Here is a 57671-nt window from a genome sequence, read left to right as displayed (position 1 = left end):
GCCGGGGCGGTCGGTGAACACGCCGTACTCCGAGCCGTCCCAGTTGGCGCCGAGGGCGCGCAGCCCGCCGACGAGCACGGTCATCTCGGGAGCGGTCAGCGTCAGCAGGTTCGCCTTGTCGAGCAGCAGGTGCTCGGCCGGGATCGCCGCCGACGACCGGGACACGTAGTTGCGGAACCCGTCGGCCTGCGGCTCGAGGAACGCGAACGACTCGACGTCGGTCTGCTCCTGCGTGGCGTCGGTGCGCCCGGGGTGGAAGACGACCTCCACGTCGACGCCGGCATCCTTCGCCGCCTTCTCGACCGCCGCGTTGCCGGCGAGCACGACCAGGTCGGCGAACGACACGCGCACGTCGTCGGTGCGGGCGGCGTTGAACTCCGCCTGGATGCTCTCCAGCACCTCGGTGACGCGGGCGACGCGCACCGGGTTGTTCGCCTCCCAGTCCTTCTGCGGAGCGAGACGGATGCGACCGCCGTTCACGCCGCCGCGCTTGTCGCTGCCGCGGAACGAGGATGCAGCGGCCCAGGTGAACGCCACCAGATCGGAGACGCTGAGACCGGACTCCAGGACGCGCTGCTTGAGCGCCGCGGCATCCTCCGCGCCGATGAGGGCGTGATCGACGGCGGGCACGACGTCCTGCCAGACGAGCTCCTCGGCGGGGACCTCGGCGCCGACGTAGCGGCTGCGCGGGCCCATGTCGCGGTGGGTCAGCTTGAACCACGCGCGGGCGAACGCGTCGGCGAACGCCTCGGGGTCCTCCTTGAACCGCTTCGAGACCTTGCCGTACTCCGGGTCGAAGCGCAGCGCGAGATCGGAGGTGAGCATACGAGGCTCACGCCGGCCGTTCGAGTGGGCGAGCGGCACCATGTCCTCACCGCCGCCGTTCACCGGGCGCCACTGGTTGGCCCCGGCCGGGCTCTGGAAGAGCTCCCACTCGTAGGCGTACAGGATGTGGAAGAACTCGTTGTCCCAGCGGGTGGGGTGGTACGTCCAGGTGACCTCGAGACCGGAGGTGATCTGGTCGTCGCCCTTGCCGGAGGCGTGGTTGTTCTTCCAGCCCAGGCCCTGCATCTCGAGGCCCGCGGCCTCGGGGTTGTCCTCGAGGTTCGAGTCGGATGCCGCGCCGTGGGTCTTGCCGAAGGTGTGTCCACCCGCGATCAGGGCGACCGTCTCCTCGTCGTTCATCGCCATGCGTGCGAACGTCTCGCGGATGTCGCGAGCGGATGCGAGCGGGTCGGGGTTGCCGTTCGGCCCCTCGGGGTTGACGTAGATGAGACCCATCTGCACGGCCGCGAGCGGCTTCTCGAGCTCTCGGTCACCGGAGTAGCGCTCGTCGCCCATCCAGGTGGTCTCCGGGCCCCAGTACACGTCGTCGTCCGGCTCCCAGGCGTCCACGCGTCCGCCGGCGAAACCGAAGGTCTTGAATCCCATCGACTCCAGTGCGACGTTGCCGGCGAGGATCATCAGGTCGCCCCAGCTCAGCGACTGGCCGTACTTCTTCTTGACCGGCCACAGGATGCGACGCGCCTTGTCGAGGTTCACGTTGTCCGGCCAGCTGTTCAGGGGCGCGAAGCGCTGCTGCCCGGTGCCACCGCCGCCGCGACCGTCGGTCACGCGGTAGGTGCCGGCGCTGTGCCAGGCCATGCGGATCATGAGCGGGCCGTAGTGGCCGAAGTCCGCGGGCCACCAGTCCTGCGAGGTGGTGAGCACCTCGACGATGTCCTGCTTGACCTGGTCGAGGTCGAGCGCCTCGAAGGCGGCCTTGTAGTCGAAGCCCGGGTCGAGCGGGTTCCGCTGCTCGCCGTTCTTCGCGAGGATCTTGATGTTCAGCTGCTCGGGCCACCAGACGCGGTTGGCAGAACCCATGGTGGGGTGCGGCTGGCCGTGGATGACCGGGCAGGCGCCGGCGTCGCCCGGCTCGATGGGCTCCTCGCTGACAGTCTTGGTCTGGTCGATGTCGGCGGCGTTGTCGCCGATGCCGGGCACGTCTTCACGAACGTCGGTCATGGTGTCCTTCCGGTGGGTGGGTGTCAGTGGAAAGCGGGAGTCTCGGCCTGTACGCAGGATGCGCACAGACCCCAGTAGGTGACCTCAGCCGTCGCCACGCGGTAGCCGCGCGCATCGACCGGGATCAGACACGGCGCGTGGCCCGTCGCGCAGTCGACGTCCGTGACGTCGCCGCACCGGGTGCACACGAGGTGGTGGTGGTTGTCGTCGACGCGCAGTTCGAACATCATCGGATGCCCGGCCGGCTCGATCCTTCGCACGAGGCCCGCGGCAGAGAAATCGCTGAGCGCGTTGTACACGGACTGCAGGCTCGTCGAGGAGAGGACGGCGGCCACGCGGTCATGCACGGCCTCCGCCGTGGCGTGCGGATGCTCGCGGAGCGCGTCGTACACGGCGCGCCGAGAGTCCGTCACCCGGAGTCCTGCAGCCCGGATGGCCGCGTCGGCGGCGGAGGGGATGAGGTTGTCGGGCATGCCTTCCATCCTACCTTCTTTTGAGTCATTCAAGAAACGCCGGGGCGTCTCGGCGTGGCGAGCGACGGCGCGCCTGAGCACCGATCAGCACCGATGCGGGATCATGTGATCGCTCGGCACCTGCCGGGCGGACTCAAGAAGGGCTGGGCAATGAGCGAATCCTCGATTAAACCCGCACCCGAACCCGGTGCACCGCTGGTCGCCTCACTCGGAGCGAAGCTCGCAGCCGAAGGCTTCGGCACGTTCCTGCTCGTGTTCGGAGGTGTCGGCACCGCGCTCTTCGCGTCGACGCACTTCACCGACCCGGGTGCCAACTCGGCCGTGTACGTCGCGGTCGCCCTCGCGTTCGGTCTCACCGTGCTGGTGGGCGCCTACGCGTTCGGACCGCTCTCGGGCGGTCACTTCAACCCGGCGGTCACGCTGGGCGCGGCGGCGGCGGGGCGGCTTCCGTGGCGCGATGTGCTGCCGTACATCGTCGCCCAGGTCGTCGGCGGCATCGTCGCGTCGACGGCCCTCACCCTGATCGGCCTGTTCGGGCCTGACGCGTGGCTGGCCGGCGTGCAGGATGCCGGCTTCGCCAGCAACGGCTGGGATGCGCTCTCCCCCGGCGGCTTCGGGATTCTCGCCGCGATCATCATCGAGGTGATCCTGACCGGGTTCTTCCTGCTCGTGATCCTCAGCACCACGCACCCCGACCGCGGCACGCCGTTCGCCGGTCTCGCGATCGGCCTCACGCTGACGCTGATCCACCTCATCTCGATCCCCGTCGACAACACCTCCGTCAACCCCGCACGTTCGATCGCGGCGGCGATCTACGGCGGGATCGAGCCGCTCTCGCAGGTGTGGGTCTTCATCGTGTTCCCGATCGTCGGCGCCATGCTGGCCGGATTCGCCTATCGCGCGCTGTTCGACGCCGCCAGGCCCGCCTGATCGGCGCTGCCGAGCCCGCCTGATCGGCGATCGCCTTCTAAAGGGGAGCGGCTGCGGCCGCTCCCCTTCACTCTTCTCCGGCCCGCGCCGCGCAGCGGCCTCAGCCGGCGAAGAGCGTCGGCGTGCCCGCCTCGTATTCGACGAGGTCGCCGGTCTCCCCGCGCCGCACCGCGCGTCGCCCGATCAGCAGCATGTACAGCAGGAACACGCCGAGCGCGGCCGCACCGATCCCGATCTTGACCGGCCAGGGCAGCGCCGACCCTGTGACGAATCCCTCCACGAGTCCCGACAGGAAGAGCGCGAACACCAGCCCGATGGCCACCGTCGCCAGCGCTCGCCCTTCAGAGGCGAGCGCCGCGCCGCGTGTGCGTCGTCCCGGCGCGGCCCAGGCCCAGAAGAGGTGCAGCCCCGCCGCGCCGGCCACGAAGATGCTGGTCATCTCGAGCAGCCCGTGCGGCAGGATGTGCAGGATCATGACGTCGAGCCGGTCGTGCGCGGCCATGATCGCGGTGGCCACCCCGAGACTGAAGGCGTTCTGCACGAGCATCCAGACGGGCCACAGACCGGTGACTCCGAACAGCACGCACTGCAGGGCGATCATGGCGTTGTTCGACCACACCATACCGGCGAACGACGCCATCGGACCGTAGTAGTCGGTGAAGTCCTCTTCGGCGTACTGCTTCAGATCCGCAGGCAGCCCCAGCGTCGCGATGAGCGCCGGGTCCGAGGCGATCCAGGCGGCGCTGATCGCCCAGATCAGCACGAATGCCGCGGCGATCACCGCGGTCGTGTAGCGGATGCGGTAGAGCGCGGCGGGCAGCTGCAGTGTGAAGAACTGTGCGGCCTGTGCGACGACGTTGTCCGGAGCGCCGGTGAGCCGCAGCCGCGCGGCGGCCAGGATCGTCGAGAGGTAGGCGCCCTGCGGAGAGTCTCCGACAGAGGTCTTCAGCTCGGCGAGATCCGCGGATGCCGCCCGGTAGCGCACGATGAGCTCATCGACCTCCGGGCCGCTGAGACGGCGCCTCCGGCTCAGCGCGTCGAGACGCTCCCACTCCGGGCGGCGCGCATCACTGAGTGCATCGGCATCCACCTGATTTACTGTACCCATGTCCACACCGATCGCCGATGAGCAGGAGATCCTGTCGGGCGAGGCCGTCGCCATCGACGTGCAGCCGGTCGGATTCCTGCTGCGGGCGGCGGGCGCGCTGATCGACATGGTGATCGGCTTCGCCGTCTACCTGGCCTTCACCCTGCTGCAGATCTGGCTGATGACGCAGAACCTGCTGGACGAGCACCTCTTCCGCATCCTTCAGGTGTGGTCGCTGGCGGTGAGCTTCCTGATCCTGCCGATCACCGTCGAGATGGCCACGCGCGGGCGCAGTGTGGGCAAGCTCGCCGTGGGCGGCCGCATCGTGCGCGTCGACGGCGGGGCGATCACCTTCCGGCACACGTTCATCCGCGCACTGGTCGGGCTCCTGGAGATCTACATGACCCTCGGCGGCGCGGCGGTGATCACCGGCGCGCTCACCGCCCGCTCGCAACGGCTCGGCGATCTGGTCGCCGGCACGTACTCGCAGCGGGTCCGCACCCCCAAGCTCGATCATCACACCCCGTCCCTGCCGCCGTCGCTGGCGGAATGGGCGCACCTCGCCGACGTCGCGCGGCTTCCCGACCGGCTCGCCCGACGCGTCTCGCAGTTCCTGGCGACGGCCGAGCGCCTCTCGCCGACGGCACGGACGCGAGTGGCGCGAGAGCTCGCCGACGAGGTGGCGCCGTTCGTCGCCCCGCTGCCGGCGGTCGCTCCCGAGGAGCTCCTGCGGGGTGTGACGGTGCTCCGGCGTCACCGCGAGCAGCGGGCTCTGACGATCGCCGACGACCGCGCCGAACGACTCACCGGGCGGCGCGTCCGCCTCTGACGCACGGATCAGCCGCGCAGCGCCTCATGCCGGACGACCATCCACCCCGCGGGCACCGAGAGCCGATCAGCGTGCAGCGCGCACAGGTCGTGCGCGTGCGGGTCGCCGCCGGGGCCGAGCGGACCGAGCGCGGCCATCTGATCGCCGTAGTCGAAGGTCAGCGTCGCGACCGCTTCTCGGGCGCAGGCCACCTTCGAGCACAGCCGCTCGCGAAAGCCCTGCCGATCATAAAACTCGAGTCGCTCGTCCATCGCCTCCAGCGTAGGGCCGCCCCTGTGCGCCGCACGGCTGCCGCGCGGAGCACATAGACTTTCGGCATGCCACGCCGTCGTCCCGCTCCCCCGGTCGCGCCTCGCGGCGCGCGGCACGGCAGGCATGGCCGGCTCGGCCGCAGCGAGGTCGTCCGGCCTCCGCTGCCGCCGCTGGATGGCCGCCTCGACCGCTTCGAGCTGACCGTCGGCAGTGCCTTCGAATATCTGCGCGGCACGTGGGAGGAGCTGCGCGACGTGCGCGTGGAGATCGCGGCCATGCCGACGCACGACCGCGGAGACGGCATCCCGCGCTGGCGGGTCGATCACGCGGATAAGCGCATCTCGCTGTTCCGGGTGCCGATCGAGCGGCTGCTGCCGAAGGGGCATGACGACGCGATGCACCGACGGGCCGCGATCGAGGGCGCCGTGTTCCAGGCCGCCGCGGAATACGTCGGCCGCGAGCCGTGGGAGCTCGGACCCGACACCTCCGGCTACTGAATCGCAGCCGCCCGGCTCAGGGATGCACGACGATGGGCTGCTGGGCGGCCGCTCCCGCCCACAGCGGCCAGCCGGCGATGTCGGCGGATCCCTCGCCGCCGCGCATCGTGATCGCGGCGTGCACGGGGCCTGACGGCGACAGCGAGTACGCACCGGAGCGCAGCGGAACGGATGCCGACCCGGATGCCGGAACCTCGACGGTGTCGCCGCCCTCACCCTCGATCTCGACGGTGATCGAGGCGGCCTGGGTGTTGCGCAGGCGCAGCACCGGGTCCGGACCACTCGGCACCGAGAACATCAGCTCCGAGGAGATCTCGGGCGCGGGGGTCATCCATGCGAAGTCTGTCTCAGAACCCGCACGGGCGGTCTGATGAGCGGCCGCGACCACCGGCTGGTCCGCCTCGATCTCGATGTCGTACACGCCCGTGGCGATTCCGGAGAGCGCGATCTCGGTGGGCGTTCCCTGTGGCAGCGACACCGGATACTCATCGATCACGGTCGCGGAGTCCGCCGCGCGGACGCGGACGGTCGCCTCGGCGTCCTGCTCGGGTGAGAGCATGCGCACCACGACGCCGGTGGCGTCGTCGCCCTCCGCGAGCGTCTGGGCCCGCACGCCGACGAGCTGCAGGTCGTGCTGAGCGCCGCCCACGCCGTCCTGCAGGTCGATGCCGACAGCGTCGAGCGTGCGGACCAGCGTCGACTGCAGGATCGCGCGCACCGGCGCGCCGGATGCGACCACCTGCACCACCGGCTTCCGCTCGCCGCCGGCGATCGAGGCCAGCGGCACGCCGCGCTGCGTCTTCGCCGGGACGACCACGCTGGATGCGGCCGACGATTCGCCGTAGACCATCAGGTCGACGGTGGCGGGCACATCACCCGGGTTGGAGAGCACGATGATGTCGGATGCGCCCGTGCTGCCGTCGCCGCCCACGAGCCAGGTGCTCATCGCCGCCTCGCGGCACGGTGCGGCGGCGAAACCGCGCGCGTCGGCGGCATCCAGTCGCACGGATTCGGATGCGGCGATGGGCTGGGCCTTGCGGTCCGCCACGCGGCTCGTCAGGATCAGGCCGCGCGAGCCCCCGGCGACATCCGGCATCGCGAGCGGCTCGCTCTCGGCCGGGTCGCCCTGGGCGTCGGACTGCAGCTGTGGGAAGGCTCCCGACACCATCAGCTGCGCCTGGCCGGCGTCGCGACCGAGCACGCGGTAGGAGCCGTTGCAGATCAGGACGGTGTCGCCGGGGATGGGCGTGACGGTGATGCCGGTCGACGCGCGCGTCACTCCGGGAAGCGGTGCGGCCACGGCACTCACGACGCCGAGCACGCAGGCGGCCGCGACGACGGCGCCCGTCGCGATGCGGGCGCCGGTGGCGGCGAGCCGGATGGTGCGCTGTCTCATCGTCTCTCCTCCGCCGCTGTCGACGCGCGATCGGCTTCTGCCGCGGTGGGGTCGGCCGGCACGACGCGATCGTCGGCCGGCACGTCGTGATCGTCGGCCGGCACGTCGTGATCGTCGGTCGGCACGGCGTGATCGTCGGCCGGCACGACGCGACCGTCCGCGGGATCGGCGTCGCCAGCGGCATCGTCATCCGCAGCGATGGCGGGAGCGGCCGCTTCCGGGTGATCGGCGCGGTCAGTCTGCCCCGCGGCATCCGTGTCCGCGTCGATCGTATGCTCGTCGTCGTGATCGTGACGGCGAGGCAGCACCAGCGGCTCGTCGGGCGCTCGTCCCACGATCCGCGATCTGGCGCGCGCGGCGCGGCGCGAGGCCCGGGTGGGGATCGAGAGCAGCACAGCGGCCAGCACGATGACGAGCTGCACGATGGCCGTCACCCTGCCGATGGCCTCTTCGCCGTCGGTCAGCGGCGGGCGGTCGGCGATGTCGCCACGGACGCTCCAGAGCATCCCGCGTGCGGTCTCGCCGGCCCTGACGAATCCGGGGCGCTGATCGATCGCGGTGATCGCGCCTTCGCGCATCACCCGGGCCCTGTCGCGCTCCTCCGGCGTCTGCGCGAGCAGCACGAAGCTGACGCCGTCGGCGGCGAGCGCGGCAGAGGCGTCGAAGTCGCGCGCGGACAGCAGATCGACGGCCGTGTCGGCCAGGTCGCGTTCGCGCGGCTCCGTGGCGGTGCTGAGCAGTGTGCTCTGCGCGCCGAGGGAGGCGCTGGCGCCCCACACCAGTCCCAACGACAGCGACCCGTCGTTCTGCGGCGTCAGGATGAGCGTGCCGAGCGGTGCGTCGCCGTCGGCCTCGGCCGCGACGAGTGCCGGCAGCGTCGATTCCGGCGAGCGGACGAGCACGGAATGCTCGGTCTGCTGCGACAGCAGACCAGGCACCGCGCACACGACGACGGCCGCGCCGGCGAGCAGCGCCGCTCCCGCGCGCAGCGGCGCCAGCACCACGACCGTGTCGAGCGTCACGAGCGCGGCGCCGACGACGCCGAGCCACGCGAGGCTCAGTCCGGTGCCGGGCCAGATCTGCACCCCGACACCGTGCACGAACGACACGACGACGCCGACCGCGAGCATCGCCGTCGCGAGCCCGGCCAGCGCCGTGAGCAGCAGCGCGCATCCCGCGCGCCAGCGCGGCGAGAGCGCCGAGAAGAGAGCGAGTATCGCCACCGGCGCGAGCAGCAGCGCCGCCCACGGCCCGAATTCCGCGCCGGCGAGCCACTCCCAGCCGGCGCGGTCCGCAGACGGGAAGCCGGATGCGATCAGTGCACGACCGGCGGCATCCACGCCGACCGGATCGCTGAGGATCACCGCGCCCGGGTCGGCGAGGAGTGCCCACACGTCACCGTGTCGCAGCTGCCAGACGATCAGCGGCAGGAACATCACCGCGCTCGGGATCAGCAGCCACAGCAGCCGTACGACGCCGCGCAGCCGCCCGCGCACCGCCATGAGGAGGAGGGCGAGCGCCCAGAGGAGCACGAAGGCGGGAGCCAGGGACGGCGCGCACGCCACCGCGATCGCCGTGAGCAGGGATGCCGCGCCCGCGGCGCCCCAGGACCGATGGGCGACGACGGCGGCGTGGAACACCCACGGCAGCACCAGGTGCAGGATGACCGCTGCCGGTCGCCCCTGTGCAAGGGCGGTGAGGAACGTCGGCGCGAGCGCCCAGAGCACGCCGCCGAGGATGCGCAGCGCCGCCCGGTCGGTGACCCGAGTCGCGGCGAACCAGCCGCCGAGCAGCGCGAGCGGCAGGGCTCCCAGCCAGAGCAGCACCAGTGAGAACGACGGGGCGCCGGGCCACAGCGATCCGATCAGTGCGATCACCGCGGCGAACGGGTCGGCAGGGCCCACGAGTCCCAGGCCGACATCGCGCAGCCCCCAGCCAGCATCCGCCCATAGGGCCGTCACCGTCTGCCGCAGGGGCAGCAGCGCACCACCGCCGAGCGCCGGCCAGGCGAGCAGCGAGAAGAAGCTCGCGATACTCACGACCAGAGCCGCGAGCACGGCCCACGCGCCGCCGCCGCCGAAGAAGTGCAGCTCGCTGACGGCGCCGCGTTCGGTGCCATGACCGTCGTCCAGACGCTGGTGCAGCTGAGCGCGCGAGAGCCGCAGCGGAGCGATGCTCGCCCAGGAGGCGTTGCGGAAGGCCGCGATCGCGCGACGCGATCGCGCGAGCGCGCCGAGGTTCAGCATGGCGGCGATCGCCGTGCCCCATTCGGGAGCGACCTCCGCAGGGCGCTTTCCGATCAGGTGCGTGATCGATCGCCACAGTGCCAGCGGAAGCAGGCTCAGCCAGTGCAGCGGCACGAGGGCGGCCGGTGCGTAGGCGAGGCGACGGTGCAGCTGAGCGCGACGGGTGGCCCACGCGCGGGCCGCGACGCCCCGCGGCAGAGCGGCGGGACCGTCGGAGCGCACGGCCACGCGCGCCTTCGGCACCAGCACCACGCGAGCGCCGCCCAGGCGGGCGCGGATGCCGAGGTCGAGACCTTCGTCGGCACCGCCGAGAGCGGGGTCGGGGCGCAGCACCGCGGGTGCCGCGCCGCGGATCAGCATGCCGCGGACGTCGGCCGAGAGGGCGTCCTCGGTAGCGTCGTGCTGCCCTTGATCCAGTTCGTCGGCCGCGAGCTCGACGGACCGACCGAACCGGGTCATGCTCACGCCGAGGGAGACGATCTCGCGGTCATCGTCGTCGCGCACCAGTTTGGGCGCGGCGATCGCGGCCGATGGCGAGCGCTCGAGCGCGCCGGCGAGCGATGCCAGCGCACCGCGTTCGGGGATGGTGTCGTGCGCGAGCAGCCAGACGGACGAGCCAGGGGCGATGCGCGGCTGCGCCAAGGCGACTGCCTCTGCGAACGACGTGCTTCCGCGCGCCTCGATGACGCCCTCCACGAGACCGCCGAGCCCGTCGGAGGCGCGCATGTCGTTCGCGCTGCCGAGCACGACCAGCGTCACGGCATCCGGTGGCGTGGTCTGCGCGCGGAGCGCCTCGAGGGTTCGGAAGAGCTGCGCGCGCGGCTTCTCACCTGATTGCGCGACGACGATGGCGTGTACACGGGCTGGCATGACATCAGCCAGCCTAAGCAGGACGGGACCTCGCCCCGGTCAGGCCTGCGGCGCGCCCGCGAAGAACTCGACGGGAGCCGTCGGTGCTCGCGTGCCGGTGACCGCTCTCGACCCGTCCGGCCGGCAGAGCGCTCGCTCGCAGCGTTCCGTCGCGACTCGCCGGGCCGGCGGAGCGAAGTCAGCTCGCGCGACGCTTGAGCTTGCGGCGCTCGCGCTCGCTGAGGCCGCCCCAGATGCCGAAGCGCTCGTCGTTCTCGAGCGCGTACTCGAGGCATTCGCCGCGCACATCGCACGAGGTGCAGATGCGCTTGGCGTCTCGCGTCGAGCCGCCCTTCTCGGGGAAGAACGCCTCGGGATCGGTCTGCGCGCAGAGCGCGTCGGCCTGCCAGGCGAGTGCACTGTCGTCGTCGGCGTCCACCCGGCGTACACCCGGCACCCCGAGGTTGACCGGATCGACGAACCAGTTCTCGGGAACGTCTGAGCGGTAACCCGTCATCTCGATCTCCCAACCCTGCTGCCTGCCCCCCGCGGGCCGTGCACCACTAATTACACTCGTGTCATTCGCCGCGGTCAAGTCGCAGATCGTAAACCCTCAAGAGCGTCTTTAAGGTTCATTCGCGTCGCTTCGGCGTGTCGCGTCGGGCAGGCGAGACGCCGCGCACCGCTTTCCCAGCGAGGCCTTCGTATACTCAGTTCCGTCTTCGAGCGAGGGGACGGTCGGTGAACAGCAGCACAACGTCTGTCTCGTCAGGATGCGACTCCGTCCTCGTCAGCCGCTCCTGGACCATGCGTCGCCTTTGTCGCCTTTGGACCTCGGCTGCGTGCGTGACTGCAAGGAAGGATGCGAAGGTTGCAGGCTGAGTTCAGCATCATCTCGCCGATGTATAACGTCTCCCGGTATCTGCCGGAGTACTTCGCGTCATTGGAACGCCAGACGTACGGTTTCGAGAACCTCGAGGTGATCCTCGTCGACGACGGGTCCACCGATGACACCGCCGAGGTGGCCGAGGCCTTCGCTGTCCGGCATCCGAACGTGACCGTGCTGCGGAAGGAGAACGGCGGGCAGGCCTCCGCCCGCAACGCCGCTCTGCCGCATGCGACCGGCACGTGGCTGACCTTTCCCGACCCGGACGACGTGCTCTCGGACAATTACTTCGCGGAGGTCGCGTCAGCGATCGACTCCGCGAACGCGCCGTCGATGCTGTCGGTTCGTATGCTGCTTTGGTACGAGGACGTCGACGAGATCCGCGACACCCACGCGCTGACCGGCCGTTTTCGAGCCGGCCGTGTCACGAAGAATCTCAACGAAAGCCCGTCGTGGGTACAGCCTCACATCACCTCCGGATTCATGAGACGCGAGGTCGTGGCGGATGCCGGACTCACCTTTCACACGGAGCTGCGCCTGCGTTTCGAGGACGGTTCCTTCGCGTCCCGCTACCTGCTGCGCTTCAGCGAGCCCACGGTGACCTTCATCCCCGAGGCGAGCTATCTGTATCGACAGCGATCGGACAATTCCTCGACCGTGCAGTCGAGCAGCGCCGATCCACGCAAGTACACCGACACCATTCGGCATGGCTACCTGCCGGTCATCGACGACGCGCTCGATCAGCGAGGAGAGGTTCCCCGCTGGCTGCAGAACCTCTGTCTATACGATCAGTTCTGGATCCTTCGCTCATCCCAGACGCCGGGCGTGAGGAACGCCCCGTTCCCCGAGGGTATGTACGCGGAGCTTCACGAGCTGCTGCCGGCGTTTCTGCAGCACGTAGACGATGAGGCGATCGCCCAGTTCGACCTCATGTACGTCGCACCGTGGATGCGCGAGGCGCTGACGCTGACCAAACATGGTGAAGGGTACGCGCCGGTGTACTGGGGAGGCGTGCGCGATCCCCGTCGCGGGTTGCGGACGGTCGTGTTCCGTTATCGCGGATCCGTGCCGCAGATCGGCTTGAAGGTCGACGGTGTCGGGGCGACGCCTCTTGCGCAGAAGTCCTTCGGTCTGGAGTATGTCGGCCGACCGGTCCTGATGCAGCATGTGCTCTGGGTGCCGGACGACGCGTCGATCGAACTGTTCCTGAACGGCGTGCGGCAGGAGATCCTGGACAGACCTCCGCTCGTGCCGGGTGCATATGCGCCGACGTCACGGGATACGAGGTTGACACAACTGCTTGCCCGCGGCAGGCATATGCTCACTCGCGGCAAAGCGGCGGTCGCCCGTCGTCTGCAGCCTGGCGGGCTGCACTACGTGCGGCGTGATCGCGCCGTGCGATCGCAGCGTCTGGCGCAGAAGTTCGCACGCGCGTGGGTCTTCATCGACCGTGACGTCGACGCCGGCGACAGTGCCGAGGACATGTACTGGTGGATGGCGGAGCATCACGCCGAGCTCAATTCCTGGTTCGTCGTGCGCGAAGGTACCCCGGATTGGGAGCGCATGTCAGCCGCGGGGGCACGGCTCGTCGGGTATGAGACGCCCGAGTTCTATGCGCTGCTCAAGCACGCCGATCACCTCGCCTCGAGCCACGCCGATCGCTTCATCACACACGCGCTGCCGATCAAGATGCGCCCTCCGAAATACGCCTTCACCTTCCTGCAGCACGGCGTCATCAAAGGCGACATCTCGCACTGGCTGAACCCCAAGGACATCCAGGTCTTCGTCGCGTCGACGCTCGATGAGTACCGCTACCTCACCGAGGCACCGGCGTACCGCGCAAGCCGTAAGGAGGTGCGCTTGACAGGACTACCGCGGTTCGACGTCCTGCTGCAGCGGGCCGAATCCGTCCCCGATCGTGAAAAGAACCTCATCGTCGTGATGCCGACCTGGCGCGACTATCTCGTCGGCGGCATGGGGACGCATTCAGCCGACCGGGAGGCGAAGGCCGACTTCGCCGAGACGGAATACGCGAAGCGGATCGCCGGCCTGCTCAGTGACGAGCGACTGCTCTCCGCCGCTCGCGACGCCGGCGCCCGCATCGTGTTCATGCCGCATCCGAACATGCGCCACTACCTCTCGTCGTTCACGCTGCCCGACGAGATCGAGGTGCGCTCCTATGCGGACACCGATGTGCGCGAGATGATCATCCGCGCACGCCTGCTGATCACCGACTACTCGTCGATCGCCTTCAATGCGGCGTACATCCGCACTCCAGTGCTCTATTACCAGCACGACCGCGACCAGTACTTCGTCGGGCACACCGAACGACCCGGATACTTCGACTATCACCGAGACGGCTTCGGCCCGGTGGTGGAGGATGCCGATGAGGCGGTGCGGGTCGCCGCCTCGATCGTCTCGGACGGACCCGATCCCGTTCACCTCGAGCGCATGGATCGGACGTTCCCCGTGCGGGACGGACGCAACCGCGAGCGCGTCTACGAGGCGATGCTCGAAGCGCAGACCCTCCGGCCACTCGAACAGCGCATGCGGGCCGCACCTGCGGACGATTGGGACACCCAGCTGTCCGCCGACTCGATGACCGCCGTCGACGGCTGACCTGCTCCCGCCCTCGGGTACATTCGAAGACATGGAGATCTCCGCGTACTCGGACGACAGAGGTAATCGGATCGAGTGGGGCGGAGATCCGGTGCCGAACACGAACATCGTCTTCTCGGGCCGCAACAACGTGTTGCGCGTCGACCCGGGAGCTCGTCTGGGCAGACTGAGCGTGCAGTTCGACTGCGACAACGGTGTCATGGAGATCGGCGGGAGTGCAGGCGTACCCCCTTTCTCTGCGACGGTTCGCGTCGGTCAGGACGCGCGGGTCATCATCGGACGGAATGTCTCCACGACCGGCACAGCCGGCATCTCCGCAACGGAAGGCACCACCGTGCGGCTCGGCGAGGACTGCATGCTCGCCATCGGGGTGCAGATGCGCGCCGACGACGGTCATCCGATCTTCGACGTGAACACCGGCGAACGCGTCAACATCTCACGCGATATCATCGTCGGCGCGCATGTCTGGATCGGCTACAACGCCTCCATTCTTGGCGGTGTATCGATCGGCTCCGGATCGGTGATCGGGCTGGGATCCGTGGTCACCAAGGATGTGCCCAACAATGCGGTTGCTGCAGGCAACCCCGCCCGGGTGGTGCGAACAGACGTCGCCTGGGAGCGCCCACATCTCTCACTGACGAAGCCGTACTACAAGCCCGACGCGTCCACCGTGACCAAGTCGCGCTGGTGGGCTCGCACCGGTGAGGAGGTCACGGAGCCGGCCGAGTCGGCGGTAGCGTCGGCCAACAGCTCACGGTGGTGGCGCCGGAGGTGACCGTCTCGCCGCGTGACGTTCCTGAGCACCGGATCTTCGGGGTCGCGGGCAGCCCGGAGGCTCAATTTCGCCCGGGTTCGGCGACGAAGACCTCGCCCTGGCCCCGCAGCATGATCGCGCCTTCATCGGGCGAGGCGAACGCCGCGCCGCCGACAGGGACGTCGAGTGCGTCCCCTGAATCGGACGCGACCGTGACCGTGCCTGCCGTGACGAGGGCGATGGTCGGGCCCGTCACCTCGATGCGCCGCTCTCCGTCGACGCGCACGCGCTGCAGTGCGAAGTCGGGCACCGGTACGTCGTATTGAACGACCTCCGCGTCGTCGGAGGGCCGCTGCACGGGCACGTCCCCGGGCGAGGGGTCGACCACGGCGAGCAGCTCGTCCACGTCGATGTGCTTGGGCGTGAGGCCACCCCGCAGCACGTTGTCGCTGGCCGCCATGATCTCGACGCCCAGTCCCGACACGTACGCGTGCAGCAGTCCCGCGCGCAGGAAGATCGCCTCGCCGCGGCGCAGCACGAGGAAGTTCATCAGGAGCGCGACCACGACGCCCGGGTCGCCGGGATTGCGCTCGGCGATGGCGCGGACGCCGCGCAGCGTCTCGGCGAACTCCTCCGACTCGGCGACGCGCAGGCCTGCGATGATCTGGTCGACCTCGGTCTGCGCCTCGCCGGAGAGCAGCCAGCCGATCGTTTCGCGCAGCGCGTCGGCCGGTTCGCCGGCCTGCAGTCGGGAGCGCAGGGCGTTCACGCCCGCCGACTCGGGGAAGGACTCGAGCAGGCGCAGCGTGTCTGCAAGCGGCCGCAGGCCGCCGAGCGCCTCGAAGCGCTCACTGAGCGGCACGATCAGTTCTGGTTTGTGATTGTCGTCACGATAATTGCGCGACGGGTCAGATGCGGCGAGTCCGCGCTCGCGCGCGAAGCCCTCGCGCGCCTGTTCGCGGGTGGGGTGCACCTGGATGGAGAGCGGGTCGGCGGCGGCGAGCAGTTTGAGCAGGTAGGGCAGCGAACCGCCCGTCACCTCGTCCAGCGTGCGGCCGTCGGCGAGATCGGCAGGATCACCGGGGTGATCGCCGAACCACACCTCGGCCTCGGGCACTGAAGACGGCTCGCGCCCCTCCAGTCCGGCCAGCAACGTCGTCGATCCCCACGCGTAGTCGCGCGCGCGGTTGGAGAGGGAGAGCAGCATGCCCTCCAGCGTAGAGCGTGTTCCCCGCGTCTCACGGTGATCGACGGGTGCAGCGCGGTAGCCTGAACGCGATGGCCGTGTACAGCAAGCATCCGGTGACGGAACCGCCCGCCGCGCCTGCCCGCGAGACGACGGGACACCTGATGGTGCGCGCCTACAGCGTGCTGACGATGTTCACCGTGCTGGCGCATACGGCCGTGTACAACCTGCTCGGCCAGGCGGGCGCCGCGATCGTGATGGTGGTGCTCACCCTCGGCGTTCTCGGCATCTGGATTCCGGCTGTCGCTCGGCACCGCCCGACCCGGTTCCCGTGGCGACGTCTACCGTGGGCCGCCCTCGGGTACGTCGCGCTCGCGCTACTGTCGACACTGTGGTCGCGGTGGCCAGGGGCGACGCTGTTGACCTGGACGCTGATGGCGGTCGTCACCGTGAACGCGCTCTTCGTCGCCACGATGCTCACCTGGCAGGAGATCGTCCGTGCGCTGTCCTCAGCACTGAAGTTCATCCTGGGCCTTTCCCTGCTGATCGAGCTCTGGGTGGTCGTGGTGCTGCGCCATCCGGTGCTGCCCAACTTCGTGTCCGTTCCGGAGGGCAAGATCGATCCGCACTTGTACTGGGTGCGGGGAAACCTGTTCGACGACGGGCGCATCCAGGGCATCGTCGGCAACGCACACACCATGGCGATGATGTGCCTGTTCGCGCTGATCGTGTTCGGCGTGCTGTACGCCGCTGGAGCGCGTCGGCGCAGTGCACTCGTGCTGTGGGCGTTGCTCGCATTCGCCCTGCTCGTCAAGGCGGCGTCCGCGACCGTGTATCTCAGCATCGCCGTGGTGCTGGCCGTGCTCCTCGTCGCACTGCTCGCACGCGCGGCTCGAAGCCCCGCGCAGCGGCGCACCGTCTACCTGGTCGCCGGCGCTGTCGGCCTCATCGGCGTCGTGAGCGCCCTCTTGCTGCGCGACCGGCTGCTCGACGTTCTCGGCAAGGGCTCCGACCTCACCGGCCGGATCGAGATCTGGGCGGCCGTGTGGCAGCGCGCCATCGAACGGCCGATGCTCGGCAACGGCTTCTCCTCACCGTGGGTGCCGTGGGATCCGGCGTTCGACGGGTGGATCCTCAACCACGGGCTCACCGTCTTCCACGCGCACAACATGTGGCTCGACGTGTTCCTGCAGCTCGGCGCGATCGGCGTGCTGCTGATGGTCGTCGCATGGCTGGCCCTCGTGTGGCGCGCCTGGTTCTTCGCCGTGGATCGCCCGCGCTGGGATCTGGACGCGCAGCGCCCCTACTCCCCCATCGCCCTGTTGCCGATCCTTCTGGTCTCCGTGCTGCTCTTCGAGGGGCTGGCGGAGTCGGCCCCGATCGTCCTGTGGGGCTGGATGCTGCTGGTGCTGCTGTCGTTCAAGATCAAGGCGGTGCCGCTGATCGGCGTCGGCATTAGCGAGCGCACGCCGGTGATCAGCCACGGCCCGCGCACCCGGCGGGTGCCGTGACACCGCAGCGGATGCTGACGGCGCTGCTCGACTCGGCCGAGTTCGCCCGCGCCTACACGCTCACGTCGCTGACGGCGGTGTTCGGGTCGTTCCTGATCGAGCGGCTGACGTCGACCCTCACGCTCGCGACGATCGTGACCTTCCTCGCCGTGGTCGGCGCCGTCACCCTGCTGGCCCGCCGCGCGGAGCTGTCGCTGCTGCGCTTCGCACCGAGTTCGCTGCTGGCGTTCCTGCTGCTCGCTCTCATCAGTGCGCTGTGGAGCACCGATCGCTCCACGACCTTCGCCAGTTGGATCACGCTGCTCGGCTACACGATCATCGCGATCACGATCGGGCACGTTCGCGACACGCTGCAGACCGTGCGCGCGATCGGTGACACCCTGCGCTGGCTGCTCGGCGTCTCACTGGCGCTGGAGCTGCTCTCCGGCGTGCTGCTGGACACCCCCGTCCGTCGGCTGGGCATCGAGGGGAACCTCGCACTGGGTGGTCCGATCCAGGGCATCTTCGGCACTCGCAACATGCTCGGCTTCATCGCTGTCGTCGCTCTGATCACCTTCGTGATCGAATGGCGCACGCATTCCGTGTCGCGTGGCGTCGGCGTGGCATCCGTGACGCTGGGCGGCTTTCTCGCGCTACTGTCGGCGTCGCCCACCGTCGTGGTGCTCGCCGCGGGCGTCGGCGTCGCGACGACGGCATTGACGATCGTTCGCCACACCCCCGCGGAGCGACGTGCCATCGTCCAGTGGATCCTGGGCGCGGTGGTCATCGCCGCGCTCGCGGTGGCGTTCGCGCTGCGTCACCAGATCATCCGCATCCTCGACGCCGGCTCGGACTTCTCGATGCGCGCTGACCTGTGGAACCTGCTGCTGGACTTCAGCGCCGAACGGCCGCTCACCGGGTGGGGCTGGTTCGGCCCGTGGCCGCGCGGTGAATACCCCTTCACCTACATGAACTTCCTGCTCGAGCAGAGCCACCGATCGTCACTGAACGCCTACTTCGACGCGCTGCTGCAGCTCGGCTGGGTCGGTCTCGCCCTGTTCGTCGTGCTGGGCGGGGTCGCCGTCGTGCGCTCGTGGCTTGTGGCGAGCGCGCGCCGTTCGGTCGTCTACGCCTGGACGCCGCTCGTGCTGGTGACGCTCGCCGTGGAATCGATGTTCGAGAGTTTCACCCTCACCGAGTCGGGCTGGGTGCTGCTCGTGCTGTGCACGCTGCGCGCGGGGCAGAGCAGGTCGTGGCGCGAGCTCATCGACGCGGCGCACACGGGTGCCATCCCGACGCTGAAGCCGGAGAAGTAACGTCACGACGCGTGGTCTCCGGAGTTCTTCAAGCGGCGCCAGGTAGGCTGTGACCTCGTGACCCACGTGCTGCAGAACGTCGTCTTCCCGCTCGACCGAGACCCCGATCTGCTTCCGCTGTATGCGGACCCCGAGACATGGTCGGTCATCGATGAGGAGCCCGTGCGCGTGTCCAATCGCGCTCAGCTGGGCAACATCCTCGGACGCACCCGCGCGCGCATCTCGGCTGGACGCCGAGTCTCGCTCGGCACGTACTTCAACGCCTTCCCGGCGTCGTACTGGCAGCACTGGACGGGTGTGCGAGAGGTGCGGCTCACCGTGCGCACCACCGGCCCCGCGACGATCCTGGTGTACCGCTCGAACGGCAGCGGCGTCCGCCAGCGCATCGACACCCAGGAGGTCGCCGGAGATGCGACCACGACCTTCGACCTGTCGCTCACCGAGTACAGCGACGGCGGATGGATCTGGTTCGACGTGGTCGCCGATGAGAAGCACGCCACTCTCGAGGGCGGCGAATGGACCACCGAGCAGGAGCCGGCCCGCTCAGGGAAGGCATCGCTCGGCATCACGACCTACAACAAGCCGGACTACTGCATCGAGACTCTGAACGCGCTCGCCGACGCGCCGGATGCGCTCGAACTGGTCGACCGCATCTTCCTGGTCGACCAGGGCACGCGCCTCGTCGAAGAGCAGGCAGGCTTCGACGATGTCGCCGAGAGGCTCGGTGAGACGCTGCAGATCATCCGTCAGAGCAATCTGGGCGGGTCGGGCGGGTTCGCCCGCTCGATGCATGAGACGCTGAAGCGCCCGGAGAGCGACTTCGTGCAGCTGCTCGATGACGACGTGCGTCTGGAGCCCGAATCGCTGCGCCGGTCCATCGTCTTCGGGCGGTATGCGACCACTCCCGTCCTGGTCGGCGGCCACATGTTCGACCTGCTGGACCGTCCCAAGCTGCACGGTTGGGCCGAGGTCGTCGACGAACACCCGTTCATGTGGCGCAACCTGTACCAGGAGAGGATGCCGCACGACTTCGGCGTCGCGAACCTGCGCCAGTCGCCTCTGCTGCACATGCGGATGGACGCCGACTACAACGGCTGGTGGATGTGCCTCATCCCGCTCGATGCGATCCGCGAGGTCGGCCTGTCGCTGCCCGCGTTCATCAAGTGGGACGACGCAGAGTTCTGCCTGCGTGCGCGGGAGGCTGGGTTCGCCACGGTCTCGCTTCCCGGAGTGGCGCTCTGGCACGTCTCCTGGGTGAACAAGGACGACACCATCGACTGGCAGGCGTACTTCCACGCGCGAAACCGCATCGTCGCGGCGCTGTTGCACTCGAACGCCCCGCAGGGCGGACGGCTGCTCACGCACAGCCTGCGAGTGGACCTCAAGCACCTCATGATGATGCAGTACTACCCCGTCGCTCTGCGGGCGCGTGCGCTGCGTGACGTGTTGTCGGGGCCGCAGCATATGCGGCGCACGCTAGCGACCGCGATGCCGGCTGCGCGTGCCATGGCCGCGAATTTTCCAGAGACGGTCGTGCACCGCGATCCCAGCCGTGTGCTGCACGCCCGGCGCGGCAGGCAGGTCTTTCCGCCGCTCAAGGCCCGCGAGGTCGACAGCCCCACCGGAATGCGCCTGAAGCTGTTCACGTTCCGGGCTCTGCTCTCGCACTGGCTGCACACCCCCGATCCGGCGAATGTCGCCCGCCCCGAGGTCGAGTTCGGCAAGGGCGACGCGCTGTGGTGGCGGGTGCCCCGCTTCGACAGCGCGCTCGTCAGCACTGCCGACGGCTCGGGTAAGAACGTGTACACCCGCGACAGGGCTCAGTACCGCCGGATGTTGCGCGAGTCGCTGGCGCTGCACCGGAGGCTGCGACGCAGCTGGCCGCGCTTACAGAAGGAGTATCGCAACGCGTTGCCCGAGCTGGTCTCCGACTCGTCGTGGCAGCAGACCTTCGAGGAGCAGGCATGACCCCGTCATTCGATCCGGCCTCGGCGACGATCGTCATCGTGACCTTCAACCGGTCCCACTTGCTCTCGGGCCTGCTCACCAGCATCCGCGGCATGAACCCCAAGCCCGGCCGCGTCGTCATCATCGACAACGCCTCGTCGGACGACACCACCGACGTCGTGGACTCGTTCCGCGACAGCATCGGCACCGAGATCGTGTACCGACGCCTTGAGACGAACACCGGCGGCTCCGGAGGTTTCAGCGAGGGCATGCGCACCGCCTACGAGCTGGGCTCGGAGTGGATTTGGATGATGGACGACGACGTCGAGGTGATCCCCGACGGCCTGGCCAAGATGGGCAAGTGGTCCTCGCGGTTCCGGAGCATCCAGGGCCGGCGCTACGACTACGACGGCAGCGAGTTCTACTGGCAGTACCGCATCGCTGAGCGGATGGGCATCCCCATCCCGTTCGCGCCGTCGAAGTTCGACGCCTCGGGGTTCAAGGAGATGAACAGCGGATGCTTCGAGGGCATGTTCATCCACCGCTCGATCGTGCAGCAGATCGGGCTGCCCGACCCTCGCTTCTTCATCTATTGGGATGACCAGATGTACGGCTGGCTCGCGTCGCGTCGCACGACCGCGGTGATCGTCGACGAGTTCGTGCTGCGTCGCACCCGTGAGATCAAGCAGTGGGACATGGGCATCCGTCACATGAACGCGTCGAGCAACGCGTACCGGTACTACATCATGCGCAACCGCGCCTTCATCAAGCACTATTACCGCGTGAACGGCGTCTACAACCCACTGCTGTTCGGGCTGGGAACGACGGCGACCTTCTTGAAGGAACTCATCCGGTTGGTGTTCGTGGAGCGCACGGTGCGGGGAACCAGCAACCTGTTCCGAGGTCTTCGAGACGGCGGCAAAGCCGGCCGCGACCGCAGCTGGCAGCCCATGCCGGCTCTGGAGGCATGACGTGACCGGTGCACCGCACGAGCCGGAGTACGTCTGGGATTACGGGCGTCAGCGTCGACGGCCCGGGCGAGTGTGGCTGATCGTGGCGCTCTCGGTGCTCGCGATCGCGATCGCGGCGGTTCTGTTCTGGGTGTTCTTCCGCCCCGGAGCACCCGCAGCGGAGCGGACTCCCGCGCCGAGTGCGTCGCCTGCCGGCACGGCGTCGCCGAGTGCGACTCCTTCGCCATCTGTCACGCCCACGCCCACGCCGACACCCACACCCACTGCGTCCGCCGCGCCGACCGGCAAGCCCACGCCGCCGCGCCCGGCCGACCCCGACCTGACCTCGTTCCGCGACGAGGTCGGCCCCGTGCTCGATGCTGCAGCGACCGGCCTCCGTTACGCGCGCGAAGAGGGCGGCATGGCCGCGATGCAGGACGTCATGCTGGTGCAGCAGGATGCGGAGCGGCTGACGGAGTCCGTCGCGCCGAGCGCGATCTCGGGGCGCTGGTCGGATGCCTTGGCGACGTATGGACGAGCGCTGGAGACCCTGCGTGCCGCCTACGAGCGCGGAGAGGAAGCCCACACCGAAGACCGCGCGGCGACCGCAGCTCTGAGCGAGCTGAACGACATCGCGGGACGCTGACCGACGGGGCTGTCAGCGCGCGCTGTGATCGGCGTTGTACCGATCGAGCACCTCGCTGATCGCGGCATCCAGCACGAGCGCGCCCTTGTCGAGGTACAGGCCACGGGTGCAGAACCGTCGCAGATCCCGCTCGTTGTGACTGACGAAGAAGAGCGTCCGCCCCTCGGCGAGCAGCTCGTCGATGCGCTGGTAGCACTTCTCGCGGAACGCCTTGTCTCCGACCGCGAGCACCTCGTCGACCAGCAGGATCGGCTCTTCGAGTTGCGAGACGACCGCGAACGCGAGCCGCACCTTCATGCCGTTGGAGAGGTGCTTGTAGGGCGTCTCCTCGAAGCCAGCGAGCTCGGCGAACGCGATGATGTCGTCGTACCGGCGCGTCACCTCCGCGCGCGACATGCCATGCAGCCCGGCAGTCAGGCGCACGTTCTCGCGCACCGTGAGATCGCCGACGAACCCACCGGTGATCTCGATGAGCGGCGCCACACCTCCGCGCACCTCGACGCCGCCCTCGTCCGGAAGCAGCACACCGGCGACCAAGCGAAGAAGCGTCGACTTCCCCTGTCCGTTCCGGCCGACGACGCCGATGGACTCGCCCGGCTGCACGGAGAACGTGACGTCGCGCAGTGCCCAGAACTCGCCAGGCCGCGTCCGGCGTCGCGCGCCCGCGAACATGTCCTTGAAGCTGCGCCTGCCGCGCCTGTTGCGCCGGAAGCGCACGCCCAGACGCCGAACTTCGATCGCTGCCGTCATCACAGCTCCTTCAGCACGGGGCGCTCCAACGCACGGAACACCCACAGACCGATGATGAGGATCCCGACGCTGACGACCGCACTGGTGACGACCGGGAGCATCTCGACCAGCTCAGGGAAGAACGCCGCCCGGTAGAGCATGAAGATGCCGGTGAGCGGGTTGAAGGAGACGATCGTGTGGAACGGCTCCGGCAGGTTCTGTACGGAATAGATCACCGGCGTGGCGTAGAACAGCGCCCGCAGGATCAGCGCGGTGGTGCGCTCGAGGTCCGTGAACAGCACGCAGAGCGGCGCGACCAGCATGCCGAGTCCGACCAGCAGCGTCATCTGCAGGACGACAGCCACCGGCATCCAGAGCGCGCCCCATCCGATCTGGGCGGTCTTGGCCGGATCAGCCTCCACCAGCATGTTGATGATCACGAAGAGCGCCAGAACCGGCAGCGAGCACAGGAATTCGATGCCCTTGCTCAGCACGATCCGGTTGATCCAGATCGACCTCGGGATCGCGGTGGAGCGCACCAGCTTGGCGTCCTTGCGGAAGGCCCGAGTGAAGTCGGAGGTGGCGGTGTTGAACCACACCCACGGCAGCAGGCCCGCGATGAGGAACACGATGTACGGTTCGGCTCCGACGTCCTTCTTGAAGAAGAAGGTGAACACCAGCAGGTAGATGAGGCTCATCACCAGCGGATCGAGAACCGACCACAGATAACCGAGGAAGCTGGTCGCGTAGCGGACTCTCAGATCACGCGCCGAGAGCAGCCAGAGAGAATGCAGATAGCGCCGTGGGGTGCCCGGCATCCCCACCGTGGTCGTGCTCATCGGCGCCTCAGTCGCCCTGGCCCGAGAGTTCGTTGCGCCACATCGACAGTGCCGAGCCGATGGCCATGTGCATGTCCAGATATTGGTACGTGCCGAGGCGCCCGCCGAAGTGCACGTCGTGCTCGCCCCTGGCGAGGTCGCGGTACGCCAGCAGTCCTTCCCGATCGGCGGGGGTGTTCACCGGGTAGTACGGCTCGTCGTCGCGGTCGGCGAAGCGCGAGAACTCGCGCATGACGACGGTCTTATCGGAGTTGTAGACGTCCTTGCGTTCCGGGTGGAAGTGCTTGAACTCGTGGATGCGCGTGTAGGGCACATCGAGATCGGGGTAGTTCATGACACTGGTGCCCTGGAAGTCGCCGACATTCAGCACCTCCTGCTCGAAGTCGAGGGTGCGCCAGCTCAGCGCGCCCTCGGCGTAGTCGAAGTACCGGTCGACCGGCCCGGTGTACACGACAGGGATCTGCCCAACCGTCGCGGCCTTGTTCAGCGGCTGTGACGCGTCGAAGTAATCGACGCCGAGCTTGACCTCGATGTTCGGGTGATCGGCCATGCGCTCGAGCCACGCGGTGTAGCCGTCGGTGGGCAGTCCCTCCCACGTGTCGCTGAAGTACCGGTTGTCGTAGGTGTAGCGCACCGGCAGTCGGCTGATGATGTCGCCCGAGAGCTTCTGCGGATCGGTCTGCCACTGCTTCGCCGTGTAGTCGCGGAAGAACGCCTCGAACAGCGGGCGCCCCACGAGGGCGATCCCTTTCTCCTCGAAGTTCTGCGCCGTCTTGGCGTCGAACTCCCCCGCCTGCTCCTTCACCAGCGCGCGAGCCTGGTCGGGCGTGTACGCGGCTTGGAAGAACTGGTTGATCGTGCCGAGGTTCACCGGCATGGGGTACACGACGCCCTGGTGGGTGGTGTACACGCGGTGGACGTAGTCGGTGAAGGTCGTGAACCGGTTGACGTACTCCCACACAGTCGGGTTCGACGTGTGGAACAGGTGCGCACCGTAGCGGTGCACCTCGATGCCGGTCTCGGGCTCCGCCTCGCTGTACGCGTTGCCGCCGATATGCGCCCGACGGTCGATGACGGTCACCTTGCGACCCGCGACTGCGGCGCGCTCGGCGATGGTGAGGCCGAAGAAACCCGACCCGACGACGAGAAGATCCATGGCTCAATCGTATCGGCGGGACGCTGCAAGACACGCGGCACGCTCCCACCGACGGGCTACTGGCTACGCGCGTAACCTCCGCTACTGTGAGCGAAGCGGCACCCTGGCCGCCTACCCTGACACGAAGGTGAGACTTCGCGATGCTTCGACGTGCCCTCGCTGCGTCTGCCACCACGGCGGTCGTGCTCTCATTGCTGATAGCCACCCCTGCTGTCTCTGCAGCGACGACGACCGCGGCAGATCTTGTCGGCCTGTTGCGGACCGCCCCGGCGGACACGACACACGAATACGATCGCGCGGCCTTCGATCATTGGGTCGATGCGGATGCTGACGGATGCAACACGCGATACGAGGTCCTGATCGCGGAGAGCACGACCCCGGTGATCGTCGGTGCGGGATGCTCGCTGGCCGGCGGGACCTGGGTTTCGCCATACGACGGATACGCGACGACTGACCCATCGGAGATTCAGATCGACCATGTCGTCGCTCTTGCCGAGGCTTGGCGCTCGGGCGCGTGGGCATGGACAGACGATCAGCGTCGAGCCTTCGCCAACGATGTCGACGTGGCTTACGCACTCACGGCGGCTTCTGGGACGTCCAATCAGGCCAAGTCCGATAAGGACCCAGGCCGGTGGCTACCGACGAACGCCGCGTACACATGCGAGTACGTCATCTCGTGGGCGCTTGTGAAGCACCGCTGGTCGCTCACCGTCGACCAAGAGGAGTTCGCCGCGCTGCAGAGCGCGCTCTCCGGCGAGTGCGGGAAGACCCCGGTGGAGCTGCCAGAGGTGCAGGTCCCATCTGCTGGGCCCGTCGTTCCCAGTGAACCCATGCCCGCGCCCGGTGGGCAGGTCACCCCCTTCCCCGCCGGCTCGACGCGGCTCGCTGGCGTCAGCCGATATGAAACGGCCATCGCCGTCTCACGCAGGTACTCCCCGGGTGTTCCTGCGCTGTTCGTTGCCACTGGTGCAGACTTCCCTGACGCGCTGTCCGCGGCGGCGGCCGCAGCCCGCCTCGGTGGCCCCCTGCTGTTGACGCCGCCGACGTCACTCGCGCCGGCGGTTCGCGACGAGATCCGACGGCTGCGTCCCGCGAAGATCTACATCGCCGGCGCTCACGGCGCCGTCGACGGTCGAGTTGAGACAACGCTCCGCTCGATCGCGCCTGTGCGACGCCTCGGCGGGCCCTCCCGCTATGACACGGGCGCCGCGATCGTGAAGGCTATCTTCCCCTCGGCACGGCACGCGTTCATCGCAACGGGTCGCACATTCCCCGATGCACTCGCCGCATCCGGAGCAGCGGGGGCCACAGCGGCACCCGTGGTTCTCGTGGACGGTGCTCAGAAGTCGTTACCGTTGAGCACAGAAGCCCTGCTTTCCAACCTCGGGGTCCGCTCGGTCACCATCGTGGGCGGCACCGGCGCTGTCTCCACTCGCATCGAGACTCAGCTGAAACGCAAGTACGCGACGTCGAGGATCGGCGGCGCGTCGCGCTACGAGACCGCCGCGAACATCAATAACAGATACTTCGCGCCAGGTGCAGCACCGGCCGCGTTCGTGGCCACGGGATTGAACTTCCCCGACGCACTCGCCGGCGCCGCCCTCGCCGGACGCCTGAAGAGTCCGGTGTACGTCACCACGACCGCTTGCGTCCCTGACGCCGCCCACGTCTCGCTGCTGACCCGGAAGGCTCCCGCCACGGTCGCTCTCGGCAGCGCGAACGTGGTAAGCGCAGGAGCGGCAAAGAATCTCGGCTGCCTAACGCCGGCTGTTCCCCGAATCTCCGGTTCTGCATCTGTGGCATCGACTCTGAAAGCCGTTCCCGGCGCATGGACCTCGGGAACGTCGTACCGATACCAGTGGCTCGCGAACGGCTCCCCGATCCGCGGCGCAACCTCGGCGACTCTCCGACTCACCGCCAGTCAAGCGGGCAAACGGATCTCAGTGCGCGTCACCGGTTCGAAGGCCGGTTACACCCAGGCACACGCAACGTCCGGCAAGACCGCACCCGTCGGCTACCCGTCTCGCATCACTCCAGTCGACAGCTGGTCGTGCCCGTCGTGGGCTCCGATCAAGGGCAACGCAAGTTCCATGATCTACCATGTGCCCGGAGGCGCGTTCTACACGCGGACTAACCCCGAGGAGTGCTTCAGAACCGAAGCCGCTGCCAAAGCGGCCGGCTATCGGAGATCACAGCGTTAGACGCTGGAGACGCTGGCCGGACCTCAGGCGGCACCGACGACGATGCGCGGAGTCCCGGCCCAGAGCGCGGGGTCGGACGCATTGCGCCCGTCAACGAGCAGCTTCACGCCCGGGACGTCGGCGGGCATCAGCGCCTGGTAGTCGGCGTGGTCGGTCTGGAGAATGGCGAGATCTGCTGGGTCACCGATCGTGTGGGGCTCGAAGCCGAGGCCGCGCAGTTCGTCATCGGTGTACAGCGGGTCGTGGACGACGACGTCGGCACCACGCGCCTTCAGCGCGGCCACGGTCGGGAAGACGCCGGAGAACGCCGTCTCCTTCACTCCCCCGCGATAGGCGGCACCGAGCACGACCGCCCGCTGACCCGTCAGGTCGCCGAGGATGCCTTCGGCCTGCGCCACGAGACGCTCGGGCATCGACGCGTTCAGCTGTCGCGCCACACGCACGATGTCGGCATCGGGGTCGGTAGACAGATACAGACGCGGGTAAACGGGAATGCAGTGCCCACCTACGGCGATACCAGGACGGTGAATGTGGCTGTACGGCTGCGAGTTGCAGGCGTCGATCACCTTGTACACGTCAATGCCATGCGATGCGGCGAAAAGCCCGAACTGGTTCGCCAGCCCGATGTTCACGTCGCGATAGGTCGTCTCGGCCAGCTTCGCCATCTCGGAGGCCTCTGTCGAACCGAGATCCCAGACGCCGTTCGGCTGCGCCAGATCCGGACGCTCGTCGAACTGCAGCACCGCCTCGTAGAACTCTCGTGCTCGACGCGTGCCCTCGTCGGACAGCGCACCGATCAGCTTCGGATACTTACGCAGATCCTCGAACACGCGCCCGGTGAGCACTCGCTCGGGCGAGTAGGCGACGTGGAAGTCCACGCCCTCGGTCAGCCCGGATCCCGCCTCCAGCATCGGCTTCCAGCGGGTGCGGGTCGTGCCGACCGGGAGCGTCGTCTCGTAGGAGATCAGGGTGCCAGGCGTGAGGTGCTCAGCCAACGACTTCGTCGCAGCATCCATGTACTTGAAGTCCGGCTCCCACGTCTCGTCGTTCACGAAGACGGGGGCCACCAGCACAACGGCGTCGGCACCGGGGATCGCCTCGGCGTATTCCGTCGTCGCGCGCAGTCGTCCGGCTGGGATCAGCTCTTCGAGCCGCTCCTGCAGGTGAGCCTCACCGGGGAACGGCTCCTTCGCCGCGTTGATGGACTCGACTGCCTTCTGATTGACATCGACGCCGATCACATCGTGACCGGACGAGGCGAACTGGACGGCGAGGGGAAGCCCGATCTTTCCGAGGGCCACGACGGCGATGCGCATGACATCAAGTCTATTAGGGCGCGGCGCGAGGTGCCGCCGCGCCTTACGATCGAGCTGACTCAGCCCGCGGACTCGCCGAGCGACGCCGGAGCCAGGTCGAGCATCTCCGCCAGCTGAGGCCTGAGTGCGGGCGCGAGATAACGGACGAACGTGCTCGTGAGGTGGTTCACGTCGCGGTACACCTGCAGGTCGAAGATGACCGGACAGAGCTTCGCATCGCAGATGTATTTCGTGAGGTCCGCGTACGCGGAGTCCGTCTGCTCCGCGACGGCCCGCTCGGCTGTGGCGATCTCCTCGTCGAGCGCAGAGTCGCGACCGATGTCGCATGCCGTGACGTCGGCGACGTCAGCCGAGAGGCAAGTCGGCGGCTGTGCCGGGGCCTGCGGCGTGTCCGCGATGATCAGCACGCGGATGCCGGCGGCCCGGAGCCGTTCGACGGTGGCGCTGAGCCCGCGCTTCCAGATGCCCTGGCGACGCTCGCCCCGGGGCTCCCCCGAAAGTGCGTAGTGGGAGAAGTTGGAGATCACCACGACATCGGGAGGATCGGCCACGATATGCGCCAATACGTTCTCGCGCCACCTATCGCAGGCGGAGTACGGAACTCCCTTCACCAGCACGGTCACCTCGGCCGCCGGGCACGATGACTTCGTGTAGGTCCGGATCGCGGAGATGTCTCCGGCGAGTTCGTCGATCGCCGGGAACCACTGCGCGGAGTGTGAGTCGCCGAAGATCGCGATCCGCTTCGCCCCTGTCGCATCACCGTAGACGCAGTCCAGCACCTGCTCGGACTTGACGTCGAGCCGGCAGCCGTCGGCGTAGAGCCGCGGCAGGTCGTCAGCGACCTCATCGAGCGCCGGACGCAGGTTCTGCGGGACGAACTCCGTCGCGACGGGCGGGTCGGCCGGGAAGTCGGGAGCCGATGCCACCGGTATGGAGGTGCCGAGGTCGCGCACCGACGCCCAGTGCACGATCGACGCGGCCGAGACGGTGAGCAGGATGCTGAGCCCGAGTGTCGCGAACATCGTCACGCGCGGCGGGCGGGAGGTCAGCATCCGAGGCGATCGCAGCGGCGTCTCCACGAAGCGGAACAGCAGCCAGGCCAACGGCAGCGCCAGCACGATGCCCAGCATGACCCGGGCGAGCAGCGGCAGCGGTCGTTCCTCTCCGACGTGGGCCTGAGTGATCACGAGCAGCGGCCAGTGCACGAGGTAGAGCGAGTAGGAGATCAGACCGACGAACTGCATGGGCCGGATCGAGAGCAGCGTCGCAGGGCCCGCTTTCGATGGTGTCGCACCGAAGAGGAGGACCAGTGCCGTGCCGACGGTCGGCACCAGCGCGACAACGCCGGGAAAGGCCGTGCCGCTGTCGAATGCCACCGCACCGGCGAGCACCATGGCGACACCGACCCAGCCCCCGATCGCGGCGCCCGCCGCCGATGCGCGCAGCGGGCCGCGCAGCAGCAGCATTGCGATGACAGCGCCGACCAGCAGCTCCCAGGCACGCGTCGGCAGCGAGAAGAAGGCCGTTGGCTGATCGGCGAGCGTGAGCATGGCACCCGCCACGAGGCTTGCCCCGGTGATCGCGGTGGTGCAGAGGATCAGCCACGTCCGCCGGCGCCTCACAAGCAGGAAGAGGAGCAGCAGCACCAACGGCCACAGCAGGTAGAACTGCTCTTCGACGCCCAAGGACCAGTAGTGCTGATACGGCGACGGTGAGTGATCTGCGAGGTAATCGGTCTCTTGGACTGCGAACCAGATGTTCGGCACGTACAGGATCGTCGCCAGCGCATCTCGCAGCACGCGCTCGAGCGCGACTGGCGGGTAGAACACAACTGCGGCCACGGCCGTGAAGGCGGCGACGGTGAGCGATGCGGGGAGGATGCGGCGGATGCGGCGCGCGTAGAAATCCGCGAAGCGAATCCGGCCCTCGCGTTCGAGCGACTGCAGCAGATGCGTCGAGATGAGGAATCCCGAGATCACGAAGAAGACGTCGACACCGATGTAGCCGCCGCTGATACCGGGGACGCCGGCGTGGTACAGCAGCACCAGTCCGACCGCGATAGCGCGCAGCCCCTGTACATCCGTGCGGAACGCCTGCCCTCCGCGCGCGGTCGTGGAGTCCACTCGCTATCGCGTGCCGTCGGTCGCGCGGATCAGCTCGGCGACCACCCGCTCGGCCGCATGCCCATCACCATAGGGCGCCTCATCGGTGTCGGCGGGGCGAGGACGCGACGCCCCGGCCGAGATCTCCTCGGCGGTGCCGGCGAGCACATTCCAGCCGAGCTCGACGGTCTCGACCCACTCGGTCTCCGTGCGCACAGTGGTGCACGGCACACGCAGCAGGAAGGCCTCCTTCTGCAGACCGCCCGAATCAGTGACCACTCCGGCACTCGACAGCGCAGCGGCGATCAGGTCGGGATAGGCCAGCGGCGCGTGAGCGATGAGAGAGCCCTGCGTGAGCGCGACGCCGTGTGCGACGGCTTTGGCCACCACCCGCGGATGGGCGAGCAGGATCACCGGCTTGTCGAGTCCGGCGAGACCGGCCGCCACCTCGCGCAGTCTGTCCGGGTCGTCGGTGTTCTCGGCTCGATGGATGGTCGCGACGTAGTACCCGTCTGCCTCGAGGCCGAGCTCGGCGAGCAGACCCGACGGGCGCCCCGCGACCTCATCGCGCACCTCGAAGAGCACGTCGGTCATGACATCGCCCACGAGCACGGTACGCACTGCCAGCCCCTCGCTCGCGAGGTGGTCGACCGCCACCTCGGTCGGCGCCAGCAGCAGATCCGCTGCGTGGTCCGTCATCACCCTGTTGTGCTCCTCCGGCATCCGGCGGTTGAAGCTGCGCAGCCCCGCCTCGAGATGAGCCACCGGGATGTGCATCTTCACGGCGCTCAGCGCGGCCGCCACGGTGGAGTTCGTGTCACCGTAGACGAGCACCCAGTCAGGGCGGTGCTCGTCGAAGACGGCGTCGAGTGCTGCGAGCATGGCCCCGGTCTGCACGCCGTGCGATCCGCTGCCCACTCCGAGATGGACGTCGGGTGCTCCGATCCCGAGGTCCTCGAAGAAGACGTCTGAAAGCATCGGATCGTAGTGCTGCCCGGTGTGCACGATCACGTGCTCCACCCCCGCCGCCTTCGCGGCCTTGTGGATGGGGGCGAGCTTGACGAACTGCGGGCGGGCGCCCACGACGCTGACGATCTTCACGGGAGTCAAGTGTATGACGCCCCGGCTGGGCGACCCCGCATCCGGGATAGTCTGGCACCCGTGCGCATCCTGGTCGTCACCCCGTGGTTCCCCACTGCGGAATCCGCCGCGAGCGGGGTCTTCGTACAGCGGGAGGTCGAAGCCCTCACCACACGGCACGAGGTGACCGTGCTGCACCTGGACTGGCAACGCGGTACAGCACTGGACCCATCATCGCGCGGCGGCTACCGATATCGGCATGTCCCGCTCTCCCGCGCGAACCCGCTCGCATACCGCGCGGCACGTCGCATCGTGACGGAGATCGCTCAGTCTCATGACGTCACCCACACGCACGCCCTCACCGGGCTCGTCCCCTGGCTTGCCGGTCGTCCGAGCGGCGGACGCCCCTGGGTGCACTCCGAGCACTGGTCCGGCATCACCGCTCCGGAGACCCTCCGCGCGCCTGACCGGCTCGCACTGCGCGTCCTGGGTCGACGACTGCGATCCGCCGATGCTGTCATCGCCGAGAGCTCGAGGCTCGCGAACGGCATCCGTCGCTTCCGCGCGAGCCCGATCGATGTCGTCCCCTGCGTCGTCGACGCGGTCACGCCGGTCGAGCGCCCTCGCGGGCCCGGGCTCCGGCTGGTCGCAGTGGGAAGCCTCATCGCTCGCAAGGGGCCGATGCTCGCCGTCGACGCGCTCGCCGAACTGGTATCACGAGGCGTCCCCGCGGAGCTGACCTGGGTTGGTGCCGGCCCGCTCGCGACGGCCGTCTCGGAACGGGCACGTGAGATGGATGTCGGCGATCGGCTCCGCCTGGCCGGGGCGCTCGACGCCGCCGGTGTGACGCAGGAACTGCAGGCCGCCTCGCTCTTCATCCTGCCCACCCAGGGCGACAACTTCTGCGTCGTCGTCGCAGAAGCGCTCGTCAACGGGCGACCGGTGGTCAGTGGGGCGGCGACCGGGGCCGTCGACTATGCCGCACCGGCGGTGAGCAGGTTCGTCGAGCCTCAGACCGGCGCCGCCTACGCGGATGCCGTCGAAGACCTCGCACGCGCGACAGCGAGCCTCGGCGCGGACGAGATCGCGGCGACCGTGGCCGGACGATTCGACCGCGTGCGGGTGGCGGACGAGCTCTCCCGCATCTACATGCGGGTCGCGGGCTGAACCCCCAACCGGGATAGCCTTTATCGGTGCGCATCCTCGTCGTCACCCCGTGGTATCCGACCGTCGCTCAGCCGACCGCCGGGGTCTTCGTTCAGCGTGACGCGCAGCTGATCGCGACTCATCACGACGTGGAGATCGTGCATCTCGTCGAGCCGCAACTGCTCACCGAACAGGATCGCGTCGTCGATGCGGACTCCGAGGTGCCGGTTCACCGCATCCCGTTCGATCGCAACTCCCCCGGCACCTACAGGCCCGCCTGGCGGCGCCTGCACCCTCTCATCGAACAGGCGGATCTGGTCCACACCCACGCACTGCCCGCCATCGCGGCCTTCACCAGCCGCCGCATCGGTCGCCCCTGGGTGCACTCCGAGCACTGGTCGGCAGTGACCTCTCGCGCATCCTTCAACCTCCGGGGACGCATCTTCGTCATGTTCCTGTCGCGCTTGCTGCGGCGACCGGACGTCGTCACCGTCGTCAGCTCGTTCCTCCTCGAGCACGTCGGTCGACTCCGCCGCGGCACGACGATGATCGTGCCGTCCGCCGTCCCCGCGGCTGTGGTGAGTGCCGCCGAGCACAGCGCCGACAGGCTCCGTCTGGTCGCCGTCGCCAACCTCGTCGACGGAAAGGACCCGCTCCTGGCGATCGACACGATCCGCGAGCTGCGACGCAGGGGCGTGCCGGCCGAACTCCGCTGGGTCGGAGACGGACCGCTTCGCGGCCGCGTGCAGGGAGCCATCGCGGACGACCCGTCGATCCGGTTGGTGGGCACGCTGGACCGCGCCGGTGTGTCGGCTGAGCTGAAACGCGCCGAGATCTTCTTCCTGCCCACACGACGGGAGACGCTCTGCCTGAGCGCCATCGAGGCGATCAGCCATGGACGCCCCGTGGTGATGGGCGCAGTCGGGGGCCAGCGGGACTATGTCGGGCCCGACAACGGCGTGCTGGTCGAAGAAAGCAGCGCCACCGCCTACGCCGATGCGATCATCCGGCTCTCCGAGGATTTCGAACGCATGTCGGCCGAGTCGGTCGCCGCCACTGTGGCCGATCGATTCACTCCTGAGACGGTGCTGCGCGGATACGAAGAGGCATACCGCGCCGCATCTGCCCGGCGCCGAGAGGACGACCGTCGATGACACCGCCGACCCATATCCCTGCGACGTCGGGCAGCCGACCGGGACTGCTCATCCTGTCTTACTCGCCGATCTCGAGGGACGCCCGAGTGCTCAGGCAGGTGAAGCTCTTCTCTGAGCGGTTCGACGTGACGACCCTCGGCTTCGGCGAGGCTGTCGACGGTGCGGCGGCGCATTATGAGATCACCGTCCCCACCGGCACGCGTCGCCGCATGCGCGCATACATCGAGGCGGTGCTGCTGCGCCTGCACCTGTACCGGCTGATGTACTGGACCGATCCTCTCGTCCGCGCGACGCGGCGCGCACTGCGAGGGAGGTACCCGGAGCGCATCCTCGCCAATGACATCTACACGGTCCCGCTCGCTCTGCGGCTGGCGCCCGCCGAGAGCATCCACACCGACCTGCACGAGTACTACCCGGGTCTGCATGACGACAGCGCTCAATGGCGCCGGCTGCGACAGCCCTACCTGACCTGGCTCGTGGAGAGGTACGGCGCACGACCCGTCTCGGCCAGCACTGTGGGAGCCGAGATCGCAGACGCGTACCGCAGGCACGGGATCAAGGCGCAGGTGGTCGCGAACGCGCCCGCGTACCTGCCGTACAGCCCCGAGAACGTCTCCGCTCCGATCCGTCTCGTGCATGCCGGTGCGGCTCTGCCCACGCGACGGATCGAGACGATGATGCGCGCTGTCGCGGAGTCCTCGGCGGACGTCGAGCTCTCGGTGCTGCTGACGCCGAACAATCCGGCGTACGTCGCCGAGCTCGAGCAGCTCGCGCGAAGCCTCGGACCTCGCGTGCGGATGCTGCCGCCGGTCGACCATCACGACCTGCTCCCCACGCTGAACCGGTATGACGTGGGCATCCATGTTCTCCCCGCGACGGTGACGAACCAGGCGCTCGCCCTTCCGAACAAGTTCTTCGACTTCGTGCAGGCGCGTCTCGGCATCATCGTGGGTCCGACACCGGGGATGGCGCGTCTCGTCGAGGAGCACGGTCTCGGCGCTGTGACGCCCGGCTTCGAGGCATCCGACATCCGAACGGTGCTCGACGCGATCGACGCGGAAGCGGTCCAGCGTTGGAAGAAGGCGGCGCACGCCGCAGCCGCGAAGCTGTCGGCCGAGTCGCAGCTGCCGGTCTGGGCAGAAGCGATCGACGGTCTCAGCGCCGCGCCGCGTTGACCGCCATCGCGACACGACGGCCGGCGATGAGTGATCGTAGCGGTGCGTGGCGGTGCAGCACGCGCAACGGATTCGACGTCATCAGCACATCGGCTGAGAGGTACTTGCTGCGGTCGCCGAGTGCGGCCCGCAGCGACTCCTCGGTGGCGTCGTCGACCACGGCCTCACGCAGGATACGGGTGTCGCGACGCGCCAGAATGCCGTCAACACCCGGTGCCCACCTCTTGAGCCTGCGCCAGGTCTCCGCGTATGTGGCGCGATCGGCGTCGCTCAGCCCGTCCGGTCCGATGTGTGTGGAGATGGAGCCGATCACGTGCACGCGCAGTATCTTGGCCGCGACCGCGCGCCGTGCGCTGGGCGACATCTCGCCGAACACGGCATCCGACTCGATCGCATCGAGATATGCCAGGTCCTCAGCAGCCGGCCCGGGCGCCTTGGTCACGCGATCCTTCTGATCATCATGCTCGAGATAGGCGGGCGAAGTCGGATCGAAGGCGATCGAGGCTCCCGAGAACCAGAGGTGCAAGCCGAATGACTGGTCGACCCCGCGAGGCAGACCCTCGGTGAATCGCAGTCCGGCGAACCGCTGTCGCCGCCAGAGTCCGAGCGGAGCGGTGCGCTCGAACAGCCGATCGCGGTCGCCGTCGAGTTCCTGTGTGCGGCGGGGTCGCACGCGCGGAGAGGCCACCCCGCCGGCGGCGATGCGGCGGATGGGGGCGATGACGACGTCCGCGGATCGCGCTTCTGCGAGCGCGAGCCATTCATCCAGCGCCGAGCGTGAGAGCTCATCGTCCGAGCCGAGCAGCCCGACGAACTCGCCGACGGCATTGTCCAGCCCGAAATTGAACGCGTTGGCAGGTGAGCGCACGCCGTCCTGCAGCGCGAGCAACCGTACACGGTTGTCTGCGGCGAGCGCGCCGAGCCGCTCCGCCACGATCGCGGGATCCAGATTGTGCGCGATCACGGTCACCAGGATGTCGCGCTCGTTCGCCAGAGCAGAGGAGACCGCACGCTCGACGGGACGGCTGCCGCTGTGGACGCCGATGATGATCTCTGCCTGTGTCATTCGTCTTCACCTTCGAGCCGCGCGGACTCCCGCCGCTCCGTCTCCTGCCGCTCGATCTCGTCCCCCCGCTCGCGTGCATCGCCGGCGTCGGGGTCGACGAGACCTGCAAGCGCGGCCTGCACGGCGAACTCCGACTCCGTGGCGACGACCTCATCGAAGGTTCCGGATGCCGCAACCTGACCGTCACGCATGAAGAAGACCGTATCGGCGTTGCGGATCGTCGACAGTCGATGAGCGACCGTCACGGTGGTCACACTGCCGCGCAGGCCTTCGATCGCCCTGGTCACAGCCGCTTCGGTGGCAGTGTCCAGGGCGCTGGTCGCCTCATCCATCACGAGCACACGCGGGTCGCTGTACAGCGCACGGGCGATGCCCATCCGCTGCCGCTGACCACCGGAGAGCGCCAGGCCGCGCTCGCCGATCCGTCCGTCCATCCCGCCTTCGCGGGCGTCGATCAGAGGCAGCAGTTGCGCCTGCTCCAGGGCGAAGCGCACCCGATCGCGATCGAAATCGGCACGCCAGCTGAGCGCGACGTTCTGCGCGACGGTCGAATCGAACAGCGATACCTCTTGCGGCACATAGGAGATCTGCGCACGCCAGGCGTTGAGAACGCTGCTCAGTGGCACGCGGTCCACCGTGATGCTCCCGCTCGTCGGCTCGATGAGGCCGAGCAGCAGGTCGACCATGGTCGACTTGCCGGCGCCGGACGCCCCGACGAATGCGACCTGCGTTCCGATCGGGATCTCGAGCGTCACCCCGCGCACTGCATCCGCCGAGTCAGGCGTGTACCGGAAGCTGACGTCGTCGAACCGGATGGTGCGCGGCGATTCCGGGAACGTCGCGGTGTCGCCGCGCAGCGCGGTGGCCATGTATTCCTCTGAGTCCCGCACTTCGTCGAGGACGGCGCGTGCGTGCGGCGCCGAGACATTCAGCTGCTGCAGGACGCCCTGGAAGCGCACCAGCGAAGGCGCCAGCCGGAACCCGGCGAGGCCGAAGAGCGCGATCGAAGCGATCGCCCCCTGCACGCTGCCGTCGTTGATGAATCCGGCGCCGCCGACGATGACGATGCCGCCGATCAGGGCGATGTCCATGATGTGCCGCGGCACCTGAGCGAGGAACTGGGAGTTGGCCCTGGCTCGGGTCGCGTGCGATCGGTTCTCGCGGACGACATCGGCCACCTGTGCGGCGCTGCCGCGCAATGTGACCTCTTTCAGCGCGCCGATCATCTCGGTGATCAGACGGGATGACCGCAGCGAGTATCGAAGCGCGACCAGTCCCGCCTGCTTCGACCTGCGGGAGATCTGCAGCTGCAAGATCAGCGCGATGATGCCGAGGTAGACGATGGTGACGAGCCCGACGAAGGGCTGGGCGATGGCCAGCACCAGGATGAGCGAGAAGAAGTTCATGAACTCGCCGATCAGCGACGCCCCGGGGAGCAGGAAGCCGGAGATGGTCGTGCTCACGCTGGCGTCCGTGATCCGCACGAGATCCGATGAGTTCCGCCGCAGTCGCTTGACCCATGGGGCGCGGATGTAGCCGTCGAACACGCGCACGCCGAGTTCCAGCTCGTAACGGGAGAACCGTCGCGTGGCGAACCACTGCATGGTGAGCGCGAATGCTCCCTTGACCACGATGAGTCCGCACACCAGCGCCAGCGGTATCAGGACCTGTGCGCCCTCCAGCCGTCCGATGATCGGCAGCACGAGCGGCGTGCCGCTGACCAGCGGAGCGATCACGACGGCGAGCAGTCCGAGCGCGAGACCGTCCATGAGCGCGAGCGCCCCCATCACGGAGGCGTAGAACGAAAGGTATCGCCCGGCACTGCGCGGCAGCACGCCGAGAACTTGCCGGTACAGCTTCCAGTTGGCGTTCTTCACCGCACCCCCGCCGCGATCGCGGCCAGGAAGGCCCTGCCCTCGGAGGCCGAGTTCAATCGAGCCGCCACGACGGCCGAACGTGCCTTCATCTCGATGACGCGCTCCGCGTCGAGCTCGCGGAGCGTGTCTCTGAGAGACTCCCACGTGAACTCGGGCACCACCACTCCATGACCGTGCTCACGCACGAGCGGTGCCATGGTCTCGGTCTCACCGACCACCAGCGCGAGACGCCCCTGGGCTGCTTCGAAGAACTTGTTCGGCATCGCGTACTGCAGGTTGATACCCGTGGGTTTGTAGAAGACGATCTCGACGTCGTACTCGTTGATACGCTGTGGGATCTCGCGCATCGGGGCCGGCGGCACGATGTGGATGCGATCCCGTGCCGGGTGACGGCTGATCTCGTCCCGCAGCATGGCCAGGACGGGCGGGTTGGATGTGAGCATGAAGGTCATCGAGAAACGAGGCGGGAGCTCTCGCAGCGCCGCCAGGATCTCGGTGAATCCTCGCGACCAGCTCGGCAGCCCGTGGAAGAGCATGCGGATCTCGTGCGGGTCGACCGGGGTGGGTTCGAGGTCGGCGACGTAGGGAGGCGCATTGCGAACCTGCGCGGGGGTCGGGATGCCAAATTCATCGGCGTAGAGCCGGCCGATCGGAGTGTTCACCACCGAGCGGCTCGTGAATCGCACCGATCCGATGTGGCTGCGCCCCCACCGATAGTGGGCACCAGTGATCCGTGCCCCGAGGGTCTGTCGCCGTCGATCCGGGTTGTGATACTCGTGGAGGTCGAGATGGTGCAGGCCCTTAAGGGCAGCGGGCGTGAAGTCGCGGTCGTCATCGAGCCAGGGCGCGAATTCGAGCTCGTTGAACACGATGAGGTCGTACCGTCCAGCGCGGACGCGCTCACGCAGCGGCTCCGGAATGCGCGAGCTCATGAGCGCTCGGAAGCGCAGGCGCTGCGGCAGGAGCAGGTGCGCCGCGAGTAGCCCGATCCGGTTGGTCGTCCAGTCGCGCGCGGGCGCGAGCTCGTAGTGTTCGCGCACTTCCGGCGCGGGATGCTGTCCCAGCCCGAGGGTATCCACGCTCCAGCCATCCGTGGTCAGCCAGTCGACTTCTCGACGCACCCGCGGATCCGAAGCGATGTCGGAGTACGAGAGCACCAGCGCCGTCCGGTCGTCGGACTCTCCGCTCACTTCTCGCCCAGCCTTTCGCATGATGTGTCGCATGTCGGCGGCGGCCGAACGTGCCCGCTCGATCTTATCGTCGCCCGGCGCGCGCACTCTGAGCGAGGCCTGCGCTCACCGCTGCCCGTGACTGAGCAGCGACTCGCTGAGCACGCGCGCCGAGTAGCGACCGTCGTGCAGCGCTCGAATGAACTCTGGACCGCGGGCCGCTGTCTCCCGGTAGCGGTCCGGATTCTCCGCGATGTCGACGAGCACCTCTTCGAGAGTGTCGACGCTCGCCTGGACGATCGGCACGCTCATGCCCGACTCGCGCTCGGCGAGCGCGCGAACCTCGGGCAGCAGGAATCCGAGCACCAGTCTCCCCGCAGCCATCGCCTCGAGGGCAGTGGTGGAATAGATCCCGATGCGGAACTGATCGAGCACGACGTCGGCCTCGGCATACAGTCCCGGCATGGCGTGCGGTGGGATGGCCTCGACACGGCGGTACCGGATGACGCCGGCGTCGGCGAGGCGGTTGAGCGGCCCCGCGATCAGGTCGCTCCCTTTGAGGTGGGCGCTGGTCGGCGCATGAACCACGCGGGGGCTTCCCTCCGCGAGGACTTTGCGTTCGGTCGCCCACTGCTCCGGGCGGACCACGTTCGGCAGCCAGGTCGCCTCGGGCAGATCGGTGAGCAGATCAGGTGTGACCACGAAGACCGTCGCCGGGTCCTGCTCGCGCAGGAACGCGGCGTTGCGCTCGGCGATCGAGACCAGCCGGTCACGCAGTTCCCAGTCCCGGTCGCGAAAGGGTGACCATGGGCTCAGCTGGGCGTGCAGGTCGGGATGCCGCAGATCGCTTCCGTGGCTGACGTAGCCGCGGGCGATCCCCGCCCGGGAGAGCCAGTCGGCCTCGCGTCGGACATCGTGCTTCTCGGTGACGCCGAGAACTGCGCGCTCGCTCTCTACGAGCACGTGAGTGGCATGATCGCGCACCGCCCGGGCGTGCCCGGATGCCCAGCGCCGCGAATGCGCGAAGACGGCATCGGGTACGGCGGCATCACTCGGGAAGGCGAGTCCGCCGCGGCGAGTCACGGTCAGATTCCTGGCATCGTGGCCGTCGAGCGCACGAACGGCGGATGCCCAGGCACTCCCCTGCCCAGCGGAGTTCGCGGGCGCGATGAGCAGCCTCGTGCGGGCATCACCTAACGTCATCGGTGCGGGGATGTCCTCGCTCCGGTAGCCCAGTCGTTCCGGAGCGAGGCGCAGTACGAGCCCTTCCGGCGCTGCCCGCAGAGCCCTACCTGCGAATTCTCGCAGACCGTTCACGGCCCGCTGCTCGACTCGCCTTGATCCAACGGGTCGGCGTTCAGCGGGTCGCCACCAAGCGCTGCTTCGTCCGCGAGCGAGTCGTTCCGCATGCGCGGCGTGATCGGCCGCCAGTCGGCGCGCAGCGTATCCGCCCAGACGCCGAACCCCTCGATGCCGGTGAGCGATTGCAGAGTGTCGAGCTGCCAGGAGTGGATGACGTGGTATTTCTGGTTCTGCCACAGCGGGCGCTGACAGAAGTTCGCCTGAACGCAGTAATACGAGACGTCACCGGGTTTGCGGATCTTCGGCATCATGTCGAGCACGGTCGCGCTGGCTCCGCGCAACAGCCGCTCGGCGTCGGCATCCGCCGTCAGACGCCAGTAGTCGTACACGCCGAACATCGCGAAGATCTGCCCGTTGAGCACTTGCAGCGGCTTCTGGTCACCGGCGTATTCCTCGAAGTACAGGTGCCCGTCGATCACGACGCTCGACCACTGCTGGGAGGACGAACGACTCTGCAGGAGACTCTTCCAAGTGCCCTCGATCGCGGCATCCCAGCGCGTCTGCGGGTGCACGTCGCTCAGCCGGACGAAAAGCGACAGAGCCTGCCCCTGTGCCATCGCCGACCACCAGGGCGGGTGCAGCGTGCGATCGCTGTACGTCCAGTTGAAGGGGTACGCGTACCACCATGCGTCGCCGCGCAGCGTGCGCATCTCGATGAGCCGCTCCGCCTGCCGCTCCGCCCGTTTCAGCCACAGAGCGTCTCCGGTGCGCTGATACTCCAGCAAAGCCGAGATGCCGTACTGCGCGTACACGACCGGATGGTCCGCGCGACGCCCGGTGGTCTTCTCGCGGTACACCCGCAATCCAGTCGCGTCGAGCACCTGAGTGCTCGCGCGTACGTCCACCGGCGGGCGGTCCGAGTACGGAGCCGGCGCGTCCGAGTCGAACAGCGCATTCGATTCGACAAAGCTCTGGTCGAGCACGCTCCCCGGCTCCGCCTTCGCGCATGACACCAGACGGGCGCTGGCGTCACTGACGACGGCGGTGCCTCCCAGTGCGAGTGTTGCGGTGATTCCCACGTGCGAGGCGCTGGCTACGGTCGCGGGATGGGCGCAGGTGCGGGCCGCGAGATACAACGGCTGCTTCGCACGAGCGGCGGCCGCTGCGCCGGCGAGCGCATCGGGGAAGTCGGCGCCCGTCGCGATGAGCGCACGATCGGCGCTGCCCGCCGGGAAGTACGCGTCGTCGACGGCCGCAGCGGTGTCGTAGCGGTTCGCGCCGGCGAGACGACGCACCGCCAGACCAGCCTTCGCGAGAACGGCCTGGATCTCCGGGCGCACAGCACCGTAGCCTCCGACGATCGACACGCGCTCGGCACCGAGACGCCGGATCTCCTGCAGGATCCCCGACGGCAGTGTCGTCGCCCGCCCGTTCACCAGCACGACCGGCACACGTGCCCCTCCCGCGGTGGCTGCGGCGACCAGTGCATCCGGATAGTCGCGGCCGGTGACGACGAAGACCTCGTCCGCGGAGGCGAACTCGGCGGTGGAGAGGCGCCGCGCCGTCTCGTAACGGTCCGCACCCTGCACTCGCGTCGTGGGGGCGATGCTGCGCAGCGCCCGTTCGACACCGGCAGCCACCACACCGGATCCGCCGACGACCACGATGCGCTGGGGGGCCAGCCGAACGAGCTCCGCACGGACGACATCCGGCAGCATGGTCGGCCTGGTCAGTAACAGCGGTCCTCCCGCCGCGCCGGCGGCCGCAGCCGCCGTGAGCGCGTCCGGGAAATCTGTACCCGTCGCCACGAAGACGACCGATACGGGGCCGTCGAGCGTGCGTGAGAGCCTCACCGCCGTGTCGTAGCGGTCCGTGCCGGCGATGCGCTGCGGGGTCTGGGGCACCGCCGTGACTTCTCGGGTCACTGCGGTCACGGAGTGCGCATGCGCGGCCTGTGCGGTCGTCGGCGCGAGCGCGCTCACGACCAGCGCCGCCGCGACGCCCACGCTCGCGGCCCAGCGGGGCCGGTAGGTTCTCACGCGTCCGACAGTGCTCGCACCGAGAAGTCGCCCGCGGAGGCGAGGGCAGCTTCGACGACGGTGAGGGTACGCTGGCCCTGTTCCATGGTGACCACGTCGGTCTGATCGCCGAGGACGGCGTCACGGAATGCCTCGTGTTCGACGCGCAGCGGCTCGCGCTTGGCGAACGCATACCGAGTGACGTCGCCCTCGGACACGCCGCGGAAGCTGGAGACGGATTCCCACTCCAAGGGGATGGTGCCGTTGGCATAGAAGGTCAGGTCGCCGGTGGAGGTGTCGGCGACGAACGCACCCTTCTCACCGGTCACGACGGTGAGGCGCTCTTTCATCGGGCTGAGCCAATTGACGATGTTGTTCACGATCACCCCGGATTTGGTGCGACCGGTGATGGTGATCATGTCTTCGTGCTCGCGGCCGGATTTGAACGCGGTCTGCGCGAAGACGACGTCGTAGTCGGACTGCACCACCCACGCGGTCAGGTCCACATCATGCGAAGCGAGATCCTTCGCAACCCCCACATCCGCGATGCGGGACGGGAACGGCCCCTGCCGGCGGGTGACGACCTGGTAGACCGCGCCGAGCTCCCCCGCTGCGATGCGGCGGCGCAGCTCCTGCAAGGCTGGGTTAAACCGCTCGATGTGCCCGACCGCACCCACCAGGCCCGCGTCCTTGAACGCGTCGACCATCCGCTGCCCGGCCTCCAGACTGTGCGCGATCGGCTTCTCGACAAGCGTGTGCACGCCTGCGGCGGCCAGCTTCAACGCCGCATCCTCGTGGAACCGGGTCGGCACTGCGACCACCGCGATGTCGATGCCCGCTCGGATCAGCGCGTCGACATCGGGCAGCACCTGCAGGTCACCCGCGACACCGTGCGGATCGCCCCCTGGATCCGCGATCGCGACCAGGTCGATGCCGTCCAGCTCGCGCAGCACGCGCGCGTGGTGACGTCCCATCATGCCGACGCCGAGCAATCCGGCGCGCAGCGCCATCAGGAGCCTGCCTTCGCGATCGCGTTGACCGCCGAGACGATGCGTTCCAGATCGCCCTGGCTGAGCGATGGGTGCACCGGCAGCGACACCACCTCACGCGCGGCGCGCTCGGTCTCGGGCAGATCCAACCCGGGTGCGTACGGTGCCAGCGACGGCAGACGGTGATTCGGGATCGGGTAGTACACGCCTGCGCCGACGTTGTGCTCTTCCTTGAGAGCTTTCACAAACCCGTCACGGCCCTCCGGGACGCGGATCGTGTACTGGTGGTACACGTGCACGGCACCCTCGGCGACCGGCGGCACGACGACGCCCTCCAGATTCGCGTCCAGAAAGGCGGCATTCTGCTGACGCGTCTTCGTCCACTCGTCGACCTTCGTCAGCTGCACGCGGCCGATCGCCGCGTGGATGTCGGTCATGCGGGCATTGAACCCGATCACCTCGTTCTCGTACTGACGCTCCATGCCCTGGTTGCGCAGCAGCTTCACTCGACGTGCGAGCTCATCGGTCACCGTGGTGACGATTCCGCCCTCGCCGCTGGTCATGTTCTTCGTCGGATACAGGCTGAACATCGCAAACTCCCCGAACGAGCCGACAGGGCGACCGTTCAGCGAGGCTCCGTGCGCCTGGGCGGCATCTTCGTACAGCGCCACGCCTCGGTCCGCCGCCAGCTTCTCCAGCTCGCGCATCCGCGCAGGGTGACCGTACAGATGCACCGGCAGGATGCCCTTGGTCTTCGGCGTGATCGCCGCCGCCACCGCCTCCGGATCTAGCGAGAACGTCTCAGGCTCGATGTCCACGAACACCGGCGTGCCACCGGTCAGGGCGACCGAGTTCCCGGTCGCGGCGAACGTGAACGACGGGACGATGACCTCGTCGCCGGCGCCGACTCCGGCGGCGAGAAGACCCAGGTGCAGACCGGCCGTGCCCGAGTTCACCGCCACTGACGGCCGACCCGGTACGAAGTGCTCGGAGAACTCTTGCTCGAACGCAGCGACCTCAGGCCCCTGCGCGACCATGCCGCTGCGCAGCACGCGGTCGACGGCCTCGCGCTCCTCATCGCCGATGATCGGCTTCGCCGGGGGAATGAAATCGCTCACGCGGCCTCCTTGGTCAGAATTCCATCAGTCTCGATATACCGGTCGCCGGTCGTCGGGCAGACCCACGTGCTGTCATCGTCACCGGCGGCCAGCGGCATACCGGACTCCCCCACCCAGCCGATGCGACGCGCAGGAACGCCGGCCACCAGAGCGTAGGCGGGAACGTCTTTGACGACGACGGCGCCAGCCGCCACCGTCGCCCAGGCGCCGATGGTTACGGGCGCGACGCAGGTGGCACGTGCGCCGATGGCCGCTCCGCGCTCGATGGTCACGCCTACGGGCTCCCAATCATGGGCGCTCTTCAGACTGCCGTCCGCGTTGATGGCGCGCGGGTAGGTGTCATTGGTCAGCACGACCGCGGGCCCGATGAACACCCCGTCGGCGAGCTTGGCCGGCTCGTAGACGAGCGCGTAGTTCTGCACCTTGCAGTTGTCGCCCATCTCGACGCCCGTGCCGATGTAGGCGCCGCGCCCAACGATGCAGTTCTCACCCATCCGCACGCCTTCGCGCACCTGAGCCAGGTGCCAGATCGAGGAGCCGTCGCCGATCGATGCGTCGGCGGAGACATCTGCGGATCCGACGATCCGCACCGGGGTGGAATGAGTCACAGCGCTCCTAGCTCACCGAAGAACGAGACGGTGCATCGAGATTCTATCGCCGCCGTCCTAGCCGCCTGCGACGTTGCCCACGGTGCCGAGGATCACGTCAGCGGAACGCCGGGCGACCGCCTGTGCGGAGACGTGCTCGCGCGCCCAGGATGGCAACCGGCGCGCCGCCTCCGGATGATCGGCTGACAGGAACTCCTCCAAGGCTGCCGCGAACGCGCGCTGGTCGTATGCCACTCCGCGTCCCAGGCCGTGCTGCTCGACGATGGTTCGCACCGGGTCAGGACCGGCGTAGACGACCGGGGTGCCGACCGCGACCGAGGCGTACAGTTTGGTCGGCACGGCGAAGTCGTAGCCCTGATCCGGCACCAGTGTCGCCAGGCTCACCCTGGCGCCTCTCAACCAGCCCGCCGCCTGCTCGGGTGGCACGGTGTCCAGGAATCTGATCCGCTCCGACAATCCCGCAGCTTCCACTGTTGCTTGCATCGCGTGCCAGGACGACCCCTGCCCCACGAAGGCGGCCGAGAGTTCCGGCCGTCGCCGAACCACGTCCATCACGGCGCCGACGGCGAGTTCAGCGCCGTGCCATTCACTGGCGGACCCGACGTACACGATGTCGGCCGGTTCGTCGGCGATCGGGCCGGCGGGTGAGAAGAGATCCAGATTTACGCCATGGCCGACGACGTGCGTGCGTGCTCCCGGCGCGAGTTCGCCGACGCGCGCGGCTACGCCTTCCGTCACGACGACGGCGTCCTTCGCTCCGCGCATCGCCCACGACTCCAGCCAGCGCACGGCGCGGAGGACCGCCCCTGACGCACCCGTCGCCTGGGCGGCATCAGACCAGATGTCCGCGGCGTAGTAGACGTAAGGTCGCCGAACGATCGCGCAGGCGATACGCATGACGAAGCCGGTGGTCGGCGGCGGCTCGCACAGGTAGACGTCGCCTCTGCGCCCGAGGACGATCCGAAGCAGCAGCGGCATGTCGAAACTCAGGTACGGAAGGTAGCCGCGCACGTATCCCGAGGCGTCCCGCAGCACCGGCCAGCGGTGGACGACCATGCCGGGATCCGAAGCGGCCGGTGCACCGCGCGGTGGCCGGGTCGTGAGCACGCGCACATCGGCGCCGCGCGCCAGCAGCTCCGCCGTCAGGGCGCCGAGGCGCAGCGACGCGGCCGAAGGCTCGGGGGCGAAGATCCGGCTCGCAATGACGACCCGTGTACCGGATCGTGACGCGCGGTGTCTGAGCTTCACCGATGCTCCTCTCGCTCCGACGGATGCCGCACGCGTCGCCGAGACCGCGCAGTCGCACCTGACACAATGGAATCATGCCGACGAGCGTGCCCACGCCACGACCCCCCGCCCGACATGCCTGGGTCGTCATGCCGTTGTACAACGAGGCCGACGTCATCGCAGAGGTGATCACCGGTCTCCGCGCGGAGTTTCCGAACATCGTCTGCGTAGACGACGGATCACGCGACGGATCCGCGAGCATCGCCGCACAGGCTGGCGCTCAGCTCGTGCAGCATCCCGTCAACCTCGGGCAGGGAGCGGCCCTGCAGACCGGCATCGACTTCGCGCTCATGCACCCGGAATGCGACTACATCGTCACGTTCGACGCCGACGGTCAGCACCGTGTCGAGGACGCACTGGCGATGCTCGACGCGGCCCACGACCAGGGCGCAGCGGTGGTTTTCGGATCCCGGTTCCTCGACGACCGCACACGGCCGGGCTGGATGAAGAAGGTGGTCCTCAAGACAGCCGTGTGGGTCACCAATATGACCACCGGCATGCGGCTCACCGACGCTCACAACGGCCTTCGCGTGATCCGTCGGGATGCCGCGCAGAAGATCGACCTCAAGCAGGATCGCATGGCGCATGCGACCGAGATCGTCCTTGAGATCGGGCGCACCGGCCTGCCGTGGATCGAGTACCCTGTCGAGCTGCTTTACACGGACTACTCCAAGGCAAAGGGTCAGAGCGTGCTGAATTCGGTGAACATCCTCGTGGATCTGGTGGTGAGGTGACCCATGTGGATCCAGATCCTCCTGATCGTGGCCATCGTCATCCTCGCGGCCTTCATGATGCGGCGCACCGGCGCCGACAGCCACCTTGCGATCCGCCGGTTGCTGATGGCGCTGTTCGTGATCGCCGCCGTCCTGTCGGTCCTGTTCCCCCAATGGCTGACCTGGCTGGCCCAGCTCGTAGGGGTGGGCAGGGGTACCGATCTGGTGCTGTACGCACTGATCGTCATGTTCCTGGCGTTCGTGTACACGCAGTACCGGCGCAACGCGGCGCTGCAGCGTCAGCTGACGCTGCTGTCACGCAAGCTCGCGTTGCTCGAGGCTTCAGAGCGCTCTTCGCACGGGACCGGCGCGGATGACGACGCGGTCTGAGGTCGTCCTCAATCGCAGCCGGTAATCCGCCAGAGGGACGCATCACCCTGCTGAGCGACTTTCCGGAAGCCCGTCGCATCCGCGAATCCTGTCAGACCGGGCCTATCCTCGCGGCCCGCGCCGGCGGTGCTCTGACCGAAGTCGAGAACGTAGTCGATCCCTGTGCTGGCGAGCGCCTCGCAGATGGCCGGCTCGTTAGCCAGATCCACCAGCTCCTCTCCGAGCACGGTGTACGCGGCGTCGCCGGGCATGGACCAAGTACGGGGAACGACATCCACACCGCTCAATGCGTAGCCGAAAGCCGCCCCCGCGGAAGGATCTCCGAGGACGCGATCGTCCGGATCGACATAGCGCGGCAACCGCTCGAGCAGGCGTCTCTCATCGATCGACAAGTAGGACGTCGCGGTGACGCCGTAGTCGCTCCGCGCGGATCTCGCGTCGATCACCCCCCAGACGGTGGTCTCGACCAGAAGAACGACGGCGATGACCGCAACCGCGACACCCCCTGCCGTTCTGCTCCGGCGTCGGATCAGACTCCGAATGCCCGCGACGCCGATCGCGGCGAGCGGAATGACCACCAACGGCATCATCATGATGAAGCGGTGGGGATCCGCGTACCACGCGGACAGCAGTCCGCGGATCGCCTCGTTGCGCACCGAGACGGCAACCAGCGTCAGCATCGAGATGGCTGCGCCGTACAGCAGGAGCCACCGCAATGGTCTGCGACAGCCGACCACTACGATTCCCGCGATCGCGAGCGCGCTCATCGTCACAGCCGGGCCGGGACCGACGCTGTCGTTGAGCACCAGGTCAACGACAGCCGGGAGCAGTGACATGCGCGATGACCAGAGCACACTGGGGCTGAACCGCATTAGGACGACCCAGAGCAGCGCAGCAGCCACCACGACCGCGAAGGCAGTCACCAGCAGCCAAATCCTGCGCCGTCGACTCGAGCCGGGCCACTTCATGTGCACGATCCAGAGGACGAGGGAGACGGCGCCTATGACCCAGATCAGGAGTGCCGCCGGCTGTGCGAGCGCGATCGCAGCGAGCCCGACCGCCGACGCTAGGACAGCAAGCCATCGGCGTTGCACTGTCTCTGCTCCGGCTCCCCCAGCGTCGCGGTGTGAGGCGGCGAGAGCGACGAGCACGGCGAGAACGCCGGGGAGAACGGCCACCGAGAGCGCGTACGGGTACAGCACACCGAAATCGAGCGCATAGAACGGAAAGGCGAGTAACGCCGGGGACATCAGCGCCGCAGCGATCGTCGCCACGCGTGCGCCACGCGTGGCACACCAGACGAACGATGCGATTGACAGCGACCAAATCGGTCCCGCGATCGCGAGCGATGTCGCGTTGGCGACGCGCACGACATCCGCACCGGTGAGCGCCGCGACGGTGGAGGCGACAGCATGCCACGCCGCGGGATAGAAACCGCTCGCGTTGATAGCGCCGAGAAGGTCCAATGAAGACGCGCTGCCCGACTCCGAGATGAACCGCAGTGCGTTGAGGTGGAACGTCGCGTCGTTGGTCTGCGACACGCTGTCAGGGCTGCGGATGAGAGACGCCATGCGCACCATGCCGAGGAGAGCCCCCGCGGCGACAGCAGCGGAGATCGCCACGCTGCGACCGGGGCGTAAGACCTCGAGCCTCGCAGGGGCGAGAGAGCGGCCGATCAACGCGGTCACCCCCGCGAGCAGCAGCACGGCAAAACCCGCAGTCCACACGGACCAACCGACACGGAGTAAGCCGAGACCGCCGGCGCTCACCGCGAGTGCCGCGACGCCCGCCGCAGGTGCGAAGCCCCAAAGCAGAATCCCGCGTACACGGAGGGCGGCACCGATCAGCAGCCCCGGCAGCAGCACGACAGCGGTGGCGACGACGACCACGGGCGACATCGCCAGCCAAGTCCACGCCGTCATCGGAGCGCCCGAATCGCGTGGAGCACCCGCTCAGCCGCGTGACCGTCCAGCTGGCGCATCGCCGGAGGAAGCAGATGCCGGTACTCCCCGGTGTTTTCGATCGACCGCCCGGGATCCAGCTGGGCGATGAGCGCTTCGAGCAGTTCGTCGACATCCGCCGCGACCGCGCCGATCTCGTGCTCGTCTCGCCACGCTGAAGCTTCGGCGGGCTGGTAACGGACGACCGCAGCGCCCGCGACGGCGGCGTCGACGGACATCCGCGAGCTGTTTGTGACCAGCACCGCCGCCGACACCAGCAGCGCCGCGCGCCCATGCCCGTGCGCCGCGAGATGCACCCGCTCCGGCAGGCTTCTCGCATCGAAGCCTTCGCGGCCGGGGTCGAGAAGAGCGAGGTCGACCTCGAAACGGTCAGCCAACACCGAAAGGCGTCTTTCGTTGAGGAGCTTCAGCCACAGCGGGTCATCATCCGACGGCGCGAACAGCACGAGGCGCCGCCTGCGACCTTCTGCTGCGGCCCGCTCTCGGACGATCTCATCGTGTCGCGCGAATCCAGTGTTCTTCACCTCCAGAGCGGTCAACGACGACGGGGTGTCGTCATCGGTCAATGCGCGCAGCTCATCGTCGGTCGCGGTCGCCATCAGCGTGATCGGCTGCCCATCAAGCCAGATCGAGCGGTCGTCGCGGATCAGATCACACGGCAGGTACACGAATCGCCACGGGATACGACCGTCCCAGTAGACCTCGCGCGGAAGCGGCGCCGCGCTTTCGGCGCCCAGCTGCGACGAGATCACGAAATCGGCGTTCATGAGCGCCGCCCGGTGCTCAAGAGACCCGTACGCGAGCACGTGCGCACCCGAACGCCGCAGTCTGTGCCAGTCAGATGACCGCCGGTCGATGACGAACACCGCATTCACATCCGGAGCCTCCGCGCGAACATGCCGGTAAACCGCTTCGGCGTTGTCACCCGCTTCATTCACATGGTCGATGAAGAGCCATGCGCCGCCATAACGCGCACGCGTGCGCGGCCGTTGCGCATGAATCCGCACGATCTTCGCGTCTCTCGACTCACGCAGCTCCTCGCCGAGGGCGCGCACACGCGCGTTGCGAAACAGCCCCGGGGCCAGCGCGGCCGCCTCGCGCCGAACACGACCGACCAGCCGCCGCGGAAGAGGACGGAGTGCCTTCGACGGCGGAAGCGGGCCGATCGGATCCACGTAGGAGTCGAACCCCAGCCGAGCTCGACTGGCCGAGAACGCGGGAACACTCGGCGGTGTCAGAACGATCTTCTGCTGCCGTCCGTCGAGCTGCACGACCAAGTCGTCGTCCGCGACGATCCACAGGATGCGCTGCCGCATCCTCATCTGCCCCAGGTAGTCCAGGCGACGCGTCTTCGCCGCGACCACGACCGCGGGTCGACCCCCGACGGTGACGCTCTCCACGGGCAACTCACCCACGAACCGATATCGGAGCTGAACCAAGTCCCTGTGCTCATCGATGCCATGGACCTCGACGAGACCTTCGCTCAGAAGTGGCGCATTCATCAGCGACAGCATCAGATCCCGCAGTTCGAGTCCCATCCCGGTGATCGAGTAGTCACGCACCCACGTCGGGTCGAGTTGCTTCAGCACTGCAGCGACCGAACTCAGCACGTCAGCCTTCTGAGCGGCGCTCAGGTGGGTCGCCTTGTTCGTCGCGTCCATCTCACGAGGGAAGAACCAGCGCATGTCGTACAAGAAGTACTGACCGAGCCAATGCGGCACTGAACCGAGTGTGGCCCTGGCTCTCTCGAACAGCGGAAGGTATCCCCGCGTGAACCGCGCGAAGTAGTAGTCAGGGTTGCGGGCGAACCTGTTCACTGCGGAGTCGCCGCTCGCGCGCTGACGATAGTAGTAATCGGAGGAAGCGACACAAGCGATCAGCGGTTGCGTCTCCGTGAGCAGATACGAGGACACGAAAAGCGCATCCTCGGCGGCGTGCAGGCCCTCGAGGAACCTCACGCCGGAGGCTCGCAGTTTTGCGAGTGGGAAGAATGCCGACGCCGCCTGCGATTGGATGAACTCTGGATGCTGCTCAAGTGGGTACAGCCGGTCTCCACGATTGAACTTGTCCCTGAGCGGATGCGCGTGGTCATACCGGTCGTCGATCTCGTGATATCGCGCGACGTTGCAGGACACGAGCGAGACCCCGTTCGATGCCTTCGCCACAGAGCGCAGGAAACGATGCACGCCGAGTATGTAGCCGTCAGAGAGGAAGTCGTCGGAGTCTACGAACGCGATCCACTCGCCCGTGGCCAGGTCCAGGCCGTTGTTGCGCGCGGCGCTGACTCCGCGATTCGGCTGTTCAATGACGCGGCCCGCGATGCCCGTTCTGGTGAGCCACTCGCTTGCGATCCGGCCCGCGTCATCGGGTGACGAATCATCGACGAACAGGCATTCCAGCGCGAACTCGTCGCCGCGCCCTCGCTGTCGTTCCAGCGAGCCGAGGAGTGCAGGCAGGAAGCGTGCAGTCTCGTAGAGCGGAACGACGATGCTGTACACCGTTGGCGTCATCTGGTGCGGAACCCTATTCGGAATCGAGAATATGCATTGCTGTGGTGGCGACGCGATATCCACCTCGCCACGGCGGTACGCCTTCGCGTCGCACCCGAAGGCCGATTGTAGCCCGCGTGATCGTCGCTCTTCCTGCGCCCGCTTCGAGGCCGAATGGCATCCGGTGGCGGCGCAGTATCCTCCAGCACGCGAACGGTATCGTAGGCAGCACGCGCGACACCTGCAGACGAAGCTCCCAGCGCGGGCGGCCCACGCCGTTCAACGTCTAAGGAGGCGAATGATCCCTACACCGCTTGTCAGGCTCACCCGGCGCGGCATCCGCTACTCGTCGGCTTCGGTCGGGCGCACGGTCGACGTCACGCTGGACGGGCATCGGGTCTGGTCGACCACACTCGCGCCGGGACGGCGCACCCAGGCTTGGCCTCCCGCGCTGAGGGAGCGGCTGCTCGGACGCGCAGTGGGCATCGTGTCCGATTCGATCAGTCACAATCCGCTGTGGACGGGGACGCTGCACTGGTCCGGGAGCGGATCGCCCGACCTTGTCGACGGCCGGGGACGCACGCTCCGCGTCGACAAGTGGGGGCGCATGAAGCCGTCGTTCGAGACGGGTGAGGACATTCGCCCTCAGGTCGCCGCTGCCGCAGCCGATGTACTCTCCTTCCTTCGGCAGAACGGCTTCGACGCGTTCATCGTCGGCGGCACGCTCCTCGGTGCGGTCCGCGACGGGGAGATCCTGCCGCACGACGATGACGCCGATCTCGCCTACCTGAGCAAACACTCGCATCCCTCAGACCTCGTCTTGGAGAACGACCGGCTGCACCGCCTGCTCGTCGAAAACGGGTTCCGCGTGATCCGGCACAGCTGGTCGCATCTGCAGGTGCTCAGCGACGACGATGCCCACGACTACTACGTCGACATCTTCACCGCGTTCTACAAGTCGGGCATGTTCCACGAGCCCATCCACGTCCGCGCGGCGGGCATGGAGGATGCGATCCTTCCGCTCGGCGAAATCGAACTGCACGGCGTACAGCTCGCCGCACCACGGCACCCGGAAGCATGGCTCGCCGCCTGCTACGGGCCGTCTTGGCGCACACCCGATCCCTCGTTCGTCTTTGAGACGCCCTGGCAGACGCAGCGCCGCTTCCACGCCTGGTTCGGCTCGTTCTACATGGGAATCAACAACTGGACAATCCGCTACGGTCAGGGCGGCAGCGCTCACGAGAGCGACCTGATCCGCGACCACGTCATCTCCCACGCCGACGCCGTCGTCGACCTGGGGGCGGGCAACGGCGAGGACCTGCGCGCATACCGCGAGGCGGGGCTCACCGCAGTCGGGGCCGAATCCGTCGGCACTGCCCGCTCGGTACTCGAGGGCGAAGCGAACGTGAATCTCGTCGACTATCTCCCCGCCATCGACTTCATGCGGAAGGCACTCGACGACCTGCCGACCGACAAACAGACGGTGGTCACGGCGAATCATGTCCTGGCGTGCCAGGACCCACGCGGGCGTGGCGCCCTGCTGCATCTGTTCGACTTCGCGCTACGCCGCGGAGCACGCGTCATCACCGCCGACTACGAGGAACTCGGACGATATCGACCCGATATGCCGCGCACATGGCACCTGGACTGGCCGACGCGCGCCCAAGAGGCCGCCAGGGCCGGGCTGCGCTGCATCCTGTTGGAGCGCACACGGTTCCGCGACGAGGACGGCATCGGCCGCATGATGTCGGTCGTCGAGTATCAGCAAGAGGAGAATCACCCATGAATCGACTTGCCCGCATCCGTCAGGATCTCGTGCTCAACGCTCGCGGATGGCTCGCCCGCCGGCGATTGCACGCTGAAACGGTCGCCGATCTGGTTGGCACGGTGAACGAACTGCGTCAGCGCGTCACCGAGCTGGAGGTGGATCTAGACGAGCTGCGCGCCGACAGCAGACGCGTCGCAGAACTGCGGATTCAGGTGGAGGACATGCTCGGCGGTCGCGCCTGACAACTGTTCTCACTGGCTCGCTCGATAGAATGCCGGGATGACCGCCCGAACTGTTGCTGTGTTGCTGGCTGGTGGAATCGGCGTTCGGGTCGGTCTCGGCGTACCGAAGCAGTTGATCAAGATCGCAGGCAAGGCCATCGTCGAGCACACGCTCGAAGTCGTCAACGCGAGCCCGGTCATCGATGAGGTCATCATCGTCATGAACGCCGGGGCGATCGAGCAGCTGGATTCACTCAAGGACAGCGAGCGATTCCCCAAGCTGACACGGATCATTCCCGGGGGTGAGACGCGCAACGACTCGACTCGCGCTGCCCTGACCGTGATCGATGAGGATCCCGACACGAAGGTGCTGTTCCACGATGCGGTCCGCCCGTTCGTCAACGAACGCATCCTCGAGGACTGCGTGGACGCACTCGAACGCTACGACGCCGTCGATACGGCGATCCCCTCGGCCGACACGATCATTCAGATCGACGCCGACTCGCACATCAGTGGCATCCCGAACCGAGCGACGCTTCGTCGAGGCCAGACGCCCCAGGCGTTTCGCGCGGGCACCATTCGCCGCGCGTACGAACTCGCAGCCGAGGATGACGCCTTTCACGCAACCGATGACTGCGGCGTCGTGTTCACCTATCTACCGCACGTGCCCATCTTCGTCGTCGACGGCACAGCCGAGAACATGAAGGTCACCGAGCCAATCGACGTGCACATCGCCGACAAGCTCTTCCAGCTGCAGTCATCCAGCCTCGCCGCGGACGGCGAGTTGCCCGACATGTCCGGCAAGGTCGTCGTCGTCTTCGGCGGTAGCTACGGGATCGGGAAGAGCATCGTTCAGCTCGCTTCTCAGGCCGGCGCGGAGGTTCACGAGTTCAGCCGCTCCACGACCGGCACGGATGTCCGTTCGCGAGGTCAGGTCAAGAAGGCGCTTCGCACCGTTCACGAGCGGACAGGCCGCATCGATGCCGTGGTGATGACCGCTGGCATTCTGCAGATAGGGCCGTTGGCGAAGACCAAGACCAAACAGATCCAGACCGGCATCGAGACGAATTTCCTCGCTCCCGTCATCGTCGCAAGGGCGGCGCACAAGTACCTGAAGCACACCGGTGGGCAGGTGCTTCTGTTCACTTCGAGTTCGCACACCCGCGGACGCGCGAACTACGGCGTGTACTCTGCGAGCAAAGCCGCGGTCGTGAATCTCACGCAGTCACTCGCCGAGGAGTGGTCCGGCGACTCCGTGTCGATCAACTGCATCAGCCCGCAGCGGACGCACACGCCGATGCGCACAAGAGCCTTCGGTGACGAACCATCCGAGACTCTCCTGTCGCCGGAGAACGTCGCTGCGGTGAGTCTGCAGGTGCTCGACAGCGATCTGACCGGACAGGTCATCGCGGTGCGCGTCGAAGACGTCCGCAGCAGGACCTCCTGACTACTTCATCCGCTCGAGGGCACCGGTGATATCACCGTCGTAGATCTTCTTGCCCTTCTTGATCACGATCCCGCGGTCGCAAAGGTCTTTGATCATGCCCATGCTGTGACTAACGACGAGCATGGTCACGCCCTGTGCCGTGAGCTCCTTGATCTTCGCAATGCACTTCTCACGGAACGGCGCATCGCCGACACTGAGCACTTCATCGACCAGAAGGATGTCGAGTTCAACGTGGATCGCTACGGAGAAGGCAAGGCGCATGAACATGCCCGACGAGTAGTGCTTCACTTCTTGGTCGATGAAGTCGCCGATCTCGGAGAACGCGACGATGTCATCGAAACGTGTGTCGATCTCGTCCTTGGACATACCCAGGATCGCCGCGTTCAGGTAGACGTTCTCTCGTCCCGAGAGGTCCGGGTGGAACCCGGCGCCCACTTCGATAAGGCCGGCCACCCGTCCCCGGGTGAAGACCCGGCCCTCGTCTGGCTCCAGCACGCCGGAGATGAGCTTGAGAGTGGTCGATTTGCCCGACCCGTTCAGGCCGACGACTGCGACGGATTCACCCTGCTCAACCTGGAAGCTGATGTCGTCGAGCGCCAAGAAGGAATCGGCGCGAACCTTCTTGCCGCGGATCCAGCCGACGAAGGCTTCCTTGAAGGAATGGGTGTTGCGCTTCAGAAAGCGCTTGGAGACGTGCTCCACGATGATTCGAGGCGTGCTCGTGGTCTGCTGAATGATCTTCGACATCACAGGTCCTGTGCGAATGAGCGCTCGTAATGGCGGAACACGGTCTGGCCGATCACGATCATCGCCACGCAGATCACCGCAGCGATGGTCAGCGCCATGCCGAAGTTCGGCAGGATGCTCGGATCGTCGGCGCCGACCGGCGGAGGCGGTACGGTGCCGGCCCAGAAACCTTGGTGGAAGAGTTCAACCGCCACGGTCAACGGGTTCCAGGTGTAGACGTTGAAGAGCCATTCATGGTTCGGCAGTGCATTCCGCACGAGCAGCCAGGGATAGAGCACTGGCGACGTCCAGGTCGAGAACATCCGGATGAGCTCGACGAAGTTCTGCGCGTCCCGGTAGCGGACGTTGAGCCCCGCGAAGAGCAGGCCGAGGCCCAAAGCGAATGCGACCACCACGATGATGCCCAGAAGAATGCCGCCGAGCCCAAGCAGCGTCGGCGTCCAGCCGACGAGCGCGCAGACGAGAAGCAGAATCGCCAGTTGGGGAAGAAAGTGGACAAACGCGATGATGATCGCAGCGATAGGGAAGAGCTCGCGCGGCAGGTAGATCTTCTTCACCAATGCCCGGTTGTCGACGATCGACGTCGTCGCATTGCCGAACGCCTCGTTGAACAGGTTGACGGCGACAACCCCGGAGAAGAGATAGATGGGAAAGTTCTCGATGCCCTTGTCCAAGCGCATGATCACGCCCATGACGAAGAAGTAGATGACGAATTGCGCAGCCGGTTTCACGTACGACCAGACCCAGCCCAGAACCGAGTTGCGGTAACGGGTCGCAGTGCCTTTGCGGACGAGCAACCTCAGTAGGTACTGGCGCTGGAAGACGTCCAGTATCCCCCGTCCCCGTCCGGGTACATCGAATCCGCTGAGGTCGATTGGCACGCTACTCGTCAATGGGTTCACCGTTCAGATAGCGAGGGGCGGCATGCAGCCTTGGGTACCTACAGATGATATCGAAAGCCTGCTGTGACCCCGTTGCGAGTCAGCCGTTGACGAGGGCGCCGATCGCCGACTCGACGGTGGCGGATACCACGCCGGTCCCGCCTAGAACGACGACCCGTTTCGGCGCCAACCGCGACAACTCACTCTTCACAGACGACGGAAGCGCACTCTGCGATGTCAGAAGCACCGGACCGCCCAGCGTTCCTGCAGCAGCCGCACCCGCCAACGCATCCGGGAAGTCCATCCCGTTCGCCACATACACCACCGGGACACCCGACTCCGGGAACGACGCCTTCGACACA

At 67.6% G+C, this 57671-nt stretch carries 47 protein-coding genes (1 of these 47 running past the window's edge); 19 read left to right on the top strand and 28 right to left on the bottom strand.

Annotation, left to right across the window (positions count from 1 at the left end):
* A protein-coding gene (gene katG, locus ACFWH5_RS14085; protein WP_378835622.1) for a catalase/peroxidase HPI crosses the window boundary here: on the bottom strand, positions 1 to 2007 show its 5' portion. The gene continues 273 nt to the left of window position 1, outside the view; 2007 of the gene's 2280 nt are visible here — the first part of the coding sequence; the start codon lies at positions 2005 to 2007; its stop codon lies off the left edge, out of view.
* 23 nt (positions 2008 to 2030) lie between these two features.
* On the bottom strand, positions 2031 to 2480 hold the full coding sequence (locus ACFWH5_RS14080; RefSeq protein WP_378835620.1) for a Fur family transcriptional regulator: 450 nt from the start codon (positions 2478 to 2480) through the stop codon (positions 2031 to 2033).
* 150 nt (positions 2481 to 2630) lie between these two features.
* Here ACFWH5_RS14080 and aqpZ point away from each other — a divergent pair, with 150 nt between their 5' ends.
* Positions 2631 to 3410 carry an aquaporin Z gene (gene aqpZ / locus ACFWH5_RS14075; protein WP_378835617.1) on the top strand — a complete coding sequence of 260 codons (780 nt, stop codon included), beginning with the start codon at positions 2631 to 2633 and terminating at the stop codon, positions 3408 to 3410.
* Between the two features lie 100 nt (positions 3411 to 3510).
* On the opposite strand, the gene ACFWH5_RS14070 is transcribed toward aqpZ, so the two are convergent.
* Positions 3511 to 4500 (bottom strand): stage II sporulation protein M, encoded by a 990-nt coding sequence (locus ACFWH5_RS14070; RefSeq protein WP_378835615.1) that lies wholly within the window; start codon positions 4498 to 4500, stop codon positions 3511 to 3513.
* Between the two features lie 16 nt (positions 4501 to 4516).
* On the opposite strand from ACFWH5_RS14070, the gene ACFWH5_RS14065 reads away from it, so the two are divergent.
* The gene (locus ACFWH5_RS14065; protein WP_378835612.1) at positions 4517 to 5326 is read left to right on the top strand and encodes an RDD family protein; all 810 of its coding nucleotides are present in this window, start codon (positions 4517 to 4519) and stop codon (positions 5324 to 5326) included.
* Positions 5327 to 5334: 8 nt separating this feature from the next.
* Here the strand turns inward: ACFWH5_RS14065 and ACFWH5_RS14060 are convergent, their stop codons facing one another.
* Positions 5335 to 5577 (bottom strand): DUF3499 family protein, encoded by a 243-nt coding sequence (locus tag ACFWH5_RS14060; protein ID WP_378835610.1) that lies wholly within the window; start codon positions 5575 to 5577, stop codon positions 5335 to 5337.
* A gap of 66 nt (positions 5578 to 5643) precedes the next feature.
* On the opposite strand from ACFWH5_RS14060, the gene ACFWH5_RS14055 reads away from it, so the two are divergent.
* Positions 5644 to 6075 carry a hypothetical protein gene (locus ACFWH5_RS14055; RefSeq protein WP_378835607.1) on the top strand — a complete coding sequence of 144 codons (432 nt, stop codon included), beginning with the start codon at positions 5644 to 5646 and terminating at the stop codon, positions 6073 to 6075.
* Between the two features lie 16 nt (positions 6076 to 6091).
* Here the strand turns inward: ACFWH5_RS14055 and ACFWH5_RS14050 are convergent, their stop codons facing one another.
* The 3 genes from ACFWH5_RS14050 to ACFWH5_RS14040 form a co-directional block, all read right to left on the bottom strand.
* Entirely contained in the window at positions 6092 to 7471 is a 1380-nt protein-coding gene (locus ACFWH5_RS14050; RefSeq protein WP_378835605.1) for a DUF5719 family protein, read from the bottom strand.
* Complete coding sequence (locus ACFWH5_RS14045; protein ID WP_378835603.1) at positions 7468 to 10587, bottom strand: glycosyltransferase; 3120 nt, start codon at positions 10585 to 10587, stop codon at positions 7468 to 7470. Before ACFWH5_RS14045 ends, ACFWH5_RS14050 begins: the two co-directional genes overlap by 4 nt.
* A 178-nt stretch (positions 10588 to 10765) precedes the next feature.
* Positions 10766 to 11083, bottom strand: coding sequence for a WhiB family transcriptional regulator (locus ACFWH5_RS14040; protein WP_309128038.1), 318 nt, complete (start codon positions 11081 to 11083; stop codon positions 10766 to 10768).
* 345 nt (positions 11084 to 11428) lie between these two features.
* Between ACFWH5_RS14040 and ACFWH5_RS14035 the strand changes: the two genes are divergently transcribed.
* The gene (locus ACFWH5_RS14035; protein ID WP_378835601.1) at positions 11429 to 14071 is read left to right on the top strand and encodes a CDP-glycerol glycerophosphotransferase family protein; all 2643 of its coding nucleotides are present in this window, start codon (positions 11429 to 11431) and stop codon (positions 14069 to 14071) included.
* Positions 14072 to 14243: 172 nt separating this feature from the next.
* Positions 14244 to 14846 (top strand): acyltransferase, encoded by a 603-nt coding sequence (locus ACFWH5_RS14030; RefSeq protein WP_378835598.1) that lies wholly within the window; start codon positions 14244 to 14246, stop codon positions 14844 to 14846.
* 61 nt (positions 14847 to 14907) lie between these two features.
* Here the strand turns inward: ACFWH5_RS14030 and manA are convergent, their stop codons facing one another.
* Positions 14908 to 16032 carry a mannose-6-phosphate isomerase, class I gene (gene manA, locus ACFWH5_RS14025; protein WP_378835596.1) on the bottom strand — a complete coding sequence of 375 codons (1125 nt, stop codon included), beginning with the start codon at positions 16030 to 16032 and terminating at the stop codon, positions 14908 to 14910.
* A 71-nt stretch (positions 16033 to 16103) separates the two neighbouring features.
* Between manA and ACFWH5_RS14020 the strand changes: the two genes are divergently transcribed.
* From ACFWH5_RS14020 to ACFWH5_RS14000, 5 genes are read left to right on the top strand one after another with little or no spacing between them, the layout of a single operon-like run.
* Entirely contained in the window at positions 16104 to 17522 is a 1419-nt protein-coding gene (locus ACFWH5_RS14020; RefSeq protein ID WP_378835594.1) for an O-antigen ligase family protein, read from the top strand.
* On the top strand, positions 17519 to 18817 hold the full coding sequence (locus ACFWH5_RS14015; protein WP_378835591.1) for an O-antigen ligase family protein: 1299 nt from the start codon (positions 17519 to 17521) through the stop codon (positions 18815 to 18817). Before ACFWH5_RS14020 ends, ACFWH5_RS14015 begins: the two co-directional genes overlap by 4 nt.
* A 57-nt stretch (positions 18818 to 18874) precedes the next feature.
* Positions 18875 to 20785, top strand: coding sequence for a glycosyltransferase (locus ACFWH5_RS14010; RefSeq protein WP_378835589.1), 1911 nt, complete (start codon positions 18875 to 18877; stop codon positions 20783 to 20785).
* A complete protein-coding gene (locus ACFWH5_RS14005; RefSeq protein ID WP_378835586.1) occupies positions 20782 to 21735 on the top strand; it encodes a glycosyltransferase in 954 nt (317 codons plus the stop codon). The genes ACFWH5_RS14010 and ACFWH5_RS14005 overlap by 4 nt, the downstream gene beginning before the upstream one ends.
* A gap of 1 nt (position 21736) precedes the next feature.
* The gene (locus ACFWH5_RS14000; RefSeq protein WP_378835584.1) at positions 21737 to 22360 is read left to right on the top strand and encodes a hypothetical protein; all 624 of its coding nucleotides are present in this window, start codon (positions 21737 to 21739) and stop codon (positions 22358 to 22360) included.
* A 12-nt stretch (positions 22361 to 22372) separates the two neighbouring features.
* On the opposite strand, the gene ACFWH5_RS13995 is transcribed toward ACFWH5_RS14000, so the two are convergent.
* The 3 genes from ACFWH5_RS13995 to glf are packed head-to-tail and all read right to left on the bottom strand — an operon-like array spanning position 22373 to position 25084.
* A complete protein-coding gene (locus ACFWH5_RS13995; RefSeq protein ID WP_378835581.1) occupies positions 22373 to 23110 on the bottom strand; it encodes an ABC transporter ATP-binding protein in 738 nt (245 codons plus the stop codon).
* Positions 23110 to 23928, bottom strand: coding sequence for an ABC transporter permease (locus ACFWH5_RS13990; RefSeq protein ID WP_378835578.1), 819 nt, complete (start codon positions 23926 to 23928; stop codon positions 23110 to 23112). The genes ACFWH5_RS13995 and ACFWH5_RS13990 overlap by 1 nt, the downstream gene beginning before the upstream one ends.
* 7 nt (positions 23929 to 23935) lie before the next feature.
* On the bottom strand, positions 23936 to 25084 hold the full coding sequence (gene glf / locus ACFWH5_RS13985) for a UDP-galactopyranose mutase (protein WP_378835576.1): 1149 nt from the start codon (positions 25082 to 25084) through the stop codon (positions 23936 to 23938).
* A 140-nt stretch (positions 25085 to 25224) separates the two neighbouring features.
* Between glf and ACFWH5_RS13980 the strand changes: the two genes are divergently transcribed.
* Entirely contained in the window at positions 25225 to 27285 is a 2061-nt protein-coding gene (locus tag ACFWH5_RS13980) for a cell wall-binding repeat-containing protein (protein ID WP_378835573.1), read from the top strand.
* A gap of 23 nt (positions 27286 to 27308) precedes the next feature.
* On the opposite strand, the gene ACFWH5_RS13975 is transcribed toward ACFWH5_RS13980, so the two are convergent.
* The 3 genes from ACFWH5_RS13975 to wecB are packed head-to-tail and all read right to left on the bottom strand — an operon-like array spanning position 27309 to position 31804.
* Positions 27309 to 28601, bottom strand: a complete 1293-nt coding sequence (locus ACFWH5_RS13975; protein WP_378835571.1) for a nucleotide sugar dehydrogenase — start codon at positions 28599 to 28601, stop codon at positions 27309 to 27311.
* Between the two features lie 59 nt (positions 28602 to 28660).
* Entirely contained in the window at positions 28661 to 30724 is a 2064-nt protein-coding gene (locus tag ACFWH5_RS13970; RefSeq protein WP_378835569.1) for an acyltransferase family protein, read from the bottom strand.
* Between the two features lie 3 nt (positions 30725 to 30727).
* A complete protein-coding gene (gene wecB, locus ACFWH5_RS13965) occupies positions 30728 to 31804 on the bottom strand; it encodes a non-hydrolyzing UDP-N-acetylglucosamine 2-epimerase (protein ID WP_378835566.1) in 1077 nt (358 codons plus the stop codon).
* Between the two features lie 60 nt (positions 31805 to 31864).
* On the opposite strand from wecB, the gene ACFWH5_RS13960 reads away from it, so the two are divergent.
* The 3 genes from ACFWH5_RS13960 (at position 31865) to ACFWH5_RS13950 (ending at position 35258) form a co-directional block, all read left to right on the top strand.
* Positions 31865 to 32950, top strand: coding sequence for a glycosyltransferase (locus ACFWH5_RS13960; RefSeq protein WP_378835564.1), 1086 nt, complete (start codon positions 31865 to 31867; stop codon positions 32948 to 32950).
* A 26-nt stretch (positions 32951 to 32976) separates the two neighbouring features.
* Complete coding sequence (locus ACFWH5_RS13955; RefSeq protein ID WP_378835562.1) at positions 32977 to 34083, top strand: glycosyltransferase; 1107 nt, start codon at positions 32977 to 32979, stop codon at positions 34081 to 34083.
* A 98-nt stretch (positions 34084 to 34181) separates the two neighbouring features.
* Positions 34182 to 35258 carry a glycosyltransferase family 1 protein gene (locus ACFWH5_RS13950; protein ID WP_378835559.1) on the top strand — a complete coding sequence of 359 codons (1077 nt, stop codon included), beginning with the start codon at positions 34182 to 34184 and terminating at the stop codon, positions 35256 to 35258.
* Here the strand turns inward: ACFWH5_RS13950 and ACFWH5_RS13945 are convergent.
* From ACFWH5_RS13945 to ACFWH5_RS13905, 9 genes are all read right to left on the bottom strand, one after another.
* Positions 35239 to 36324, bottom strand: coding sequence for a glycosyltransferase (locus ACFWH5_RS13945; protein WP_378835557.1), 1086 nt, complete (start codon positions 36322 to 36324; stop codon positions 35239 to 35241). The two genes, ACFWH5_RS13950 and ACFWH5_RS13945, sit on opposite strands and share 20 nt — an antisense overlap.
* Entirely contained in the window at positions 36321 to 38201 is a 1881-nt protein-coding gene (locus tag ACFWH5_RS13940; protein WP_378835555.1) for an ABC transporter ATP-binding protein, read from the bottom strand. Before ACFWH5_RS13940 ends, ACFWH5_RS13945 begins: the two co-directional genes overlap by 4 nt.
* Positions 38198 to 39391 carry a hypothetical protein gene (locus ACFWH5_RS13935; RefSeq protein WP_378835553.1) on the bottom strand — a complete coding sequence of 398 codons (1194 nt, stop codon included), beginning with the start codon at positions 39389 to 39391 and terminating at the stop codon, positions 38198 to 38200. Before ACFWH5_RS13935 ends, ACFWH5_RS13940 begins: the two co-directional genes overlap by 4 nt.
* 105 nt (positions 39392 to 39496) lie before the next feature.
* Entirely contained in the window at positions 39497 to 40453 is a 957-nt protein-coding gene (locus ACFWH5_RS13930; protein ID WP_378835550.1) for a glycosyltransferase, read from the bottom strand.
* 230 nt (positions 40454 to 40683) lie between these two features.
* Complete coding sequence (locus ACFWH5_RS13925) at positions 40684 to 42711, bottom strand: cell wall-binding repeat-containing protein (protein WP_378835547.1); 2028 nt, start codon at positions 42709 to 42711, stop codon at positions 40684 to 40686.
* A complete protein-coding gene (locus tag ACFWH5_RS13920) occupies positions 42708 to 43703 on the bottom strand; it encodes a Gfo/Idh/MocA family oxidoreductase (protein ID WP_378835811.1) in 996 nt (331 codons plus the stop codon). The genes ACFWH5_RS13925 and ACFWH5_RS13920 overlap by 4 nt, the downstream gene beginning before the upstream one ends.
* Positions 43700 to 44797, bottom strand: a complete 1098-nt coding sequence (locus ACFWH5_RS13915; protein ID WP_378835544.1) for a DegT/DnrJ/EryC1/StrS family aminotransferase — start codon at positions 44795 to 44797, stop codon at positions 43700 to 43702. The genes ACFWH5_RS13920 and ACFWH5_RS13915 overlap by 4 nt, the downstream gene beginning before the upstream one ends.
* Positions 44794 to 45405 (bottom strand): DapH/DapD/GlmU-related protein, encoded by a 612-nt coding sequence (locus ACFWH5_RS13910; protein ID WP_378835542.1) that lies wholly within the window; start codon positions 45403 to 45405, stop codon positions 44794 to 44796. The genes ACFWH5_RS13915 and ACFWH5_RS13910 overlap by 4 nt, the downstream gene beginning before the upstream one ends.
* 57 nt (positions 45406 to 45462) lie before the next feature.
* Positions 45463 to 46653, bottom strand: a complete 1191-nt coding sequence (locus ACFWH5_RS13905; protein ID WP_378835540.1) for a glycosyltransferase family 4 protein — start codon at positions 46651 to 46653, stop codon at positions 45463 to 45465.
* Positions 46654 to 46727: 74 nt separating this feature from the next.
* Here ACFWH5_RS13905 and ACFWH5_RS13900 point away from each other — a divergent pair, with 74 nt between their 5' ends.
* Together ACFWH5_RS13900 and ACFWH5_RS13895 are read left to right on the top strand one after the other, a co-directional pair.
* Positions 46728 to 47426, top strand: a complete 699-nt coding sequence (locus ACFWH5_RS13900; protein WP_378835537.1) for a glycosyltransferase family 2 protein — start codon at positions 46728 to 46730, stop codon at positions 47424 to 47426.
* Between the two features lie 3 nt (positions 47427 to 47429).
* Complete coding sequence (locus ACFWH5_RS13895) at positions 47430 to 47795, top strand: DUF2304 domain-containing protein (protein ID WP_378835535.1); 366 nt, start codon at positions 47430 to 47432, stop codon at positions 47793 to 47795.
* A gap of 8 nt (positions 47796 to 47803) precedes the next feature.
* Here the strand turns inward: ACFWH5_RS13895 and ACFWH5_RS13890 are convergent, their stop codons facing one another.
* Both ACFWH5_RS13890 and ACFWH5_RS13885 read right to left on the bottom strand, forming a co-directional pair.
* Positions 47804 to 49693 carry a DUF6541 family protein gene (locus ACFWH5_RS13890; protein ID WP_378835532.1) on the bottom strand — a complete coding sequence of 630 codons (1890 nt, stop codon included), beginning with the start codon at positions 49691 to 49693 and terminating at the stop codon, positions 47804 to 47806.
* A 20-nt stretch (positions 49694 to 49713) separates the two neighbouring features.
* Positions 49714 to 52329, bottom strand: coding sequence for a glycosyltransferase (locus ACFWH5_RS13885; RefSeq protein ID WP_378835530.1), 2616 nt, complete (start codon positions 52327 to 52329; stop codon positions 49714 to 49716).
* A 214-nt stretch (positions 52330 to 52543) separates the two neighbouring features.
* Here ACFWH5_RS13885 and ACFWH5_RS13880 point away from each other — a divergent pair, with 214 nt between their 5' ends.
* From ACFWH5_RS13880 to ACFWH5_RS13870, 3 genes are read left to right on the top strand one after another with little or no spacing between them, the layout of a single operon-like run.
* Positions 52544 to 54031 carry a LicD family protein gene (locus ACFWH5_RS13880; protein WP_378835527.1) on the top strand — a complete coding sequence of 496 codons (1488 nt, stop codon included), beginning with the start codon at positions 52544 to 52546 and terminating at the stop codon, positions 54029 to 54031.
* Positions 54028 to 54255, top strand: a complete 228-nt coding sequence (locus tag ACFWH5_RS13875) for a hypothetical protein (protein ID WP_378835525.1) — start codon at positions 54028 to 54030, stop codon at positions 54253 to 54255. The genes ACFWH5_RS13880 and ACFWH5_RS13875 overlap by 4 nt, the downstream gene beginning before the upstream one ends.
* A 37-nt stretch (positions 54256 to 54292) precedes the next feature.
* Positions 54293 to 55681, top strand: coding sequence for an SDR family NAD(P)-dependent oxidoreductase (locus tag ACFWH5_RS13870; RefSeq protein WP_378835523.1), 1389 nt, complete (start codon positions 54293 to 54295; stop codon positions 55679 to 55681).
* Here the strand turns inward: ACFWH5_RS13870 and ACFWH5_RS13865 are convergent, their stop codons facing one another.
* The 3 genes from ACFWH5_RS13865 to ACFWH5_RS13855 form a co-directional block, all read right to left on the bottom strand.
* Complete coding sequence (locus tag ACFWH5_RS13865; protein WP_378835520.1) at positions 55682 to 56428, bottom strand: ABC transporter ATP-binding protein; 747 nt, start codon at positions 56426 to 56428, stop codon at positions 55682 to 55684.
* Positions 56428 to 57309, bottom strand: coding sequence for an ABC transporter permease (locus tag ACFWH5_RS13860; protein ID WP_378835518.1), 882 nt, complete (start codon positions 57307 to 57309; stop codon positions 56428 to 56430). The genes ACFWH5_RS13865 and ACFWH5_RS13860 overlap by 1 nt, the downstream gene beginning before the upstream one ends.
* A gap of 100 nt (positions 57310 to 57409) precedes the next feature.
* The coding region (locus ACFWH5_RS13855) for a cell wall-binding repeat-containing protein (RefSeq protein WP_378835515.1) at positions 57410 to 57671 on the bottom strand (262 nt) is incomplete at its 5' end.

Source organism: Microbacterium sp. NPDC058345, assembly GCF_042723855.1.
GTDB lineage: Bacteria > Actinomycetota > Actinomycetes > Actinomycetales > Microbacteriaceae > Microbacterium.
The sequence above is the reverse complement of the archived record's forward strand: the minus strand, read 5'-3'. Positions and strand labels throughout refer to the sequence as shown.

What these genes read in the sequence shown, in the direction of transcription:
- ACFWH5_RS14080 (WP_378835620.1), bottom strand. Translation starts at nt 2,480, where the DNA reads ATGCCCGACAACCTCATCCCCTCCGCCGCCGACGCGGCCATCCGGGCT.
- aqpZ (WP_378835617.1), top strand. Translation starts at nt 2,631, where the DNA reads ATGAGCGAATCCTCGATTAAACCCGCACCCGAACCCGGTGCACCGCTG.
- ACFWH5_RS14065 (WP_378835612.1), top strand. Translation starts at nt 4,517, where the DNA reads ATGTCCACACCGATCGCCGATGAGCAGGAGATCCTGTCGGGCGAGGCC.
- ACFWH5_RS14060 (WP_378835610.1), bottom strand. Translation starts at nt 5,577, where the DNA reads ATGGACGAGCGACTCGAGTTTTATGATCGGCAGGGCTTTCGCGAGCGG.
- ACFWH5_RS14055 (WP_378835607.1), top strand. Translation starts at nt 5,644, where the DNA reads ATGCCACGCCGTCGTCCCGCTCCCCCGGTCGCGCCTCGCGGCGCGCGG.
- ACFWH5_RS14050 (WP_378835605.1), bottom strand. Translation starts at nt 7,471, where the DNA reads ATGAGACAGCGCACCATCCGGCTCGCCGCCACCGGCGCCCGCATCGCG.
- ACFWH5_RS14045 (WP_378835603.1), bottom strand. Translation starts at nt 10,587, where the DNA reads ATGCCAGCCCGTGTACACGCCATCGTCGTCGCGCAATCAGGTGAGAAG.
- ACFWH5_RS14040 (WP_309128038.1), bottom strand. Translation starts at nt 11,083, where the DNA reads ATGACGGGTTACCGCTCAGACGTTCCCGAGAACTGGTTCGTCGATCCG.
- ACFWH5_RS14035 (WP_378835601.1), top strand. Translation starts at nt 11,429, where the DNA reads ATGCGAAGGTTGCAGGCTGAGTTCAGCATCATCTCGCCGATGTATAAC.
- manA (WP_378835596.1), bottom strand. Translation starts at nt 16,032, where the DNA reads ATGCTGCTCTCCCTCTCCAACCGCGCGCGCGACTACGCGTGGGGATCG.
- ACFWH5_RS14020 (WP_378835594.1), top strand. Translation starts at nt 16,104, where the DNA reads ATGGCCGTGTACAGCAAGCATCCGGTGACGGAACCGCCCGCCGCGCCT.
- ACFWH5_RS14005 (WP_378835586.1), top strand. Translation starts at nt 20,782, where the DNA reads ATGACCCCGTCATTCGATCCGGCCTCGGCGACGATCGTCATCGTGACC.
- ACFWH5_RS13995 (WP_378835581.1), bottom strand. Translation starts at nt 23,110, where the DNA reads ATGACGGCAGCGATCGAAGTTCGGCGTCTGGGCGTGCGCTTCCGGCGC.
- ACFWH5_RS13990 (WP_378835578.1), bottom strand. Translation starts at nt 23,928, where the DNA reads ATGAGCACGACCACGGTGGGGATGCCGGGCACCCCACGGCGCTATCTG.
- glf (WP_378835576.1), bottom strand. Translation starts at nt 25,084, where the DNA reads ATGGATCTTCTCGTCGTCGGGTCGGGTTTCTTCGGCCTCACCATCGCC.
- ACFWH5_RS13980 (WP_378835573.1), top strand. Translation starts at nt 25,225, where the DNA reads ATGCTTCGACGTGCCCTCGCTGCGTCTGCCACCACGGCGGTCGTGCTC.
- ACFWH5_RS13975 (WP_378835571.1), bottom strand. Translation starts at nt 28,601, where the DNA reads ATGCGCATCGCCGTCGTGGCCCTCGGAAAGATCGGGCTTCCCCTCGCC.
- ACFWH5_RS13945 (WP_378835557.1), bottom strand. Translation starts at nt 36,324, where the DNA reads ATGACACAGGCAGAGATCATCATCGGCGTCCACAGCGGCAGCCGTCCC.
- ACFWH5_RS13900 (WP_378835537.1), top strand. Translation starts at nt 46,728, where the DNA reads ATGCCGACGAGCGTGCCCACGCCACGACCCCCCGCCCGACATGCCTGG.
- ACFWH5_RS13895 (WP_378835535.1), top strand. Translation starts at nt 47,430, where the DNA reads ATGTGGATCCAGATCCTCCTGATCGTGGCCATCGTCATCCTCGCGGCC.
- ACFWH5_RS13890 (WP_378835532.1), bottom strand. Translation starts at nt 49,693, where the DNA reads ATGTCGCCCGTGGTCGTCGTCGCCACCGCTGTCGTGCTGCTGCCGGGG.
- ACFWH5_RS13880 (WP_378835527.1), top strand. Translation starts at nt 52,544, where the DNA reads ATGATCCCTACACCGCTTGTCAGGCTCACCCGGCGCGGCATCCGCTAC.
- ACFWH5_RS13875 (WP_378835525.1), top strand. Translation starts at nt 54,028, where the DNA reads ATGAATCGACTTGCCCGCATCCGTCAGGATCTCGTGCTCAACGCTCGC.
- ACFWH5_RS13870 (WP_378835523.1), top strand. Translation starts at nt 54,293, where the DNA reads ATGACCGCCCGAACTGTTGCTGTGTTGCTGGCTGGTGGAATCGGCGTT.
- ACFWH5_RS13865 (WP_378835520.1), bottom strand. Translation starts at nt 56,428, where the DNA reads ATGTCGAAGATCATTCAGCAGACCACGAGCACGCCTCGAATCATCGTG.